Origin of the sequence: Pantoea sp. Morm (genome assembly GCF_016643525.1) — a bacterium.
In the GTDB taxonomy this organism is placed as follows: Bacteria; Pseudomonadota; Gammaproteobacteria; order Enterobacterales; family Enterobacteriaceae; genus Pantoea; species Pantoea dispersa.
This window is the reverse complement of the sequence record NZ_VOQX01000019.1, coordinates 1-57,671: the sequence shown is the minus strand read 5'-3', so window position 1 is coordinate 57,671 and position 57,671 is coordinate 1. Positions and strand designations below refer to the sequence as shown.

At 58.9% G+C, this 57,671-nt stretch carries 53 protein-coding genes and 3 tRNA genes (1 of these 56 running past the window's edge); 41 read left to right on the top strand and 15 right to left on the bottom strand.

What is annotated here, in order from left to right; genetic code table 11:
• On the top strand, positions 1-221 hold the final stretch of the coding sequence (locus tag FT726_RS09270; RefSeq protein WP_282996370.1) for a DUF1176 domain-containing protein. The gene continues 826 nt to the left of window position 1, outside the view; 221 of the gene's 1,047 nt are visible here — the last part of the coding sequence; the start codon falls outside the window, past its left edge; its stop codon occupies positions 219-221.
• 33 nt (positions 222-254) lie between these two features.
• Here FT726_RS09270 and FT726_RS09265 read toward each other — a convergent pair whose 3' ends face one another.
• A complete protein-coding gene (locus tag FT726_RS09265) occupies positions 255-875 on the bottom strand; it encodes a TetR/AcrR family transcriptional regulator (RefSeq protein WP_288421121.1) in 621 nt (206 codons plus the stop codon).
• Positions 876-1,198: 323 nt separating this feature from the next.
• Here FT726_RS09265 and FT726_RS09260 point away from each other — a divergent pair, with 323 nt between their 5' ends.
• Both FT726_RS09260 and FT726_RS09255 read left to right on the top strand, forming a co-directional pair.
• Complete coding sequence (locus FT726_RS09260; RefSeq protein WP_282996375.1) at positions 1,199-2,338, top strand: MFS transporter; 1,140 nt, start codon at positions 1,199-1,201, stop codon at positions 2,336-2,338.
• A 70-nt stretch (positions 2,339-2,408) separates the two neighbouring features.
• A complete protein-coding gene (locus FT726_RS09255) occupies positions 2,409-3,362 on the top strand; it encodes an alpha/beta hydrolase (RefSeq protein ID WP_282996371.1) in 954 nt (317 codons plus the stop codon).
• A 49-nt stretch (positions 3,363-3,411) separates the two neighbouring features.
• On the opposite strand, the gene FT726_RS09250 is transcribed toward FT726_RS09255, so the two are convergent.
• On the bottom strand, positions 3,412-4,095 hold the full coding sequence (locus FT726_RS09250; protein WP_058771427.1) for a YecA family protein: 684 nt from the start codon (positions 4,093-4,095) through the stop codon (positions 3,412-3,414).
• A 206-nt stretch (positions 4,096-4,301) separates the two neighbouring features.
• Between FT726_RS09250 and FT726_RS09245 the strand changes: the two genes are divergently transcribed.
• The 4 genes from FT726_RS09245 to FT726_RS09230 all read left to right on the top strand — a co-directional run bounded on the left by FT726_RS09245 (position 4,302) and on the right by FT726_RS09230 (position 8,105).
• Positions 4,302-5,321, top strand: coding sequence for an isopenicillin N synthase family oxygenase (locus FT726_RS09245; RefSeq protein WP_058780927.1), 1,020 nt, complete (start codon positions 4,302-4,304; stop codon positions 5,319-5,321).
• 18 nt (positions 5,322-5,339) lie between these two features.
• Positions 5,340-6,122 (top strand): MetQ/NlpA family ABC transporter substrate-binding protein, encoded by a 783-nt coding sequence (locus FT726_RS09240; RefSeq protein ID WP_058780928.1) that lies wholly within the window; start codon positions 5,340-5,342, stop codon positions 6,120-6,122.
• A gap of 111 nt (positions 6,123-6,233) precedes the next feature.
• Positions 6,234-7,571, top strand: a complete 1,338-nt coding sequence (locus FT726_RS09235; RefSeq protein WP_407075058.1) for a serine hydrolase domain-containing protein — start codon at positions 6,234-6,236, stop codon at positions 7,569-7,571.
• A 39-nt stretch (positions 7,572-7,610) separates the two neighbouring features.
• Entirely contained in the window at positions 7,611-8,105 is a 495-nt protein-coding gene (locus tag FT726_RS09230) for an RcnB family protein (protein WP_031279558.1), read from the top strand.
• Here the strand turns inward: FT726_RS09230 and FT726_RS09225 are convergent.
• Complete coding sequence (locus tag FT726_RS09225; RefSeq protein ID WP_346302693.1) at positions 8,095-9,546, bottom strand: PLP-dependent aminotransferase family protein; 1,452 nt, start codon at positions 9,544-9,546, stop codon at positions 8,095-8,097. The two genes, FT726_RS09230 and FT726_RS09225, sit on opposite strands and share 11 nt — an antisense overlap.
• 105 nt (positions 9,547-9,651) lie before the next feature.
• Here FT726_RS09225 and FT726_RS09220 point away from each other — a divergent pair, with 105 nt between their 5' ends.
• Positions 9,652-10,362, top strand: a complete 711-nt coding sequence (locus tag FT726_RS09220) for a GNAT family protein (RefSeq protein ID WP_346302692.1) — start codon at positions 9,652-9,654, stop codon at positions 10,360-10,362.
• A 25-nt stretch (positions 10,363-10,387) separates the two neighbouring features.
• Here FT726_RS09220 and FT726_RS09215 read toward each other — a convergent pair whose 3' ends face one another.
• The 3 genes from FT726_RS09215 to FT726_RS09205 all read right to left on the bottom strand — a co-directional run bounded on the left by FT726_RS09215 (position 10,388) and on the right by FT726_RS09205 (position 14,249).
• Entirely contained in the window at positions 10,388-11,107 is a 720-nt protein-coding gene (locus tag FT726_RS09215) for a hypothetical protein (RefSeq protein ID WP_346302691.1), read from the bottom strand.
• A 241-nt stretch (positions 11,108-11,348) separates the two neighbouring features.
• Positions 11,349-13,649, bottom strand: coding sequence for a phosphatidylglycerol--membrane-oligosaccharide glycerophosphotransferase (gene opgB, locus FT726_RS09210; protein WP_288421300.1), 2,301 nt, complete (start codon positions 13,647-13,649; stop codon positions 11,349-11,351).
• Between the two features lie 210 nt (positions 13,650-13,859).
• The gene (locus FT726_RS09205; protein ID WP_346302690.1) at positions 13,860-14,249 is read right to left on the bottom strand and encodes a tautomerase family protein; all 390 of its coding nucleotides are present in this window, start codon (positions 14,247-14,249) and stop codon (positions 13,860-13,862) included.
• A 120-nt stretch (positions 14,250-14,369) separates the two neighbouring features.
• Here FT726_RS09205 and FT726_RS09200 point away from each other — a divergent pair, with 120 nt between their 5' ends.
• Positions 14,370-15,293, top strand: coding sequence for a LysR family transcriptional regulator (locus tag FT726_RS09200; RefSeq protein WP_262257970.1), 924 nt, complete (start codon positions 14,370-14,372; stop codon positions 15,291-15,293).
• On the opposite strand, the gene FT726_RS09195 is transcribed toward FT726_RS09200, so the two are convergent.
• A complete protein-coding gene (locus tag FT726_RS09195) occupies positions 15,267-16,286 on the bottom strand; it encodes a glycosyltransferase family 32 protein (protein ID WP_288421138.1) in 1,020 nt (339 codons plus the stop codon). The two genes, FT726_RS09200 and FT726_RS09195, sit on opposite strands and share 27 nt — an antisense overlap.
• Positions 16,287-16,701: 415 nt before the next feature.
• Between FT726_RS09195 and FT726_RS09190 the strand changes: the two genes are divergently transcribed.
• Positions 16,702-17,655: a YncE family protein gene (locus FT726_RS09190; RefSeq protein ID WP_021506763.1), complete on the top strand. Its 954-nt coding sequence runs from the start codon at positions 16,702-16,704 to the stop codon at positions 17,653-17,655.
• Between the two features lie 15 nt (positions 17,656-17,670).
• Here the strand turns inward: FT726_RS09190 and FT726_RS09185 are convergent, their stop codons facing one another.
• Positions 17,671-18,225 carry a histidine phosphatase family protein gene (locus FT726_RS09185; protein ID WP_021506764.1) on the bottom strand — a complete coding sequence of 185 codons (555 nt, stop codon included), beginning with the start codon at positions 18,223-18,225 and terminating at the stop codon, positions 17,671-17,673.
• A 585-nt stretch (positions 18,226-18,810) separates the two neighbouring features.
• Here FT726_RS09185 and FT726_RS09180 point away from each other — a divergent pair.
• From FT726_RS09180 to FT726_RS09165, 4 genes are all read left to right on the top strand, one after another.
• Positions 18,811-20,199 carry an MFS transporter gene (locus FT726_RS09180; RefSeq protein WP_288421140.1) on the top strand — a complete coding sequence of 463 codons (1,389 nt, stop codon included), beginning with the start codon at positions 18,811-18,813 and terminating at the stop codon, positions 20,197-20,199.
• Positions 20,200-20,274: 75 nt separating this feature from the next.
• A complete protein-coding gene (locus FT726_RS09175; protein ID WP_058771438.1) occupies positions 20,275-21,297 on the top strand; it encodes a LacI family DNA-binding transcriptional regulator in 1,023 nt (340 codons plus the stop codon).
• 12 nt (positions 21,298-21,309) lie between these two features.
• Entirely contained in the window at positions 21,310-22,293 is a 984-nt protein-coding gene (locus FT726_RS09170; RefSeq protein WP_141496395.1) for a nucleoside hydrolase, read from the top strand.
• Between the two features lie 229 nt (positions 22,294-22,522).
• Positions 22,523-23,743 carry an MFS transporter gene (locus FT726_RS09165; RefSeq protein WP_021506769.1) on the top strand — a complete coding sequence of 407 codons (1,221 nt, stop codon included), beginning with the start codon at positions 22,523-22,525 and terminating at the stop codon, positions 23,741-23,743.
• Here the strand turns inward: FT726_RS09165 and FT726_RS09160 are convergent.
• The 3 genes from FT726_RS09160 to FT726_RS09150 all read right to left on the bottom strand — a co-directional run bounded on the left by FT726_RS09160 (position 23,740) and on the right by FT726_RS09150 (position 26,336).
• A complete protein-coding gene (locus FT726_RS09160) occupies positions 23,740-24,204 on the bottom strand; it encodes a YbaK/EbsC family protein (protein WP_021506770.1) in 465 nt (154 codons plus the stop codon). The two genes, FT726_RS09165 and FT726_RS09160, sit on opposite strands and share 4 nt — an antisense overlap.
• Before the next feature lie 95 nt (positions 24,205-24,299).
• Positions 24,300-25,094 (bottom strand): siderophore-iron reductase FhuF, encoded by a 795-nt coding sequence (gene fhuF, locus FT726_RS09155; RefSeq protein WP_088516711.1) that lies wholly within the window; start codon positions 25,092-25,094, stop codon positions 24,300-24,302.
• A gap of 147 nt (positions 25,095-25,241) precedes the next feature.
• Complete coding sequence (locus FT726_RS09150) at positions 25,242-26,336, bottom strand: diguanylate cyclase (protein ID WP_021506772.1); 1,095 nt, start codon at positions 26,334-26,336, stop codon at positions 25,242-25,244.
• 229 nt (positions 26,337-26,565) lie between these two features.
• Here FT726_RS09150 and FT726_RS09145 point away from each other — a divergent pair, with 229 nt between their 5' ends.
• On the top strand, positions 26,566-26,850 hold the full coding sequence (locus FT726_RS09145) for a DUF1435 domain-containing protein (RefSeq protein ID WP_058780936.1): 285 nt from the start codon (positions 26,566-26,568) through the stop codon (positions 26,848-26,850).
• Positions 26,851-26,940: 90 nt separating this feature from the next.
• On the opposite strand, the gene FT726_RS09140 is transcribed toward FT726_RS09145, so the two are convergent.
• The 4 genes from FT726_RS09140 to rsmC all read right to left on the bottom strand — a co-directional run bounded on the left by FT726_RS09140 (position 26,941) and on the right by rsmC (position 28,436).
• Positions 26,941-27,027: transfer RNA gene (locus tag FT726_RS09140), tRNA-Leu, on the bottom strand.
• A 28-nt stretch (positions 27,028-27,055) separates the two neighbouring features.
• Positions 27,056-27,142: transfer RNA gene (locus tag FT726_RS09135), tRNA-Leu, on the bottom strand.
• 31 nt (positions 27,143-27,173) lie between these two features.
• Positions 27,174-27,260: transfer RNA gene (locus tag FT726_RS09130), tRNA-Leu, on the bottom strand.
• Positions 27,261-27,404: 144 nt separating this feature from the next.
• Positions 27,405-28,436, bottom strand: coding sequence for a 16S rRNA (guanine(1207)-N(2))-methyltransferase RsmC (gene rsmC / locus FT726_RS09125; RefSeq protein WP_104188325.1), 1,032 nt, complete (start codon positions 28,434-28,436; stop codon positions 27,405-27,407).
• Positions 28,437-28,542: 106 nt separating this feature from the next.
• Here rsmC and FT726_RS09120 point away from each other — a divergent pair, with 106 nt between their 5' ends.
• From FT726_RS09120 to FT726_RS08995, 26 genes are all read left to right on the top strand, one after another.
• On the top strand, positions 28,543-28,953 hold the full coding sequence (locus FT726_RS09120; protein ID WP_031279565.1) for a DNA polymerase III subunit psi: 411 nt from the start codon (positions 28,543-28,545) through the stop codon (positions 28,951-28,953).
• A complete protein-coding gene (gene rimI / locus FT726_RS09115; protein ID WP_141496393.1) occupies positions 28,925-29,365 on the top strand; it encodes a ribosomal protein S18-alanine N-acetyltransferase in 441 nt (146 codons plus the stop codon). Before FT726_RS09120 ends, rimI begins: the two co-directional genes overlap by 29 nt.
• 20 nt (positions 29,366-29,385) lie before the next feature.
• Positions 29,386-30,066 carry a pyrimidine 5'-nucleotidase gene (yjjG, locus tag FT726_RS09110; protein WP_021506777.1) on the top strand — a complete coding sequence of 227 codons (681 nt, stop codon included), beginning with the start codon at positions 29,386-29,388 and terminating at the stop codon, positions 30,064-30,066.
• 865 nt (positions 30,067-30,931) lie between these two features.
• Positions 30,932-31,528: an SH3 domain-containing protein gene (locus FT726_RS09105; RefSeq protein WP_031279568.1), complete on the top strand. Its 597-nt coding sequence runs from the start codon at positions 30,932-30,934 to the stop codon at positions 31,526-31,528.
• Positions 31,529-31,550: 22 nt separating this feature from the next.
• A complete protein-coding gene (tssJ, locus tag FT726_RS09100; protein WP_021506780.1) occupies positions 31,551-32,048 on the top strand; it encodes a type VI secretion system lipoprotein TssJ in 498 nt (165 codons plus the stop codon).
• 8 nt (positions 32,049-32,056) lie between these two features.
• Complete coding sequence (tssK, locus tag FT726_RS09095; RefSeq protein ID WP_058757167.1) at positions 32,057-33,397, top strand: type VI secretion system baseplate subunit TssK; 1,341 nt, start codon at positions 32,057-32,059, stop codon at positions 33,395-33,397.
• A gap of 19 nt (positions 33,398-33,416) precedes the next feature.
• Positions 33,417-34,658, top strand: coding sequence for a DotU family type VI secretion system protein (locus FT726_RS09090; RefSeq protein WP_021506782.1), 1,242 nt, complete (start codon positions 33,417-33,419; stop codon positions 34,656-34,658).
• Between the two features lie 3 nt (positions 34,659-34,661).
• Positions 34,662-38,291 (top strand): type VI secretion system membrane subunit TssM, encoded by a 3,630-nt coding sequence (gene tssM, locus FT726_RS09085; protein WP_346302689.1) that lies wholly within the window; start codon positions 34,662-34,664, stop codon positions 38,289-38,291.
• A 14-nt stretch (positions 38,292-38,305) separates the two neighbouring features.
• A complete protein-coding gene (gene tagF, locus FT726_RS09080; protein WP_021506784.1) occupies positions 38,306-39,019 on the top strand; it encodes a type VI secretion system-associated protein TagF in 714 nt (237 codons plus the stop codon).
• 17 nt (positions 39,020-39,036) lie between these two features.
• Positions 39,037-40,047, top strand: a complete 1,011-nt coding sequence (gene tssA, locus FT726_RS09075; protein ID WP_241798648.1) for a type VI secretion system protein TssA — start codon at positions 39,037-39,039, stop codon at positions 40,045-40,047.
• A 79-nt stretch (positions 40,048-40,126) separates the two neighbouring features.
• Entirely contained in the window at positions 40,127-40,654 is a 528-nt protein-coding gene (gene tssB / locus FT726_RS09070; protein ID WP_021506786.1) for a type VI secretion system contractile sheath small subunit, read from the top strand.
• Positions 40,655-40,656: 2 nt separating this feature from the next.
• Positions 40,657-42,153, top strand: a complete 1,497-nt coding sequence (gene tssC, locus FT726_RS09065) for a type VI secretion system contractile sheath large subunit (protein ID WP_141496390.1) — start codon at positions 40,657-40,659, stop codon at positions 42,151-42,153.
• A gap of 314 nt (positions 42,154-42,467) precedes the next feature.
• A complete protein-coding gene (locus FT726_RS09060) occupies positions 42,468-42,950 on the top strand; it encodes a type VI secretion system tube protein Hcp (RefSeq protein ID WP_021313206.1) in 483 nt (160 codons plus the stop codon).
• 149 nt (positions 42,951-43,099) lie between these two features.
• Positions 43,100-44,092, top strand: coding sequence for a hypothetical protein (locus tag FT726_RS09055; protein ID WP_346302688.1), 993 nt, complete (start codon positions 43,100-43,102; stop codon positions 44,090-44,092).
• Positions 44,089-44,502 carry a hypothetical protein gene (locus tag FT726_RS09050; RefSeq protein ID WP_021506789.1) on the top strand — a complete coding sequence of 138 codons (414 nt, stop codon included), beginning with the start codon at positions 44,089-44,091 and terminating at the stop codon, positions 44,500-44,502. The genes FT726_RS09055 and FT726_RS09050 overlap by 4 nt, the downstream gene beginning before the upstream one ends.
• A gap of 67 nt (positions 44,503-44,569) precedes the next feature.
• Positions 44,570-44,971, top strand: a complete 402-nt coding sequence (locus FT726_RS09045) for a hypothetical protein (RefSeq protein WP_021506790.1) — start codon at positions 44,570-44,572, stop codon at positions 44,969-44,971.
• A gap of 366 nt (positions 44,972-45,337) precedes the next feature.
• Positions 45,338-47,158, top strand: a complete 1,821-nt coding sequence (gene tagH, locus FT726_RS09040) for a type VI secretion system-associated FHA domain protein TagH (protein WP_346302687.1) — start codon at positions 45,338-45,340, stop codon at positions 47,156-47,158.
• Positions 47,155-47,946, top strand: a complete 792-nt coding sequence (locus FT726_RS09035) for a PP2C family serine/threonine-protein phosphatase (protein WP_021506792.1) — start codon at positions 47,155-47,157, stop codon at positions 47,944-47,946. Before tagH ends, FT726_RS09035 begins: the two co-directional genes overlap by 4 nt.
• A 10-nt stretch (positions 47,947-47,956) precedes the next feature.
• Entirely contained in the window at positions 47,957-48,934 is a 978-nt protein-coding gene (locus FT726_RS09030; RefSeq protein WP_211727500.1) for a hypothetical protein, read from the top strand.
• A 16-nt stretch (positions 48,935-48,950) separates the two neighbouring features.
• A complete protein-coding gene (locus FT726_RS09025; RefSeq protein WP_282996620.1) occupies positions 48,951-49,775 on the top strand; it encodes a type VI secretion system accessory protein TagJ in 825 nt (274 codons plus the stop codon).
• On the top strand, positions 49,765-50,340 hold the full coding sequence (gene tssE / locus FT726_RS09020; protein ID WP_021506795.1) for a type VI secretion system baseplate subunit TssE: 576 nt from the start codon (positions 49,765-49,767) through the stop codon (positions 50,338-50,340). Before FT726_RS09025 ends, tssE begins: the two co-directional genes overlap by 11 nt.
• A 2-nt stretch (positions 50,341-50,342) precedes the next feature.
• A complete protein-coding gene (gene tssF, locus FT726_RS09015; RefSeq protein WP_346302686.1) occupies positions 50,343-52,217 on the top strand; it encodes a type VI secretion system baseplate subunit TssF in 1,875 nt (624 codons plus the stop codon).
• Positions 52,214-53,260 (top strand): type VI secretion system baseplate subunit TssG, encoded by a 1,047-nt coding sequence (tssG, locus tag FT726_RS09010; protein WP_288424650.1) that lies wholly within the window; start codon positions 52,214-52,216, stop codon positions 53,258-53,260. Before tssF ends, tssG begins: the two co-directional genes overlap by 4 nt.
• A 54-nt stretch (positions 53,261-53,314) precedes the next feature.
• Complete coding sequence (gene tssH, locus FT726_RS09005; protein ID WP_282996619.1) at positions 53,315-55,924, top strand: type VI secretion system ATPase TssH; 2,610 nt, start codon at positions 53,315-53,317, stop codon at positions 55,922-55,924.
• Positions 55,925-55,953: 29 nt separating this feature from the next.
• Complete coding sequence (locus tag FT726_RS09000) at positions 55,954-57,411, top strand: serine/threonine-protein kinase (RefSeq protein ID WP_166720571.1); 1,458 nt, start codon at positions 55,954-55,956, stop codon at positions 57,409-57,411.
• A gap of 16 nt (positions 57,412-57,427) precedes the next feature.
• A partial coding sequence (locus FT726_RS08995) for a contractile injection system protein, VgrG/Pvc8 family (protein WP_346302685.1) occupies positions 57,428-57,671 on the top strand: 244 nt, incomplete at its 3' end.

Genomic DNA, 57,671 nt, shown 5'->3' with positions numbered 1-57,671 from the left:
AGCTGATCACCGATTCCGGATCTGATTATCACGACGGCGTGATCAGCGAAGCGCAGAAAGGGCGCGGCATTGGTGACTGCTGGAGCACCGCTGCATGGGTGTGGGATGGCCGCCAGTTCGTGCAGAGCAGCGAGGCCACCACCGGCATGTGTCGTGCCATCCGCGCCGGCGGCGCATGGCAACTGCCAACGCTGGTCACCGAAGTCAAACCGGCGGGGTAATGCTCAGCGCGCAACGCCGGGCGGCAGGGATGCTTAATCCGTCACAGATTTTGCCGCGTCCCAGACGGCCATGACGTGGGCGATGGCGGTATCGATCTGCGCGCCGTTGACGCCATCGCGCACCAGCACCGACACGCCCAGCAGAAAAGCGTCGAGGGCGATGGCGAGGGCGGCGGCATCGGTGTCGGCGCGCAGTTCGCCGCTGTCGATGCCGCGCTGCACGCAGGCCATCATGCCTGCCAGCGTGCGGGCGCGTGAGCGCGCCAGCGGCTGGGTGACGTCCGCTTGTTCGGCGGAAGGCGCACTCATCACGCCCAGGCCGACCATACACCCCAGCGGATGGCCGGACTCACACTGCATGCTGGCCGAGCGCCGCAGCGCGGTCTCCATTGCGGTACGGGGCGGCAGGCTGTTATCCCACAGCGGCTCCACCACCTGCGCGTAAGTCGACAGATAGCGCTGCACACACTCCTGAAACAGCGCCTGCTTCGAGCCAAAGGCCGCGTAGAAGCTCGGTGCGGAAATACCGCCGGCAATTCCCGCCTTCAGCTGCGTTAACGATGTCGACTCATAGCCGTGCTGCCAGAAAATCTTCATCGCCTGTTCAATGGCCGCATCACGATCGAACGTACGCGGCCGTCCCATAGTGGCCATCTCAGTGCTCCATTAATCTCAATGCTTAAATACTAATCGATACATAAGTCGTTGACAATGGTCTCGCACGTCAACTAATGTATCGATCAGTATATATTTGTGCCTGCGGGCGGCGGATAGCGTATCCGCGGTAGTGTGTTCTTAAGCCGTAACAGGTTATCGCACTTCGCCAATTTATATACTGATCGGTACATATAATTTCAACGAGCGGCGCGCGCCTTATCTGCACGCTGATGACATCGGGAACGCTGATTGTGACGACTTTGAATACCGCCGCGGATAAAACCCGGCCGCTACCGCTGGGCGCGCTGCTGGCGCTGGCCATGACCGGTTTTATCTGCATCATCACCGAAACCTTACCGGCCGGACTGCTGCCGCAAATGGCGGCGGGCCTCGGCATTTCCACCGCGCTGGCCGGGCAGACCGTAACCGTTTATGCACTTGGCTCGCTGCTGGCGGCGATTCCGCTGACCATCGCTACCCAAGGCTGGCGCCGCCGTAACGTGCTGTTGCTGGCTATCGTCGGTTTTCTGATTTTCAACTCCATCACCACGTTTTCGACCCACTTCGCACTGACGCTGGTGGCGCGCTTTTTCGCCGGCGCAGCGGCGGGACTCGCCTGGAGCCTGCTGGCCGGCTATGCGCGGCGCATGGTGCCGGTCCATCAGCAGGGCAAAGCGCTCGCCGTGGCGATGGTCGGCACGCCGATTGCGCTGGCGCTGGGCGTTCCTGTCGGCACCTGGCTGGGCACGGCGGTGGGCTGGCGCACGGCGTTCGGCATCATGTCAGCGCTGACGCTGCTGCTGATCGGCTGGGTGCTGCTGCGGGTACCTGACTATCCGGGACAAAGCAGCGACAAGCGTCTGCCGCTGCGCACGGTGTTCATGACGCCAGGCGTGCGCCCGGTGCTGGGCGTGGTGCTGGCGTGGATGACGGCGCACAACATTCTCTACACCTACATTGCGCCGTTCGTTACCCAGGCGGGCCTCGCCGGGCAGGTGGACAGCGTGCTGCTGGTGTTTGGCATCGCGGCGCTGGCGGCTATCGGCCTGGCCGGTCGCCTCGTCGATCACCACCTGCGCGTCGCCGTGCTCGGCAGTCTGGCGCTGTTTGCGCTGGTCTCGCTGCTGTTCATCTGGCTGGCGCGCTTGCCGCTGCTGGTTTATGTCGGCGTGGCGTTGTGGGGGTTGACGTTTGGCGGGGCGGCCACGCTGCTGCAAACGGCGCTGGCGGATGCGGCGGGCGAGGGCGCGGATGTGGCGCTGTCGATGAACGTGGTGGTGTGGAACAGCGCGATTGCCGGCGGCGGTCTGGCCGGTGGCGTGTTGCTTACTCACTGGGGCGTGGCGTCTTTCCCGCTGGCGCTGCTGTTGCTGCTGGCGATTGGCTTCCTCATCGCACTGCAGGCGCGTCAGCACGGTTTTCAGGCCGGTGCGCGGCACCAGCGCGTACAAGGTCACTGACCTGTCGTGCGCACATGAGAGTTTAAATCATTGTTTTAAATGGCATTATCACATAATGGAGATCAACCACGTGTTCAAAAAATTACTGTTAACCCTGCTGCTCGCCTCGGCCGCGCTGTTTTCCGCCGCCGGCACCGCCGCGGATGAATTCCCGCTGCCCGCCGGTTTCACCAGCAGCTATCAAACTGTGGATGGCGTGCGCCTGCATTATGTGAAGGGCGGCAGCGGACCGCTGGTGTATCTGGTGCACGGTTTCGGACAGACGTGGTACGAGTGGCACCAGTTGATGCCGGAACTGGCAAAAAATCACACCGTCGTGGCGGTGGATCTGCCGGGGCTGGGGCAGTCTGACGTGCCGCATTCGTATCGCGCCACCGATGTCGCGCCGCTGCTTTATCAGCTGGCACAACAGTTCGCCGGCGGCAAAAAGTTCGATCTGGTGGCGCACGACATTGGCATCTGGAATACCTATCCGCTGCTGGTGAAACATCAGGACCGCATCCGCCGCGCCATCTTTATGGAGGCGCCGATCCCGGATGAAAGCATCTATCAGTTCCCGGCCTTTACGCCTGAAGGCGAATCCCTGGTGTGGCACTTCAGCTTCTTTGCGGCGCAGGGACAGCTCGCTGAGCAGCTGATCGCCGGTAAAGAGCGCCTGTTCTTTGAGCATTTCATCAAAGAACATGCCGCCAACAAAGCGGTGTTCACCCCGGCGCTGCTGGATCTTTACAGCAAATCCTATGCAAAACCGCACAGCCTGAATGCCGCCTTTGAATATTACCGGGTGCTGAATCAGGGAGTGGCGGACAATAAAGTGCTCTCCCGCGAGAAAATTGCCGTGCCGATGCTGGCGATTGGCGGTGGCGGTCACGGCGGACTGGGTGCTTATGAGCAGCAGGTGGTCAGCCGCTACGCCTCGCAGGTCACCGGCAAAGTGTTACCTGGCTGCGGTCACTGGTTACCTGAAGAGTGCCCTGCGCCGCTGAATGCGGCAGTGATGGAGTTTCTCGCGTCCGGGAAATAACGCGGTGCGCAGGCCAGTTTTAGCGCTGGCCTGCGTTGACGTGAATGTCTCAGGCTTTATTCAGGCAGCACTGCTTAAACTTTTTGCCGCTGCCGCACGGGCAGGGATCGTTGCGGCCGGTTTTTTCACCGGCAAAATGCGGCAGCTGCGGGGCCGGATCGGGCTGCGCCATGCGCTGTTCCTGCCAGTATTCGTGCAGTTCCAGCGCCGCCGGGCGAATCGCCTCGATGCTGGCCTCAAACGCGTCCGGGGTGAAGGCTTCACGCTGTGCCAGCTGTTCTTCACTGCCGTGCAGCGCAATCGCCTGCAGCGCCGGTTGCTGTGCAGCCGGCAGCTGCGCCCAGTCTGCATCCAGCGCCACGCCACGCATATAGCCATAGCACCAGTCTTCCACCACGGTAAACAGCTGGCCTTCCATCTCCTGCTCGCCGAACAGCGGATCGAACTGCTCCGGGTACTCCGCCAGCCGCTCGGCGATGTCGTTAAAGTGCTGGAAGGTCAGCGCCATGAAGCGGTCCATTTCGCGCGCGTTCGCCCACTGAGGAATCTTCTTCTCACCGCCCCAAATCGCCACCAGCCATTCGCTCGGTTCGATATCGTTCGGGCCGGAGAGCAGGGCGGTCAGCATGCCGTCCAGTTCGGCGGTGTCCACCACGGAGTGTTCGTTGCCATATTTTTCCAGCATGTCATCAAGCCAGTTCAGCTCTTTTTCGGTTAACGGACCCTGATTCATCCGGCGTCTCCTGCGGTGTGGATTGGTGGGCAAAAATTGCTGGGCGCGATTATAGCGGCAGCGCGCCTGATTTACCGCTTTTTGCATATCGATAGCCGAAGTGCGCCTAAAAAGGAATCGCCATAACTTATCGCGCAACAGTATTGGCGGGAAACGGCGGCGAATGTCAGCGTAAACGCAGGATTTACCGATAGCGAGGAGACAACATCATGGCGGATACCCTGCCAGTACTGGATCTGGCCCTGCTGGAATTACCGGACGCAGAGCAGGCAGCTTACCTGGCGCAGCTGCGCGAGACCGCGCGTGACGTCGGTTTCTTCTATCTGGTCAATCACGGCATCAACCCGCAACTGCTGCACAACGTGCAGAGTATCACGCGGGCGTTTTTTGCCCTGCCGCAGGCGGAGAAGCAGCGCGTGGCAATGATCCACTCGCCGCATTTTCGCGGCTACAACCACGCCGGCGTGGAATACACCCGCGACCAGCGCGATCAGCGTGAACAGTTTGATATCGGTGCCGAACGCGCGGCGCTGACGCTGCAGCCGGGCGATCCGGCGTGGAAACGGCTACAGGGGCCTAACTTATGGCCGGAGGCGTTACCGCAATTGCGTCCGGTGATGCACGCCTGGCAGCAGGCGATGACCGCCATCGCGCTGCGCCTGCTGCGGGCCTTTGCTAAAGCGCTGGCGCTGCCGCCGGATGCGTTCGACGCGCTGTATGGCACCCAGCCCAATGAGCACATCAAGCTGATTCGTTATCCCGGTCAGGCAGCAGAAGCCAGCCAGCAGGGCGTCGGCGCGCACAAAGACTCCGGCTTCCTCACCTTTTTGCTGCAGGACGATCAGCCCGGTTTGCAGGTGGAAGTGTCACCCGGTCACTGGGTGGATGCGCTGCCCAAGCCGGGCGCATTCGTGGTTAACATCGGCGAACTGCTGGAGATTGCCAGTAATGGATATCTGCGCGCCACCGTGCACCGCGTGGTGTCGCCGCCGGCTAATCGTGAACGCGTGTCGATCGCTTTTTTCCTCGGTGCGCAGCTGGACGCCGAAGTACCGCTGTATCAGCTACCGCCGCAGTTGGCGGCAGAAGCCCACGGCCCGACCAGCGATCCTGACAATCCACTGCTGCGCGAAGTGGGCTGGAACTACCTCAAAGGGCGTCTGCGTTCCCATCGCGATGTGGCGCAGCGCTATTACGCTGATGCATTAAGCACAGTGAAATCATAAGAAACGTAAGGAAAGCCCATGCAGAAAACGATGATAGCGTCACTGGCCCTGATGGCCCTATTCAGCAGCGTGGCGTCCGCCGCGGCACTGCGCGTGGCCGCCGATCCGGTGCCGCACAGTGAGATTCTCAACTACATCAAACAAACCGACAAACAGCTCGACCTGAAGGTCATCGAGCTTAACGGCAATTTAAACGCCAACGAGCTGCTGGCGCGTGGCGACATCGATGCCAACTATTTCCAGCATGTGCCTTATCTGCGCGATCAGGAAAAAGCGCTGGGCGAAAAATTTGCCGTGGTGGCGACCGTGCATATTGAGCCACTCGGGATTTATTCGCACAAAGTGAAATCTCTGAAAGATCTGCCGGATGGCGCGCAGGTTGCGGTGCCCAACAACGTCACTAACCTGAGCCGCGCGCTCTATCTGCTGCAGGCCAACGGCCTGATTACGCTGAAAAGCCGCAGCGCCAGTACGCTGGTGACCACGGCGGACATCAGTGACAACCCGCACCATCTGAAGATCATTGAAGTTGAAGCGCCGCAGCTGCCGCGCGCGCTGGATGATGCGCAGCTGGCGATTATTAACGGTAACTATGCCCTGCAGGCCGGGCTGGTGCCGTCAAAAGACGCGCTGGCGCTGGAACAGGCAAAGGATAATCCGTATGCCAACGTGCTGGTCACCACGCCAAAGCTGGCCAGCGACCCGCGCATTCTGGCGTTAGCGAAAGATCTCGAATCAAAGCAAACTGCTGAATTTATCAACCAGCACTACAAAGGATCGGTTATCCCGGTTAATCAATAATGCCCGGCGCCACCTGCGGCTGACAGGTGGCGCACCCGCTGTTCTGTGGTATATTTCGCCACCAACACCAGTGGCACCTGCTGCATAACATAAAAAATAACTTATCAATTGATGGCTATTTCCCGCTTCGTCAGGCTTCAGCGGCTGACGCTTTCTCGCGCATGGTTGCACCTGCGGCTGTCAGCCCTGTGTCTGCTGCTCAGCGGCTGCGGAACGCTGTCGCAAACGTCCGCGCCGGTGGGCGATCGCGTCTATCTTTCCCACGCCTCCTTCCATGAAAACGTCGATGACATTGTGCGCCACTACATGCAGCAAAAGCAGGTGACCGGCATTAGCATCGCCATTATTCACCAGCGCGGCGCGCCGCAGTTTTACAGCTATGGCGTCACCGATGCGCGCCAGCGTTATCCCATCACGCCGGATACGCTGTTTGCGCTGGGCTCGCTGAGTAAAGGCGTTACTGCAGAGGTCATTATCGGGCTGGTGGATCGCGGCGAGCTGCACTGGAACGACACGCTGGCCACGCTGCTGCCGCGCGGCGTGCCGCTGAGTGAGGATGCAAAACGCATCACGCTGCTGCAGCTGGTCACGCACACCTCGGGGCTGCCGCGCCAGGATATGGATCTGCCGATGTTCCTGAAATTTATGGCTTACCTGCGCAGCGGCGAAAATTTTTACGGCAATCTGGATAGCGATGCCGTGCTGAGTTATCTGGCCGATTTCAGCGCCCCCGCGCACCCGGCGGCGCAGTACTCCAATCTCGGCTATGCGCTGCTGGGCTACATTCTGCAGCATCGCCTGCATCAGGACATTGAAACGCTGGCGCAGCATCAGCTGTTTGGTCCGCTCGGCATGACCAGCAGCAGCTTCCATCCGCAAACTCTGCGCGGCTATCCGTGGCGCGCGCTGGGCCACGCCGGCGATCAGCCGAAACTGATCGCGCGTGGTCAGCTGACGCCGGACTGGGCCTTTCGCGGCAATATGGTGGCGGCCGCCAGCCTGTACAGCAATGCGCGCGATCTGATTCGCTACCTCGATGCGCATCTGCACAGCGATGCACAGGGCGCGCTCGGCCAGGCGCTGGCGCAGGTCAATCATCCTTATGAGCAGCATGGCAATCAGGCGCAGAATATCGCCTGGGTAACCGATACCTATGGTCAGCAGCAGATCACTTATCAGGTGGGGTATATTGGCGGTTATGCCAGCTTTATTGGCTACGATCGCGCCCACGGCAATGCCATCGTGGTGCTGCAAAACGCCTTCAACTGGAGCAACTATCTCGGCATTGCGCTGCTGCGTGATTTGGCGCGTAAAGATCGCCGGGTGCTGAACACGGTTGCTTGCAATTTTGCTGCTCAGCAAAGCGCGCCGCCTGAGGTATGCTGTGGAGCGAAATTTGACGCGCAAAGCGCGGCGCGGGAACCTTCCGCACGTGGCGCTTGTCAGTAAATGGGACAGTTAAATAATTAACCAGAGTGGAAATCACCAATGCGCAGGACACACGTCACCCTTCTTTCAGCAGGAATTTTTCTGGGCGCTTTAAGCCTGACGCCAGCAGCACTGGCAGAAGGTGAGCAAACCGATAGCGTACCGATGCCGCCACAGGTGCAGCAAACCGCACCGGACGCCTCAGCGCCAGCGGCCACCAGCGATGCGCCCGCCAGCAGTGAACCGGCAGAATCCAGTGGCGATGTCGCGCCGATTCGCCCGTCACAAAACGGTCCGGGTGAAGCGCCATCCGCCGCCAATAATTACGATCTGCACACTATCATCATCGATTACAAAGAGTATAAAGTCGGTGACGTCGTGCCGGATGAGTACCGTAAAAAGCAGTACACCATCGTTGAGTGGCAGCCGCGCCACCTGCCTGCACCGCAGGAAGGCACGCACTGGGCTTACATCAACGCCAACTACATCCTGATCACTGACGACAGTGGCAAGATCGTGATGGGCAAATCCGGCGACATTTTCTTCAAGGGTTAATGCCCGGCAGCAGTCGCGCTAACTGCGCCACGCCTGCCATTATCTGACTGGTGCTGGTATTACCGTATCCCAGCACCAGTCCCTGTTGTTTTTGCCCGCCCAGATAAAAGCCGGACAGCGCGCCAGGCGCATAGCCATGGCGAAATTGCTGCGCCGTCAGCGCCACATCATCCACCGTATCCGCCAGCGGCAACACCAGATGCATGCCGCATTCACCGCCCAGCAGCGGCACCTGGGCACCAAATGTCTCCTGTAGCGCAGCCCGCAGCGTGGCCTGCCGCTGACGATACAGGCGGCGCATTTTGCTCAGGTGGCGATTGAAATCCCCGCTGCGTAAAAACAGCGCCAGCGCCTGCTGTTCCGGCCGGTTACCGCCGCGTAACAGCTCATGCAAGGCCGGCCGCAGCCGCGGCAGCAGCGGGGCGGGCAGTACCATGTAGCCGATGCGCAGCGCCGGAAACAGGGTTTTGCTGAAGGAGCCGATGTAAATCACCGGCGTCGGCTGCGCCATGCCCTGCATCGCGGCGATGGGCTCGCCGCTGTAGCGAAAATCGCTGTCGTAATCATCTTCGATAATCCACGCCTGATGCCGCTGTGCCGCCGCCAGCAGCGCCAGCCGGCGCGCGGCGCTCATGATCGCGCCGGTGGGATACTGATGCGTCGGCGTGGTGTAAATCAGCCGCGGCGGGCGCTGCTGCCAGTCCTGCGCTGTCGGTGCCAGTCCCTGCGCATCCACCGCAATCGGCTCGATCTGCAGATCGCCGAGGCGCATCGCCGCTTTGGCGCCGCGATAGCCCGGCTCCTCCACCCAGCCGGTGTCACCACGATTGGTGAGCAGCGCGACGCACAGCGTCAGCGCCTGCTGCGCGCCTTCGGTAATCACAATCTGCTGCGGCGCACAGCGCACGCCGCGCGCCAGCGCCAGATGCTGCGCCAGCGCCTCACGCAGCGCCAGCTCACCCAGCGGATCGCCGTAGCCCAGCAGCTGTGCCTGCTGCGCGGTTTGATTGAGTGCGCGACGCCACTGCGCCAGCGGGAAATGCGCCAGCGCCGGCGTGCTCGGGCGCAGCGCCAGCTCCTGACTGGAGAGGCGATGCAGCGAGTGCAACCCGGCAGCGCGCGCGGAAACCGGCCAGTCGGTGCTGTCGTCGGACGCCTGCGCGGGCAGCGGCGTGTGCGCCAGCCGGCTGACGCGGCTTCCCTGGCGGTCGCTGAGGATAAATCCTTCCGCCTGTAGCTGTGACCAGACGGCGATCACCGTATTGCGCGACACCTGCAGTTCAGCCGCCAGCTGGCGGGTCGCCGGCAGGCGCGTGCCCGCCGCCAGCTGACCATTCAGTATCGCCTGGCGCAGCCGCTGATACAGCTGCTGTTGCAGTGTCAGGCTGCCGTCGGCCTCTAGCGGTGCCAGCAGCAGCGAATGCCGGTTTAGTGCGCGCATCGGCGCCTCCGTGGATCTATCGATTTATCACATTGTGGCGCTTTTTCCTGAACCAGCAAAGTGGCACGCTGCACGCTGTCACTCTCACACAGAAGGAATCGCCGTATGTCACCGCAGACCAATCGTTATGGACAACCCATCGGCCCGGCGCTGGAGGCGTGGCAGCCGCGCCCGCTGCCGCAGGGGCAGATTTTCACCGGACAATATTGCCGGCTGGAGCCGCTGGATGCCGCACGTCACGGTCGCGAGCTGTATGCGGCTTATGCGCTGGCGGAAGATGACCGCGACTGGACCTGGCTGCCGGTCGGGCGCTTTGACGATGAAGCGTCTTATCTGGCGTTTGCGCAGCAGTGCCAGCAGAGTCCGGATTACCTGCACTTCGCGGTGATTGACCGGCAAAGCGGGCAGGCGGTCGGCTCGCTGGCGCTGATGCGCATTGAACCGCAGCACGGTGTGATGGAAGTCGGCTTTGTGGTGTTCTCTCCGCTGCTGAAGCAAACCCGCATGGCCACCGAAGCCCACTATCTGCTGATGCGTTACGCCTTCGAACAACTCGGCTATCGTCGCTACGAGTGGAAATGCGACAGCTGTAACCAGCCGTCGTACAACGCCGCACTGCGGCTGGGCTTCCGTTATGAAGGCACGTTCCGTCAGGTGATGGTGTATAAAAATCGCAGCCGGGATACCGCCTGGTTCTCTATCATCGACAGCGAATGGCCGCAGGTGAAGCTGGGCTTTGAGCGCTGGCTGGCGGCAGACAATTTCGACGCCCGTGGGCAGCAACGCGCCAGGCTGGAGACATTACGTCAGGCCTGACGCGCGCGCCGGGCTGGCTACCCGGCTAACCGGCAAAAATATATTTGGCGGCTGATAACACAAAGGCGCTGGCCATCGCCATCATCAGCCGCCGATGCCAGAGATTATCGCGTTTGAGCTCATTGAAACCGAGCTGCATGCGATGGTCGAGATCCAGCAGGCGCTCATCCACTTTTTCAAAGCGTTTATCAATTTGCCTGAATCGCTCATCGATTTGTTCAAAACGCTGATCGATTTTCCTGAATTGTTCATCGATTTGTTCAAAACGTTGATCGATTTTCCTGAATTGCTCATCCATCTTTTCAAAGCGTTGATCGATTTTCCTGAATTGCTCATCCATCTTTTCAAAGCGTTGATCAATTTTCCTGAATTGTTCATCGATTTGTTCAAAACGCTGATCGATTGTCCTGAATTGCGCATCCACTTTTTCTAAGCGTTTATCGATTTGCCTGAATTGCGCATCCATCTTTTCGAAGCGTTGATCGATTTGTTCAAAGCGTTGATCAATTTTCCTGAATTGCTCATCGACGTTGTCAAATCGCAGCTCAATGGCTTTAAACGTATGGCGGACCTCATTTTCTAAATGCCTGAGGCTCTGTGCCAGTTTATCGACACGTTGCGAGGTGGCGTGATTTGCCCGCATCACGCCTTCCATGGCCTGCGAAAGGTGCGTTTTGGTCAGGCTGTTTTCCTGCTGCATTTCGGCAAAAATGTCGACCATCACTTCGGCCTGGTGATCGGCCACGCCCGCCTGCTGCAGCGCTTTGAATGCCTTATGGGTGTTCATCATCGTCGGTATCATCCCTGTTGCTCCTGGTCGCCTTTCCTGTTGCCTGCAAGGTTATCCAGGTGGTGATAGTTGCACCATGTGATGATGTGGATTTTGCGCGACGTCTCGAAAAATATCAATTCGTACAATGAGTAACGCTAAGCGGCAATAAAAAGGGCCTGCACGCTGGCAGGCCCTGGTCTGGCACGCATTTTTATCACTTTTCGGGCTGCGGAATTATTTTTATCTCCGCCATGCCGATACCGAGTTTGCGTGGATCCTGACCGGTAATGTTGCCGAGATTAGACAGCTGTGGTTCTGGCGGCGTGATGATCAGGTTGCGGCTGGCGCCGGGGTTGGTGAAATGCAGCGTTTGCGTGGAGAACGCGTCACCCAGATTGAGCTGCTGCACTTGCTCGCCGACGCGCACCGGAATCGGTCGATGGGCGTTAGCCCCATAGGCGCGTGCGGTGATCACCACGTCAAAACGCGCCGGCAGCGGATCGACATATTCAATGTTCACCTCCGGCGCGAGGTTGGCGTTCGACCAGCGCCCCCAGCTTTCAGGCCGTGAAATACCGCTAAAGCGCCTCACGCTGGCCGGCGCGCCCGGCACGGTCAGCAGGAAGCTGTCCGCCTGGTAGCGAATGGCATTATCCTCGATGCGCATTTGCTGCTCGTTGAGCTGATAGGTCGCCGCACTGACCTTCACCTGCGGGAACTGCGCTTTGCCCTGCCACACCGGCTGGTCGATGCGCGTCACCGTGGGTTGTCCGCCGGTCTGGCCCATCGCCAGACAGAGATCGGTCGACAGCGCCAGCGCCGGCTGCCACAGCCGGCCCATTTTGAAGCAGCGATCGACCCAGACAAACTTATCGCTGGCGGCAAAATCGGCCAGCTGGAAGCGCAGCGGCGCGGCGTATTCGCCTTCCGGCAGCGGCTCTACCTGATGATCGGATACGCGGAACAGGATCGGCAGCCTGAACGTCGCGCCCGAGAAGCTAAAGGTGTTTTTGGGCTGGTCGATGGTGAATGTTTTCATCTGACTGGGGAAATTCCATAGCTGAATGATATCGGCTTTCCACGCCGTGACCTTCTTCGCCATGTCATCGAACTGGCTGGAGAGCGAGGCCGAAGACAGCCCGCTGCGGCCAAGGCCAATCGCGTTATCCCCGCCGAGAATATCCAGCACCGTGGCGCCGTTATCCAGCGTGCTGCGCTTGCCATCCAGCACCTCGGCCTGCGGCTGATCGCCACGGATCACCATAAACAGATCGCGGCGCGGCTGCTTGATCAGATACTGATGCGCCGTGTTATTCATCGCCAGGTGATCGGAACTCACCACAATCACGGTGTTTTTAAACCACGGCGAGGCTTTGATGCGGGCAATCAGGCGCGCCACGTGCTCCTGGGAACAGGCCACCGCGCTAAACGACTGATTGGGTTTGCCGTCATAGCTGTAACTTTTGCGCTGACAGCTGCGCGAAATAAAGCCGTCCGGATGATGGGTGTCCACGGTGAGCGTAAACAGCGCAAAGCGTTTCTGCTGACGCGACAGCTCCTCATACTTTTCAAACACTTCATCCATCACCGTATCGTCGTAAAAGCCCCAGTTGTTACGGTAGCTGGGGTCGGCGACGCGGCTCTTCAGCTCCTGCGAGCCGTACATGTTGGCGGCATCAAAACCGTGTGACAGCAAAAAGGTGTCTTTGCCGGCAAAGCGCAGGTCTGCACCCTGAATAAACCAGTTCTCATAGCCGGAGTGTTTGAGGATATCGCCGAGGCAGATATTTTGCGGATAGAAGCTGGAAAGCGAAGCCGAGGCGTTGCCGTCGAACGGCGCAAACAGCGGAATTCCGCACTGCGACGCCACCATGCCGGCGATGGTGTAATCGGTGCCGGGCAGTTGTTCGGTATTGCTGAAGTCAATGCTGTGATCTTTTTCGCGGCTCAGTTCCGGTGCCAGGCCAGGAAAGGCCTGTTGATCGAAGTAGGTGCGCTCAAGGCTTTCGCCGTAGATATACACCAGGTTGAGCTTCGGCGCGTTAATCTGCTTGTTCGGCGTTTTGTAATAGGTTTCGAAATCCGAGTCGGCCTGGCGCGCGTGGGAGGCGATCAGCTCTTTCACCTGGCGAAACGCCGGCGTGGTTTGCACCGAGCCGGCAGCACAGGCGATCGCCAGCAGGCTCCAGCCGAGATGATGCGGACGTTTATGCCGGCGCAACACCCAGGAGAGAAAACAAAACAGTAAAAACAGGCCGATGATCAAGCCAAGCGCCGGTACCACATATTTGCTCACGCCCGCGCCGGTCAGGCTGTTGGTCAGGGTGTAGAGCACCGCATCGTTGATGCCATCGCCGGTAAAATAGTTGCTGGCATACAGCGTGGCGTTGAGCACGATGAACAGGGTGAGCAGCAGCAAGATCAGGATAAACCAGAATTTATTTCGCCCGGCTTTATACGAATAGACTGCGATCGCAGCCAAAAAGAGCACTATTGAAAGCAACTCCAACGGCAGATCCTCACATTAAGTAAAAAGAACGCGTTACCTGCGTCTGCGGCCCTCTGCGGGGGTTTTGCGTCAATCTATATTGGCTGTCACAGGGCTGCAACACATCCAACCAGATTTGTGCGATGCATTGCGAATCGTTTAAGGCGGGTTTAGGCGGAGTCTGATTTAGTCTGGCAGCAACCGGCGCGCTGCTGCCAGCCAGTGCGGGCGCGGGCGTTACAACTTACCGGTGAGATACTGCGCTTCGCCGTCGGCAAAGCTCCAGTCACCTTTGCTGTTGGTGATAAAACTGATCATCAGATCGTTGCCCTGCACGCCACAATGCTCCCGCAGCTCGCGCGCTAACTCTGCCATGAAGTGCGTTTTCTGTTCTTCACTTCTTGGGCTGGTGTACACGCGTACCATCACCAGATTGTCGCTGCGCGCAAAGCCCAGCCCGGTATCCTGAAAGACCATTTGATAACGCTTGTTTTCATGAACAATCTGATAACGATCGCGCGACGGAACCTTAAATGCCGTGAGTACTGCGCGATGCGCGGCGTCGAGTAAGGTGCGAATCTCTGTTTCAGAACGGCCCTGAATAACATCAAAAGTCAGTAACGGCATCAATAAATCCTCGTTTTTGCCCACGCGGAAAGAGTAGGATGAAACGCTATGCTGCCGCTTGCTGCCGGAAAGAAAAAGCGCGCTGATTAAAATGATTATTTATTATTTTGAACAATCCTGATGAAAGAAATTAAAACCGATGCACTCTGGGTGCATTTGCACTGGCTGACGGTGCTGGCGGAACAGGGCAGTTTTACCCGCGCGGCTGAACGCCTGGATGTCAGTAAAGCGGCGATGAGCCAGAAAATCAAAGAACTGGAGCAGATGGCGGGCGTGGCGCTGGTGCAGCGCACCACGCGCAGCGTGCGGCTGACGTCGGCCGGTGAAAAGCTGGTGGACGACCTGCGCGAGCCGTTTGCGCGCATTGCGCAGAGCTTCTTTAGCGTGCGTGACGAAGCCGGGCCGGTGCGCGGTCTGGTGCGCATCAGTGCGCCGGTGGCGTTTGCCCGGCAGCAGCTGGTGCCGATTATCGGCGACTTTCTGCGCGACTACCCGCAGGTGCGGTTGCAGCTCAACGTCAGCGATCGGCTGGTGTCGCTGGGCAGCGAAGGATTCGATCTCGCCATTCGCCACAGTCAGCAGCTGCCGGAAACGCACGTCGCGCTGCCGCTGTGTGAAACGCGCACGCTGCTGGTGGCCGCGCCGGACTATCTGACCCGTCACGGTACGCCAGATACGCCGCAGGCGCTGCAGTTGCATAACTGCCTCTATTATCCGCGCGGGCTGGAGTCGCCGCAGTGGCGCTTTCGTCTGCACAGCGATGACAGCGAAACGGTGCAGGTGAAGATTCAGGGTAATTTCGCCACTAATAACAGCGAGTCGATTCGTGACGCTGCGCTGCAGGGGCTGGGCATTGCCATGCTGCCGGACTTCAGCGCCAGCGCGGCGCTGGCCAGCGGCACGCTGCAGCAGGTACTGCCGGAGTGGCAGGCGGTCGATGCCTTTGCCGACCGCCTGTGGGTGGTGCGGCCTTACGCAGCGCAGGTGCCGCGTGCCGTCACCACCTTTATCCACTGGCTACGCACGCGCTTTGTTGATGGGTGAGGCCAGCGGCGCGCTGAGCGGTGCGCTGGGCTGCATCATCGCTCCCAGCAGGCTGCGACGGTTGTAGTTACCGAGACGCAGATTGAAGTCGAGATGCAGCTGCTCAATGCCGCTCAGCTTGATCACCGGCGGCGGCGTATGCGGGCGCTGATGGAACAGCACCGTGTGCGCAAAGGCATCACTTTGCCAGTTGTTCAGCCGCTGATAGTAATACGCGTTGGCCTCACATTTACGCAGATACAGGTTCACGCGGCGATGTTCGCGCATCGCCGCCTGCTGCGCCAGCGAACCCAGCTGCTGAGCCGGCTCGGCGATTTTCTGCGTCAGCAGGGCAAAATCATCGCGCTTTGCCAGCTCATTAAAATAGTTGTGCGCCCCCAGATGCTTGATCGGCGCGTACTGTTTTTGCCACTCGCGAATAAAAGGATTATTGGGCGCAGCGGCGAGAAACCAGTTTTCAATCACCGGTGCCAGATAGTTGACGGTGGCAATTTCGCGGTAATAGCCAATCACATCCATGCGACGTTCCTGATGCGCATGGTGCACCCAGCTCAGGTCTTCAAATAACAGTGTGCTGCAGTCAATCGCAATTCCGCCGTAGCGTAATAATAATTCGAGGCGAATGACTTCACTTTTTTGCTGCTCACTTAATTGTGTCGAGGTAAAAATAAAATCCGGCAGGACTTCTTTAAGCGTTAAACGGTTTAATACATACACCTGATGGTCGGGATTATCCTGACGCAGCTGCTGGATATTTAACGCCATCGATTTCGGTAAATATTCATTGTCCCAGTACATCCAGATTTTTTTGGGTATTTCCGGCAGCGCTTTCTCACCCGAAAGCAACACGATATTGTCCTCTTCGCTGGGATCATATTCCGGCGCGCAGAGCTCAGTATGCTGTTTTTTCTGCAGTAATGTCTGGCCGGTAAAGGCGATTCTCTGCCAGTGTTGCCAGAGCGTAAGGGCTGGCTGGAGACGTTTTTTTGTCATGATGCACCTGATTATTGTGATTATGGGGAGCAAGGATTCCCTGATGCTGGCGGCTTGAGCGCGCTTATGTGTCCTGACGGCTGTGTGTAAAAAGACTACCCTTGCTTAATAATCGATCCGCAGCGGCAAGGCTACGAATTTTTTTCGCTTTCAGATTTACCGGAAACGCCGGGATCCGGGATGGATAAAAAGAGGTATCAATAAAATGATGAGGGAGTGCGTTTTTTATTTTTGCTCGATTAAGACTATTCCTAATAAAATGACCCTCTGCAGGCGCAGGCTGCGGCGCGGAATAAAAATGAGCGATCGGCGGTCCGTTAACCGCGCTGTATTTTCCTCTGGCCTGGCCGCTGCTTGCCCAACGCGCAGGCAGGTTAGCTACGCTTAGAGCAGGCAACGAAAAAAAGGAGGCACTATGCAGCCACACAAGCGTGGGTTACTGGCGGTTGATAAGCAGGGCAACCGCGTGCTGTTTCTCAATCCCGACAGCTTCGCCGTTGAGCAGGAGCTGAATGCCTTACCGCCGCGACCGCATGAGCTGCTGATGCTGCCCGCGCTGGAGAAGGCGTATGTGCCGATCTACGGTGATGGCGTCCACGGCGACAATCCGCATCCGGGGCACAAGGTGGCGATTATCGATCTGCGCCGGCGGCAGATTCGCGGCTTTATCGATCTGTCACCGCTCAAGGCGCCGCACAGCGGCCAGCTGGGGCGCGATGGCAAAGTGTATCTGTGTTGTGAACACAGTGCTGCGGTGGCGGTGATCGATCCGCACAGCGACACGCTGGAGAAAACCATCCGGCTGCCGTCGCACAACGCGCACCGGCTGACGCTATCGCCCAGCGGCCGCAAGCTGTTTACTGAAAACGAAGAGGACGCCAGCATCACGGTGGTGGATCTGTGCGAGGCGGAAGGGCGCATCATTGATAACATCCTGCTGCCGGGACCGATTGCCGGCATTGCCGCCTCGCCAAAGCACCCCTATCTGGTGGCCAGCGCGGCAGACGCGCCATTGCTGTATGTGGTGGATCGTCAGAGCCATCGTATCCGCCAGCGCATCACGCTGCCTGGCCATCAGCAGCCGTGCCAGGTGGTGCGCTTCAGCGCCAGCGGTGAGCGGCTGGTGGCGATTGGCGACGGGGAAGGAGTGGTGACGCTGTTTGACGACTTGCTTAATCCGTTGGGTGACGTTGCGGTCGGCAATCAGCCGATGGATGGCTGTTTTAGCGCCGATAACCGCAGCCTGCTGATCGCTAATCAGGGTGACGGTTCGCTTAGCCTGATCGATCTGACGCAGATGAAGGTCATCGCCACGCCGCAGGCTGGCACCGGCTGCGAAGTTCTGAGCTACTTTCAGCTGTCGTCCTGAGTACGACGGCCGCCATCAAATAAACGGCCGGTGATAAATCGCGCTGCTCCAGTGGCGGCTGCTGGCGTGTTTTTCTGCCTGCCAGCCGCGCTTGCGCAGTTGGCGCGCAATCAGTTTGTTCATTATACCGTGGCCCACCAGCAGCACCGTGCCCTGTTGCGACAGGGCAATCAGTTTGTCTGCCGCCCGCTGCGCACGCTGCCGGGCATGCTGCACTGATTCCACGCGTCCGGCGTAACCGCACAGCCACAGCAGGCGCAGCAGCGCCAGCCACAGCGTCAGCGGCAGATGCAGGCGCGCAAACGGCAGCAGCGGCATCGCCACTTCACTGAACACCTCATCCACGTCCTGCGCCTGCAGACCGAGCCGCGCCAGCGACGAACGCGCACGCGGCAACGGACTGCAGGCAATCACGCTGGCCATGCGCGCAATCGCCATACTGCGCGGCGGCGGCGCATCACAAATCACCGCCTGGTCGTAGCCTTCACACCAGTCCGCCAGCGCCCGCGCCGTAAAGCGCCCGCTTACCGGATGGTCTGGCTTGCCGTGTCGCATGAGGATAATGGTCATAATGCTCCTGAGTGAAGGTCATCCAGTCTACTGCAGGCGCGCAGGATTTCGCGCGGCCCGGGCGGTTTTAAGAATAATGCCCGGGTGTCATCAAAACTTAACTGAAATGTGCGAAAACGGCGCGGTGAAAGTTTGGTCGGCTTTTTTGCCAATGATAAGCAATAGTCGTTAATCACGCAGCGTGCGTGGATTTTTTAATGACGCTGGCTGTAATGTAATGTCATGAATTAACGCCAATTTTATCTTTTTCTCCTGCGCCATTGTGAAGATAAGTTAATTATTTTCCTGTTGATCACTTGATTTATCTACGCGCGTAGATAGACTGTATTCACAGTGACAACTCACGGTGCCAGAGACGAAGTTGGCCTTGAGATGACCCAGTTACATTTGCCGTGCTAATGCGATCGATGAAAAAAACATCGGCGAAATCAGGCAAATAGATGAATTCCAACACCAGGGAATTCTTTACTGACCTTTCATCCAGGTTTGCCTACTGAACGTCGCCACCGGGGAGTTCCGCTTGTTGCCAGGGAACCGACCCACGGATGGGCGTTTACTGTTTTCACCTCTTTCAGGGAAATGGTTATGACGGTACATCACTCCGTTACGCAACAAGGTTCACCCGCTTCCGCCGCCGATGCGCGGCTGGAAACCACCACCGGGCGCAAAGATTTCTGGCGCGCCACCTTCTCCTGCTGGCTGGGCACCGCGATGGAATACGCGGATTTCGCCCTGTATGGCCTCGCTGCCGGCATCATTTTTGGCGATGTGTTCTTCCCCGAAGCCACCCCGGCGATGGCGCTGCTCTCCAGCTTTGCCACCTGGTCAGTCGGCTTTATTGCGCGCCCGATCGGGGCGCTGCTGTTTGGCTGGATTGGCGATCGCAAGGGCCGCAAGGTAGTGATGATCAGCACCATCATTCTGATGGGCGCTTCGACCACGCTGATCGGCCTGATTCCTTCCTATGCAACGATTGGTCTGTGGGCGCCGGCCTGCCTGGTGCTGCTGCGTTTCACGCAGGGGCTGGGCGCAGGCGCAGAGCTCTCGGGCGGCACGGTGATGCTGGGTGAATACGCGCCGGTTGAGCGCCGTGGCCTGGTGTCGTCGGTGATTGCGCTTGGTTCCAACAGCGGCACGCTGATTGCGTCGCTGGTGTGGCTGGCGGTGATTCAGATGGATAAAGCCACGCTGCTCGACAGGGGCTGGCGTATTCCGTTCCTCAGCAGTGTGTTGATTGCTGCGGTCGCGCTGTGGATTCGCCGTCATCTGCGTGAAACGCCGGTGTTTGAGCGTCAGCAGGCGGAACTGCAGGCGCAACGCCATGAAACGCTGGCGCAAAGCGCGACGCAACCCGACAGCCGCAGCTTCTGGCAGCGCAGCCGCGCCTTCTGGACCATGGTGGGCCTGCGCATCGGTGAGAACGGCCCGTCCTATCTGGCACAGGGCTTTATCGTCGGCTACGTCGCCAAAGTGCTGATGCTGGACAAATCGGTGCCGACCACCGCGGTGTTCATCGCCTCGCTGCTCGGTTTCCTGATCATCCCGTTTGCCGGCTGGCTGTCAGACCGCTTTGGCCGACGCATCACCTATCGCGGCTTCTGCCTGTTACTGATGGTCTACGCCTGGCCCGCCTTTAGCCTGATGGACAGCCGCGAGCCGGCCATCGTGATTCCGGTGATTGTAGTGGGCATGGCGCTGGCGTCGCTGGGCATCTTTGGCGTGCAGGCGGCGTGGGGCGTGGAGATGTTTGGCGTTAAACACCGTTACACCAAAATGGCGGTTGCCAAAGAGCTGGGGTCTATCCTTTCAGGAGGCACCGCACCGCTGGTGGCGGCGGCGCTGCTGTCGTTTACCGGGCACTGGTGGCCGATTGCCGTGTACTTCTCGGCCATGGCGACCATCGGTTTCCTCACCACCTTCGTGGCACCGGAAACGCGCGGACGCGATCTGAATCTGCCGGAGGATGCTATCTGACGCGCAGGATCGTGCAACATTCTTTGATTACGCTGGCCGGTACTCCCGGCCAGCGGCATTAACGCAGAGGCAGTATTGGCGAAATCCCCAACCGGAAATGTGACACGCAGTGACGTCGCCAAAGCCGCCGGAACCTCGGTGGCGGTGGTCAGCTATGTGATCAACAACGGACCGCGTCCGGTGGCCGAAGCCACGCGTCAGCGCGTGCTGGCCGCCATCCAGCAAACCGGCTATCGCCCGAATGCGGTGGCGCGCGCGCTGGCTTCCGGCAGTACCAAAACCTTTGGCCTGATCGTGCCCAATATCGCAAACCCGTTTGTCGCCTCGATGGCGCACGTGCTGCTGCAGGAGTCGCTGAACCACGGCCACGTGATGCTGCTGGGCGATGCCGGTGACGATCGCCAGCGCGAGCTGGAGCTGATCCAGGGTTTGCTGAATCGTCAGGTGGATGGCCTGTTTTACACCAGCGTCGATCGCCATCCCTATATTGATGTCATCCAGGCGAGCGGAACGCCGCTGGTGATGCTGGACCGCATCGAACCGCGCCCCGGCGTCAGCATGCTGTGCGTGAACGAACGTGAAGCGGCGCGTCAGGTCACGGCGCATCTGCTCAGCCACGGCTATCAGCAGGTCGGCATGATCAGCGGTCCGCGCGAGATGCTTAACGCGCAGGATCGTATTCAGGGCTGGCGCGACGCCATGGCGCAGCACGGGCTGACGGTAGATGAAGCGCTGATTTTTCCGGCCGGCTATTCGCGCCAGGGCGGTTACGACGCCGGGCAGCGCATGATTGCCAGCGGCCGGGTGCCGCGCGCGCTGTTTACCAGTAACGAAGGGCAGGCGATTGGCTGTATCCGCGCGCTGTCCGAACACGGTCTGCGCGTGCCGCACGATGTCGCGCTGGTGTGTTTCAACGGTACCGAGCAGTCGGCCTTTCATGTGCCCACGCTCACCACCGTGCGCCAGCCGCTGCGCGAAATGGCACGCAGCGCCATCGCCATGCTGAAAAACGGTCATGGCGAGGCGCAGCTGGCCGAATTTCCTCACCATCTGGAGATCGGTGAGTCCTGTGGCTGCCAGCTATCTCAACAAAAATAAATATATAACATTATGAAAAGACTAATTATTGATTGTGATCCGGGGAATGGTATTGCTGGCGCTAACACCGATGACGGGCTGGCGCTGGCCTTAGCGCTGGCGTCACGCGCGCTGGCCGTTGAGCTGATCACCACCGTGAGCGGCAACACACCGAGCGCGGTGGGAGCGCGGGTGGCTAAAGATCTGCTGCAGCGGCTCGGACTGAACATTCCGGTGGTGCAGGGCGCGCTGCAGGCGCTGCGCGAAGATCCGGCGCCGTGGCGCGCGCGGCTGGATAACGTCGCCGACCCGGCGCTGGGCGAACTGTGGCGCGGCGTGCGTCAGCCGCAGACGGTGTCAGCGGACGGCAACGATGCGGCGGGCGTGATGGGCCAGCTGATTTGTGACAATCCCGGCGAGTTTACGCTGGTGGCGATCGGCCCGCTGACCAACGTGGCGCAGGCGCTGCAGCGCTATCCGCAGATGGCGGATTCCGTAGCGGAGATCGTCATTATGGGCGGCGTATTCGCGCTGGATGACTACATCAAAGACACCAATTTTGGCCTCGATCCGGAAGCGGCGCATCAGGTGCTGCACAGCGGCGCCACCATCACGCTGGTGCCAATGGATGCCACCACGCAGACGCTGCTGACCCATCAGGATCTCACGCGCCTGACCGCCTGCGATCATCCACTGCCGCAGTTTGTGCGCGAAACGCTGCGACCGTGGATTGATTACTCCATCCGCACCCGCCATCTGCCGGGTTGCTGGATCCACGATGCGCTGGTCATTGCCTGGCTGCTCAACCAGCGCGTGGCGGACGGCGTGGATTATCACGTCGATATTGAGCTGCGTCCCGGTGCCACGCGCGGCAAGACCTGGCGCTATCGCACGCCGCTGCGGCTGGATGTCGGCGTGCCGGCGGACGCGGGCGCACTGGTGCATGTGATGCAGAACGTAAACAATCCGCTGCTGCTGGAAGTGATTGAGCAGACGTTCAACGGATTGAAACGCTGAGATTTTGCCACGGCGCGCGGTCTCCCGGCCGGAGTACCGTGCGCCGCTTTCCTGCCGACACGCTTCCTTACATCGCGAATCACTCGCTGACAATTCCCCGCCGCGCTGCGCCTTTCTGACATGCTATATACAAATGGTTAACACAATAATAACCAGTGCAACCATTCGCTGGATAACGTTCCAATAAAAATCTGGCCGCGAGCCGGAAGCAATCAGACAGGATACCCTTATGTTTAACTGGACTGCGACCCAGCGCAACGTGGCTTTCGCCAGTTTCGCCAGCTGGACGCTGGATGCGTTCGACTTCTTTATTCTGGTGTTTGTGCTCAGCGATCTTGCGCGCTACTTCAACACCAGCGTCTCCGATGTTTCCATTGCCATTATGCTGACGCTGGCCGTACGGCCGGTAGGCGCATTGATCTTTGGCCGGCTGGCGGAAAAATATGGCCGCCGGCCGATCCTGATGCTCAACATCGTGCTGTTTTCGCTGTTTGAGTTGCTGTCGGCATGGTCGCCCAATTTTGCTGCTTTCCTGACCTTCCGTGTGATTTACGGCGTGGCGATGGGCGGCATCTGGGGCGTGGCCTCTTCGCTGGCGATGGAAACCATTCCCGACCGTTCGCGCGGCCTGATGTCCGGCATCTTCCAGGCCGGTTATCCGTGCGGCTATCTGCTGGCGTCGATAGTGTTTGGCCTGTTCTTCGAACAGGTGGGCTGGCGCGGCATGTTCCTGATTGGCGCGCTGCCGATTCTGCTGCTGCCGTTTATCTATTTTAAAGTGCCGGAATCGCCGGTATGGCTGGCGGCACGCGAGCGTAAAGAGAATCACGCGCTGCTGCCCATCATCCGCCAGCACTGGAAAATCTGTATTTACATGGTGCTGCTGATGGCCTGTTTTAACTTCTTCAGCCACGGCACGCAGGATCTCTACCCGACGTTCCTGAAAGTGCAGCACCAGTTTGACGCACACACGGTGAGCATTATCGCCATCGGCTATAACATCGCGGCGATGCTCGGCGGCATTACGTTCGGCTCGCTGTCCGAGCGTATCGGGCGTAAAAAAGCCATCATGCTGGCGTCGTTTCTGGCGCTGCCGGTGCTGCCGCTGTGGGCGTTCTCCAGCGGTTCCTGGGCGATTGGTATCGGCGCGTTCCTGATGCAGTTTATGGTGCAGGGCGCATGGGGCGTGGTGCCGACCTACCTGACCGAGCTGGTGCCGGCCAATGCGCGTGCGGTACTGCCGGGCTTCGTTTACCAGCTGGGGAATTTAATTGCTTCGGTCAACGCCACGCTGCAGTCACGCATTGCCGAAGCCCACGGCGGTAACTACGGACTGGGCATGGCGATTGTCGCCGGCACGGTGGCGGTGCTGATTTGCGTGTTCGTGGCGTTTGGCCGCGAGACGCGCGGCATCGAAATATCCGGGGCGGTGGCGAAAGAGACGCGTTAACGCGCCTCGCAGACGTCAATCCATTTCGCCGCCGTGAGTTCAGCCATGCGCTGCGGCGAAATGCGCACCGCGCTGTGAATCGAACCGGCCGCAGGTAACACTTCATCGAAACTGCGCAGCGACACATCGCAATAGACGGTCAGCGGATTTTCCAGCCCGAACGGGCACACGCCGCCGACCGGATGGCCGGTCCAGTTCACCACCTCATCCACGCTCAGCATGCGCGCTTTTGCCCCGAGCGCCGCCTTCAGCTTGCGGTTATCCAGCCGGGCGTCGCCGCGCGTGACAATCAGCACCACGCTCTCTTTCACTTTCAGCGACAGGGTTTTGGCGATTTGCCCCGGCGCCACGCCATGTACGCGTGCGGCCAGTTCTACGGTGGCAGTGCTTTCCGGCATCTCGATGATGTCGATATCCGGTGCGTGTTCGGCAAAGAAGTGCCGTACCGACTCCAGGCTCATTTTTTTCTCCGGTAAAAACAGAGCGTAAAAGCTGCCATAAGGCGGGAAAGCTGTAAACGGGAGAAACGGAGAATCTGTAACAGAATACGCCGCGCTTACACGGCATTTAACGTGCAGTTACCGCAGCGTTCGACGTCCGGAATGCGATAGCGCTGGCAGCAGCTGCGCCGCTCCATCGCGCCGTTACGCGGGATCATGGTGCGATACAGCGGATTATCACTGCCGTCGGACAGGGATTTGCTGAAAAACAGCGCCTGTTCCAGTTGATGCCGGGTGGCCGCAGGCAGCTGCTGCTGCAGTTCGCCAAGGAACCAGTAAAACGAGAAGCCTAAGTTGTTCCAGATCAGCCGCGCGTTGATATCACCGTGCTGCGCCATGCCGTTAACGGCGGGGATCAGGCCGTGCTGAATCAGGCGTTCGATACGCTGCTGCGGATTGAGATAGCGCGCATCCTCATCCTCCTGCACATCAATCCAGAAGGCGCAGGGATGGCCGTTTTCGTGGAACTCAACGTGGATACGCTGCGGCGAGCAGTCGAGCGCGCGCGGCTCCTGCAGCAGCGCCAGCATTAATGGCGGCAGCAGCAGGCCAAAATACCACTGGGCCCACAGCGACTGCAGCGGTTTGGCTTCCTGCGGAACATCGGGATGGTGGCGATAGAGATAGTCGCTGTAGCGCTGCGTCAGGCGGCGATAGTGAAACGGCGTGGACCATTCGGCCAGCGTCAGCGTGCCTGCGGGGGCCGGCTGGCCCAGCTTCACGTTTTCCCGCATGTAGCTGCGCTGGTCGCACATCAGATCTTCCAGCGCGCTGGCTAAGCTGCGATCGCTCTGCATAAAGATCAGCGGATGCGCGCTAAAGCGATGATCCTGACGCGTGATGATGGCCATGCGGCTCCTGAGTGAAAACGGGAAGCGAAAAACAAATGATAATCGTTCCCGATTCACTGAGCAAGATGCCAGCAGCGCTCACTGCCTGGCCACCGCGCATTTTGCGTGAAATCCCCCGGAGAGGGCGCGGCGTTGTCGCCGCACCGCTTACACCAGATCGCTGCTTACCGGCGCCAGCTTCGGTAAATCCTCCCACGCCAGAATGGTGTTACGTCCCTGATTCTTCGCCACATACAGCGCGCGGTCGGCGTTGGCCACCGCCTGGTCGAAGTCTTCTGCGAAAATCGGCGCGATACCGGCGCTGATGGTCACGTGGGTCGAGACTTTATCATTGAAGCGGTGGGGAATTTCCAGATCAACCACGTACTGACGGATGCGTTCGGCCAGCTTCATGGCAATCGAGGCGTTAACATTGGTCATCAGCACCAGAAACTCTTCGCCGCCGTAGCGCGTCACCACATCGCGCGAGCGCACCGCATCGCGAATGGCAACCGACACCCGCGCCAGCGCCTGATCGCCCATGGCATGACCGTAGTTATCGTTGTAGGCCTTGAAGTGATCGATATCCAGCAGCAGCACAAAGTGGCTGCCGGCATGATTTTCCATGATGGTATCCAGCCGGTTCTTCAGCCCGCGCCGGTTATACAGGCCGGTGAGCGGATCAAGCATGCTCAGGTCGCTGAAACTTTGCTTCTCCTCATACAGCTGGCGCACCAGCCGCAGGGTGAAGGTGTCGAAGCGGCGGCGCATCAAGTGGTGCAGCGAGAAGCCGATCAGCGGCAGCGTAATGGTGAAGAGAATGGTCATTAAATGCTGACCATCATCCAGTAACAGTACGGTTAATACCGGTGGCGTAATATGTAAACAGAACGCAAGCAAATAATCACTCAGGGCAATCGCGCTGATAAAAAATACGCTCAGCAGACTGATTATTAAAAAGCTACCGTCAAAATAAAACACCAGATGGTAACGATGATTGATATGCCAGGCCCACAGCGCGCCTAATAGCAATGCCACAGGATTTAATAACGGGAATTTTAGATTTGGCGCGATTAAACATAGCGCCAGCAGCGTGGTGCTAAAGCCCGCCACCAGCGTCACCGGCAGCGAATTGATGGGATTATCCGTACCGAAAAACGGCAGCAGACAAAAAAGCGAAACGGCGACATTCAAAAACAAAAATAGCATCAGCGACAGCCGATACTTGCTGTGTTTCAACTCATCATAAGATTGTAATTTCATTATTATTACTCGTGACAGCCCTGAAATATCAAAGCGCTACCCGCAGGAAATAATCCCACAACGCGGATAGTGAGCACGTTTTTGCTGTGTTATCAAAATAGTTATCGGCGGCAATCTATCATTTTCCAGTAATTCTGTCATCCGGCGCGGGCAGGGCAAAAAATTCGCTGCAAGATGAGAAATATTGTCATATGATAATGGGAATATTTATCATTTGAAGGGTTGCGCGATGATCATGGCGATGATGGCCGCCTGTGGCTTGTGGGGCGTAAGCTGGGTGATGGGTAAACGTCTGGATAGCGGCTGGGGCGTATTGCTGCCCTGCGCGGCCATGCCGGTGTTTGCGCTGTGGGAGCCGAGTTTCAGCCAGTGGCGCTTAGTGATGATTGTCGCGCTGCTGCTTACCGTGGTGATGCTGTTCCACCATCGTCTGCGTCATTATCTGCTGCTGCCTTCCTGCCTGGCGCTGGCTGGCGGTCTGGCGGCTATCTCGGTGAATTTTCACATCATTTAACGGCGAGCAGAAACGACAATATCACGCAAAGGCGTGATAGCAGCGGTAACAATCAATGGGTATTGTACTGCAGAAGAAGTGTGACAACGTTGGTGCGAAGAGAGGGACTTGAACCCTCACGTCCGTAAGAACACTAACACCTGAAGCTAGCGCGTCTACCAATTCCGCCACCTTCGCATCGTAGTTGTCTGTTTATATCACCGCATGGTGCGAAGAGAGGGACTTGAACCCTCACGTCCGTAAGAACACTAACACCTGAAGCTAGCGCGTCTACCAATTCCGCCACCTTCGCGCAGTGCACGCGATATAAACTCTGTGATTATTGGTGCGAAGAGAGGGACTTGAACCCTCACGTCCGTAAGGACACTAACACCTGAAGCTAGCGCGTCTACCAATTCCGCCACCTTCGCCTACCTGCAATACATTACAGTATTGCTAACCACGGAGGCGCATTTTAGAGATTTTACTCATTGCGTCAACACATATTTTGCGACGGTGAAACGACTGCTGCAAAAAGCAACGTTTTCCCCGTCGCATCGCGGATTTTACTACGCTTAGCGCGCTTTCGCGCCGCGACCATATACGGCGCGATACACTTTGAAGCGGCCGGTCTGCGCCAGCACTTCATGGTTACCGAAGGTTTCATCCAGCACCTGCGGATAAGGCAGGAAGGCGTTGGCCACGATGCGCAGCTCGCCGCCGCTGTTAAGATGCTTCACCGCACCGCGAATCAGTGTGTGGGCGGCATCAAGGCTGGTTTGCAGACCGTCATGGAACGGCGGGTTAGAGATGATCAGATCAAAACGGCCGCTGACGTCCGAGAACACGTTACTGGCAAACACTTCGCCTTCCAGGCCGTTAGCGGCCAGCGTGGCTTTACTCGCCTCGATGGCGGCGGCGTGCACATCGCACAGCCACAGCCGGACTTTCGGCGAATGCTGCGCCAGCGCGGCGGCTAATACGCCACTGCCACAGCCGATATCCAGCACTTTGCCTTTGGTGTGCGGCGTAAGAGTGGAAAGCAGCAGATCGCTGCCGATATCCAGCCCGTCGCGGCTGAACACGCCTGGCAGGGTATGAATGGTGAGATCGTCCAGCTGATAGCGATTGCCGAACGCGCTGGCGTCAAAGCTGGCCTGCTGCGTCAGCTGGCCGTGATACAGCCCGCAGCGGCGCGCGCTGTCGATCTTCTCCAGCGTCGCCCAGTTCTCCAGCATGCCTTCGGCGCTGCGCACGCCGCTGCGGTTTTCACCGACGACAAAAATATCGCAGCCCAGCGGCAGCAGCGACAGCAGGTTTTGCAGCTGGAACTGCGCTTCCGGTTTGTTCTTCGGCCAGAAATAGACCAGCGTGTCGCAACCGGCTACGTCGGCCGCACCGGCCACCAGCCCGTACACTGCCCGTTCACCGAGGCGACGGCTGAGGTTCTGCCAGTGATGGTACTGCTGAGTGTGCACGCGGCTCGACGCGGTCTCCAGCTGGGCGGGCAGGTCATCCTGCAGGTCGCCGGCGAACAGTACGTGGCGGGCGGTAAATTCATCACTGTGGCGCAGAATCACTTCGCTGGCCGGGGTAAAAGCAGACATGGAACGCTCCTGTTAAATCAGAGCGGCGATTATAGTGCTTTGTTGGCGCATGTTCGATGGGTTTGCTAGCATAGCGTCGCATTCTGGCAGGATTACAGGTAACAGCATGAGCACAAGGCGCGACTGGCTTCTACAGCAAATGGGGATTACGCAGTATCAGCTGCGACGTCCGCGCGTGCTGCAAGGCGAAATTGCCGTCACGCTAACGCCGGACACGCGGCTGGTGCTGGTCGCTGAGCAGGCGCCGGATCTGCAGGAGCCGCTGGTGCGTGACGTACTGCGGACGCTGAGCATTCAGCCGGGGCAGGTAATGACGCTGACGCCAGAACAGCTGCCGATGCTGCCGGAGCAGGTCGACTGTGCCGGCTGGCTGCTGGGCGTGACCAGCGATCATCCTTTTAACGGCATCACGTTCACCAGCGCCGTTTTCAATGAATTAATCAGCAGCGGCGCGGCCAAACGCGCGCTGTGGCAACAGATGTGTAACCATGACAGCCATCTCTTTCATCACCCCTGATTTACAGCCGCGGCTGCTGGAGATCGAGCGCCGCGCGCATGCGTTTCCGTGGAGCGAGCATACCTTTGCCAGCAATCAGGGCGAACGTTACGTCAATCTTTGCCTGCACGCGGACGGCCAGCTGGCCGGCTTCGCCATCACCCAGGTGGTGCTGGATGAAGCGTCGCTGTTCAACATCGCGGTCGATCCCGCGTTCCAGCGCCGCGGCTATGCGCGTCAGCTGCTACAGCAGCTGATTGCCGAACTGGAGCAGCGTGCGGTGATGACGCTGTGGCTGGAGGTACGCGCCTCCAATCAGCCCGCCATTGCGCTGTATCAGCAGCTGGATTTTCATCAGGTCAGCGTGCGGCCAAACTACTATCCCACCGCCAGCGGGCGCGAGGATGCCATCATCATGGCGCTCACGCTCTGACGTTATTCAAAAGGGGCACTATGTTAAACGACTGGGACTGCATCCTGTTCGATGCGGATGACACACTTTTCCACTTTGACGCCTTCGCCGGCCTGCAGCGCATGTTTGCCAGCTACGACGTGCACTTCAGCGATCAGGATTACGCTGATTATCAGGCCGTCAACAAACCGCTGTGGGTCGATTACCAGAACGGCACCATTTCAGCGTTACAGCTCCAGACGCGCCGCTTCACGCTGTGGGGCGAAAAACTGCGCGTGGCGCCGGAAGTGCTTAACAGCGACTTTCTTAATGCGATGGCCGAGATCTGCCTGCCGCTGGATGGCGCAGCCCGCCTGCTGGATACGCTCAAGGGCAAGGTAAAAATCGCCATCATCACCAACGGTTTTACGGCGCTGCAGCAGGCGCGCCTTGAACGCACCGGCTTCCGTGACTACTTTGACGCGCTGGTGATCTCCGAACAGGTGGGCGTACCCAAGCCGGACGCGGCGATTTTTGACCATACGCTGCAGCTGCTGGGCAATCCCGATCGCCGCCGGGTATTAATGGTCGGCGACACGCCGGAATCAGATATTCTCGGTGGTATGAATGCCGGCGTGAAAACCTGCTGGATCGATCACGGCACGCGTCCGCTGCCGGCGCACATCACGCCCACCTGGCAGGTGAAAACCTTGCCTGAGCTGCAATCTATTCTGACTGCTTAACAATCCCGATACCTGCTATTTTAGCGAATTAAACCAGCCTGGTCCGCCTGGCTGGTTTTTTTAACTGCCAGTTTGCCTTTATCACCCCTTGTTTACCGCCTGCCTGAGTTTTATCGCGCGCAGACAAAATGCGTGCCGCTCAGCGCCATTTTTTTTATGACAATTTTTAATGATCGCGCGAGCAAATTTTCATCTTTCATTTACAATCTTTCACAGTTTTAATGGATTGCTAAGAATAGTCTTAGGTTTACGGGTAAAAGTGACGCAAATTTGCATTAAAAATATTTGTTAACCTTTACTGAACTAATTTCCTCTGCTAGCGGCGCGTTGAAATTTTGTCAGGCTTCTGTAAACTTCCGTCAGACATTAACAAATGGATTGTGATTGCATGCTCACGGGCAGGTTTTACCTGGCTCGTGCGGTAGCTATGATGTTTCCAGTCTTTTATATGTTGTTGATATATCTCAATAAATAGCACTGCTGCCAGCGAATGCCGTAAGTTGTTGCTGTTATCCTCTTAATCGTTACCGATTAACCAGATTCATTGAACGTGATAGTTTTTAACCCAGGGATGGCATAAGAGAAACCGAGGTTTGGCTGTGGCCAACCCCTTCGCTTAGCAAAAATTGATCATGTTGCTGATCGTTTGTGAAACGATCAGAATTCTTCCGACATCATCCCTGTCACTAATGTTGCATTTTTAATACTTAATTCAGACTGATCAATTTTTGCCTCGCTGGCGCGATGCATTAGCCACACCCATTAAAGGGTCAACTTTTTAACTGGTACTGAATCGACGCCGGCTCCCGCCGTGCGCACGGTTCATTTTGCTCTTAACCGGCCTCTGGCCACTTTTTAGGCGTTAATGGAACTAAACATGAAGAAAATGGTGAATCTCCGTATGGCGTTGGGCCTGATGTTTGTTTTCGCAGTGGCTGGCTGTAAAGCACCGCCAAAGATGACAGACGACACTATTGTCAGCAGCACCGTTGACGGCGTCACGCTGTCGCACCGTTATGCCGTCCAGCCGCCGGCACAGTTCAGTCCGGTGAACGAAGCTTATCGCGCGCTCTATCCGGCTTCGATCATGACCCGCCCCAGCTTCGGCGGCAAAGTGGTGGATACGCTGAAAAGCGGTGAAACCTACACCGTGATTGGCCAGGTTGAAAACAACTGGCTGGCACTTGGCGAGTCGGCGCAGGCCGCAGACGAAGCGCAGCCTGAGACTGCACCGGCCGATGACAAAAAAGCGCAGCAGCCGGCGGCTCAGCCTGCGGTGCAGCTGATCGGTTATGTCCCGTTCCGCGCGGTGGTGAAAAGTGCGCTGTATGAGCAGACCATCAAAGCGGATCAGCCGAAGCGTCGCGCCCGCGCCAGCAGCAAGAAAAAGACCTGCGTCGCGGTGGATGGCGACAGCAAAGCGTGCCAGAACAGCAACAGCGGCACCTGGATCATCAACTAACACGGTAAGCAGGGAGGGCTGAATGATGACGATGATTTCTCTCCGCCGCGCCGGATTACTGCTGCTGGCTTGCCTGCTGGCCGCCTGCAGCAGCAACAGTCCGGCGCCGGTTGCACGCTACAATCTCGACTTTCAGGCGCATCCGCAGATCAACGCGGGTGCGCCGCTCAAAGTCCGGGTGATGTTGCTGACCTCCGATGCGGAATTCATGTCCGCTGATTTCTACTCCCTGCAGAACCAGCCCGCCACCGCGTTGGGCAGCACGCTGCTCAACAATCAGCAGTTTTTCCTGATGTCAGGTCAGCTGAGTAAAACCCTCAGCGCGAAAAGCCTGCCGGAAGCGCGCTTCATCGGCATCATGGCCGAGTATCAGGCGCTGGACGGTAAAGTCTGGCGCCTCGCGCTGCCCTTCCCGGATGGCGACGACAGCGCATTCTGGCAGTTCTGGAAAAATAACGATGGTGAGTTGAATGCCCGCGTTGTGGCGGATATCAACGGCCTGCGCGTGGTTAAGCAGTAAGGATGCCTATGAACCGAGCCGAAAAGGTTGTCTGGACCGAGGGGATGTTCCTGCGCCCTCACCATTTCCAGCAGTCGGAAAATTTTCTACACAGCACCCTGCGCGAGTGGGGGCAGTCGCAGCGCGCCTACACCTGGGGTTTTTTTGATCTCGAATTTGATGAAGCGCTGCTCCGTCAGGGAAAACTGGCGCTGAGTGCCGCCAGCGGATGTCTGCCTGACGGCACCTTTTTCTCTTTCAGCCAGCCACAGCACGGTCCGGCCCCGCTGGATCTGCCGGCGAATGTCGATCGCAGCAAAGTGGTACTGGCGATCCCGGCCCGGCGCAACGGGCGTGAAGCGGTGGCGTTTCAGGAGACACAGGATTCACTGGCGCGCTATCTGGCGTGGGAAGCCGAAGTCGAAGATGACAATGCTCAGGCGGTCGGCGCTGCCACCGTTCAGTTCGGCAAGCTGCGCCTGCGCCTGATGCTGGAACAGGATCTCACCGCGGAGTGGACGGCGATGGGCGTGGCGCAGGTGATTGAAAAACGCAGCGATAACCACGTGCGCCTCGACACCGATTACATTCCGCCGATGCTGACGCTCAACGCCAGCCGGCCGCTGCAAAGCATGCTCAATGACCTGCACGGCCTGATTCAGCAGCGCAGCCAGCAGCTGAGCCAGCGCACGCCGGGTACCGGCCGTTTTAACAGTGCCGACATGGTCGATTTTATGCTGCTGACCTTGCTCAACCGTCAGCTTGGCCTGCACGCGCACTTACAGCATCTGCCGCTGCTGCACCCGGAAACGCTCTACAGTCACTGGCTGCAGCTGGCCGCTGAATTGAGCAGCTGGATGCCGGCGCGCACCCCGGACGCGCTGCCGCTGTATGACCATGACGATCTGTACAGCTGTTTTGCCCGCTTAACGCTGCTGCTGCGCCAGGGACTGTCGCAGGTGATGGAAGAGAGCGCCATCCAGCTGCCGCTGACGCAGCGCTCGCACGGCCTCAACGTGGCCACGGTGCCGGAAAGCAGCATGGTGCGCGAGTTCGGCTTTGTGCTGGCGGTCAAAGCCAGCGTGCCGGCCGAGGCGCTGAAAACCCACTTCCCGGCGCAGATGAAAGTCGCGCCCGTCACCAAAATCCGCGATCTGGTACAGCTGCAGTTGCCGGGACTGGCGCTGAAAGCCATGCCGGGCGCGCCGCCGCAAATCCCGTGGCATGCCGGCTACAGCTATTTTGAGCTCGATAAGAACAGCGAGCTGTGGCAGGAGATGGAGCGCTCAGGTGCCTTTGCGCTGCATCTGGCCGGTGAGTTTCCGGGCCTGAACATGGAGTTCTGGGCCATTCGTAGTCAGTCAGAATAATCAAAACTGAGCACGCCGCATGATGCAGGAACAACAGAAACCGAACAGTGACGTCACACAGCAGGATGTCAGCCATCAGAATGTGCTGGTCGCCGCGGCGAATCCGCTGATTAACGCGATCCCGCAGATTCGCCACTCCGTCTCGCACGACGATCCGGCGCGACTGCGCCAGCAGCTGATCGATCAGATCCGTCGCTTTGAGCTCAGCTGCCAGCAGTCGGGGCTGAGTTATGAAGTGATCGTGGGCGCGCGCTACTGCCTGTGCACCGCGCTGGATGAAGCGGCGGCGCTGACGCCGTGGGGCAGCCGCGGCGTGTGGACCAGCAACGGCCTGCTGGTGACGTTTCACAATGAAACCTGGGGCGGTGAGAAGTTCTTTCAGCTGCTGGCCAAGCTGTCGCAAAACCCGCGTCAGCACATCCTGCTGCTGGAGCTGATCTATTTCTGCCTGCTGCTCGGCTTTGAAGGGCGCTACCGCGTGCTGGATAACGGGCGTTCGCAGCTGGAAACCATCAAACAGCGTCTGCTGCAGATGATCAAAAGCGTGCGCGGCAGTTACCCGGCGGCGCTGTCACCGCATCCCACCGATCAGCCGGTGCTGCGCAAGCTGTGGCGGCCGATGATTCCACTGTGGGCCTGTGCGGCGGTGGCCGGCTTTGCTGCCTGCCTGTTCTACATCGTCCTGAACTGGCGTCTCGGCGACTACACCTCGCCGGTGCTGGCCAGCATCTATCAGACCGCGCTGCCGGAAGTCAAAATCAGCAATCCGGCACCGCCGCCGCCCGCCACGCTGAACCTGAAAGCGTTCCTCAAGCCGGAAATTGATGCCGGCCTGGTGGCGGTGCGCGATGAAGCCGACCAGAGCGTGGTCACGCTCAAGGGCGATGGCCTGTTCGCCTCGGCATCCACCGAAGTGCGTGGCCGCTACGATGCGGTGATTCAGCGCATTGCCGCCGCGATGAATAACGTCAGCGGGAAGATTCTGGTGATTGGCTACAGCGACAACGTGCCGATTCGCAGCGCCCGCTTCGCCTCCAACTATGAACTCTCGCTGGCGCGCGCGCAGTCGGTGCAAACCCTGCTGCAGCAGCAGCTGGCACAACCGTCGCGGGTTAAAGCCGAAGGGCGTGGCGAAAGCCATCCGCTGGTGCCGAACACCAGCGCGGAGAATCGCGCCCGCAACCGTCGCGTAGAAATTACTCTGCTGGTCGCGCCGGATGCGACGCAAGCGGAACTCAACGGCCTGGCGAGAGGGAACTAATCCATGCTGAATATGCTTTTTGCGGTGCTGACCAGCCGCCTCGCCTGGGGTTTTGTCGGCATTACCGCGCTCTCCTTTATCATCTGGGTGATTGGCCCGGTGTTTTCCATTGTCGACTCGCGGCCGCTGGAGCCAGAGCAGAACCGCATCATCAGTATTGCGCTGCTCTATCTGGTCTGGGGGCTGAGCCAGGCGATTCCGCGCCTGTATAACTTCTGGCTCAACCGCAAACTGATGTCGAGCCTCGAAACCAGCAAAAGCGATGCGCCGGAGCAGGATCGCAAACGCCTGACCAATGAAGAACAGGTGCTGGCGAGCCGTTTCTCCGAAGCCACCGACATGCTGAAAAAAGCGCACTTCCAGCGCGCCAGCAGCAAGGGCGCGCCTTTCTGGGCGCAGCGCTTCAGCCATCAATACCTCTACCAGCTGCCGTGGTACATGATCATTGGCGCACCGGGTGCCGGTAAAACCACCGCGCTGGTCAACTCCGGGCTGCAGTTCCCGCTGGCGGACAAGTTCGGCAAAGCGGCGCTGCGCGGCATTGGCGGCACGCGCAACTGCGACTGGTGGTTCACCAACGAAGCGGTGCTGCTGGACACCGCCGGCCGCTATACCACCCAGGAGAGCCAGCAGGAGCGCGACGCCAGCGAGTGGCATCATTTTCTCGACCTGCTGCGTAAATATCGCGGTCGTCAGCCCGTCAATGGCGTGATTGTCACGCTCAGCGTCTCCGATTTACTGACGCAATCGCCGGAAGCGCAGCGCAATCAGGCGATCGCACTGCGTCAGCGGCTGATGGAGCTGCATGATCGCCTTGGCATTCGCTTCCCGGTTTATGTGCTGGTCACCAAAACCGACCTGCTCAAAGGTTTCCGCAGCTATTTCGCTGCGCTGGATAAAACCCAGCGCGAGCAAATCTGGGGATTTACCTTTCCGTGGGCGCAGGCGTCGACCGCAGAGTTTGAGCTCAACAGTCAGTTTCAGCAGGAGTATTCACTGCTGCAGCAGCGTCTGGATGCCGGCCTGGCCGATACGCTGTTAGCGGAAAGCGATGCGCAGGCGCGGGCGGAGAGCTATCTGTTCCCGCAGGAGTTCGCTGCGCTACGCCCGCTGCTGGCGGAGGCGCTGGATACGCTGTTTGCCCGCTCTGATTTCGAAACCCAGTTCGCGCCACGCGGTATCTATTTCGCCAGCGGTACTCAGGAAGGGCTGCCGTTTGACCGCGTGATGGGCGAGCTGAGCCGCGCCCTGCATCTGCCGGGACAGCGCAGCGGCGAGTCCGGCAGCTGGGACCAGGTCGACAAAGCGTCACCGATCCCGCCGAACAAAGGCCAGAGCTTCTTCCTGAAAGGCGTGCTGGAAAATGTCATCTTCCAGGAGTCGGGCCTGGCGGGCAGTAACCGCTGGTGGGAGCTGCGCAATCGCGCCGGATTGTGGTCCGGCTATCTGGCGCTGCTGGTGCTGGTACTGATTGCCGGAGCACTATGGCTCACCAGCTACAGTAAAAACAAAGCCTATTTGCAGGAGATGGCGGGTAAAACGCCGCAGGTGGAGCAACTGGGACAACAGCTGGAACGCCAGGGCAATGGCGATCTGTTTGCGCTGGTGCCGTATCTCAACACGCTGCTGCAGCTGCCGAAAAGCGCCGACTTCTCGCTGGAAGATCCCCCGCTGACGCGCCGCATGGGGCTGTATCGCGGTACCGAAGTCAGCGACGCCACGCGCACCCTGTATGACAAAGCGCTAAAACAGCTGCTGCTGCCGCAGGTGGCGCAAAACATCACCCGCTGGCTGCGCAACGACAACGGCAGCGATGCGGATTACAGCTACGAAGCGCTGAAAGCTTACCAGATGCTGTATCAGCCAAAACATTATGACGGCAAATTCCTGCATGCCTGGCTGATGCTGAATATTAGCCGAGAACTGCCGCAAAACGTGACGCAGCAGGAAGTGAAACAGCTGGCGTGGCATCTGCAGCAACTGCTGGAGACACAGATTCAGTCCTCGCCGTACGCGAAGGATGACGCGCTGGTAAAGCGCGAGCAGGTGCTGATTAACCAAATGCCGCTGTCGCAGCGCGTCTACGGACGCCTGAAGCGCCTGCTGCAGCGTGACGGCAGCCTGCAACCGGTCACCCTCGCGGCGCTGGGCGGGCCGCAGAGTGAGCTGGTGTTTTCACGCAAAAGCGGCAAATCAGTCAATGACGGCGTGGCCGGCCTGTTCACGCCAGACGGTTACTGGCAGCACGTCGATAAACAAATCGCACCGGTCACGCAGGCGCTATTCCAGGATGATGTCTGGGTGCTGGGCGGCGTTGCGTCGCCGGAGAACAGTCAGCAGACCGATCTCGCGGTGCGCCAGCTCTACGTGCAGGATTACATCCGCCAGTGGGAGCAGTTCCTCAGCGATATCCAGCTCAACAGCAGCGCGGATTTGTCGCAGCGCATCAACACCGCACGTCTGCTGTCGGGCAACCACTCGCCGCTGCGCCAGCTGGTGGTTAACCTCAGTAAGCTGCTGACGCTGAACCGCGCACAGCCGGATGAGCAAAGTACACAGGCACAGCCGGCGACGGGCAACAGCGCTACGCGCACTTTAGAAGCGCTGTTCAGTTCCTCCAAAGCCAGCGCGGCGCCGGGCCAGGGCGCCGCCCAGCAGGCACCGGAGCAGGCGGTGGCGGTGCACTTCGCACCTGTGCTGGAGCTGGCACAGCCGCTGCAGCAGGGCAGTAAAGTGCTGGCGGTGGATGATTTTCTGCATCAGATCGACGATCTCTATCGCTATCTGACGGCGGTGCAGGACGCCGCCAATAGCGGCATGCCGCCGCCGTCCGGCGATGCCATCAGTCGTCTGCAGGCCAGCGCCGGTCGCTTACCGGGTTCGCTGCAGAATATGGTTTCCAGCATGGCCGTGGGCGCCAGCAGCGATGCACAGCGCCGCGATATGGATAACGTGCGCAAGCGCATCACTATGGAAGTGGGCAGCTTCTGCCGCCAGGCGATTGCCGGACGTTATCCGCTGGTGCGCAATGCGCGCAGCGAAGTAACGCCGGACGATCTGGCGCGCATGTTCGCGCCGGGCAGCGGGCTGATGGACAGCTTCTTCCGCGACAATCTGGCCAGCAAAGTGGATACCACCAATACGGCGTGGCGTTTCACGCCAGGTATCGACGGCAAAACGCTGCCGGGCGGTGAGGCGCTGCTGCGTCCGTTCCAGCAGGCGCAGTCGATTCGTGATGCCTTCTTTGCTAACGGGGCGACCACGCCGTCGTTCCGCGTCACGCTGCGTACGGTGAAGATGGATAACGACATTCTCAACCTGACGCTCGACGTCGATGGCCAGATTCTGCGTTACAGCCACGGCCCGCAGGCGGTGCAGATGGTGAGCTGGCCCGGACCGGGCGGCACCAGCCAGGTGCGCATGCAGCTTGGCCTGACCAACGGCACCACCTCAACGCTGGTGACCAGCGGTCCATGGGCGCTGAACCGCTTCTTTGATCGCGCTCGTTTAACCGCGGTCGGTGGCCTGACCCGCGAGGCCAGTTTTAACCTCGATGGCCATCAGGTCACGTTGTCGTTCACCCCTGGCAGTATTCGTAACCCGTTCCAGCTTCCCGGCTTTAGCTGCCCCTGAAACAGGACCTGATAATGACTCATTACGCAGCACCCGGCTGGTACGGCAAATTGCCCAGCTCGGGTGACTTTGTGAAGCGACGCTTCCCCGATGTGCTGTACCGGCAGTGGTCGAACTGGTTTCAGGTCGGACTGCATCACTGGCAAACCAGTGAAGAGAGTAAAAACGCCCCGTCGCGCGCCTTTCTCAAAGCGCCGGTGTGGAATTTTGTCGTGCCGCCGATGCTCGGCAGTCAGCTGATCCAGATGGGCTGCCTGATTGCCGCCCGCGACAGCGTCGGCCGCAACTATCCGCTGTGCGCGCTGCGCCATTTTACTCCTGCCGAGTGGTCACCGGCGCTGCTGGCCCGCTCGGGCGAGTGGTATCAGCAGGTCGGCAATATGCTGCTGCGCGTGGTGCAAAACGGCGGTACGCCAGAGCAACTCGACCAGGCGCTGCTGAGCATTCCGCAGCCCCAGCAGCCGCAGACTGACGGCGAACAGTCGGACATTTTACAGGTGATTGGCGACGGCGAGCCGTCGACGCTCAACTGGAAACTGCCGGGTGACAGCTTCGACCCGCAGTTTTACACCAGCTTCTGGTGGACAAACCAGAGCGACGGTTTCCCGCTTTACACCCAGGTGCACAGCGGCAACTTCACCGCACAGCTGTTCTCACTGCTGTTCGACCCGGCCGGAGGGGCAAAACCCGGACGAAACGGACTTTATCCTCCGATGTTTGAATCCTGAGGCCAACCGCTATGACGATGAATATTGACGCGCTGCTGGCGCCGGTCAGCAGTGATAACCCCTGCGGCGACAACCTGGAGTATCACGCGGATTACCAGGCGATGGAGCAGGCCAGTACCGGTAAAGCCGAACAGCAGTTTGGCGAGACCATTATCCCGGCTGAATCAGCGGACTGGAATAAAGTCGAAAAGCTGGCGATTGACTTGCTCAGCCGCAGCAAAGACCTGCGAGTGATGTTAGCGCTTACTCACGCCTGGACCGAGCTGAAAGGGCTGCCGGGCTATGCGCAGGGGCTGAAGCTGATTGAGCAGGCGCTGCTGCTGTACTGGGAGCCGCTGTGGCCGCGACTGGAAGAGTACGGCGAACAGGATCCGTTCTACCGCATCAACGCGGTGGCGCTGCTGGGCGATAAATCAGCGCTGAGCAGCGCGGTACGCCAGAGCTGGCTGCTGCGCTACGCCTCGGATGGCATCACGCTGCGCGATGCCGCAGCGCTGTGCGACGGCAGCAAGACCGAAGTCGCGGACTATCCTGGCGGTCTGCCGCGCCTGACCGATGAGCTGGCGCGCGGTGAGCAGCCCGGTATTGAAGCGGTGCTACAGATAAGTGAGCGTTTGCAAACTATTACCGAAACTCTGACCGAACAGCTGGGTGAAGCGGCGGTGCCGGAGCTGTCGCAGCTGCGCAGGCAGATCGCCATGATCGCCGAACGCTGTCAGGCCACTGACCTCAGCACGCTGCAGCCGGCCGTGGTAACAGAGCAGCCGCCGGAACCGAGCGTCGCCGCGCCCGCCGCAGCGGTCCGCACGGCTGACTGGCGCAGCGTGCAGCTCAGTTCGCGCGCCGATGCGCAGCTGATGCTGGAGAAGGTGAAGCACTACTTTGCTCAGCACGAACCCAGCCATCCGGCACCGCTGATGATCGACCGCGTACAGCGGCTAATTGAGCTCGATTTTATGGACATCATCCGCGATCTGGCGCCAGACGGCGTGCATCAGCTGGAAAATATCTTTGGACGCCGCGACTAAGCGAGCGTAACAACTCAACGCAGCGAGACCTGCGCGCCTCCTGCGAAACTTTACCCGCGCACCCTTAATGGAGAAAACCATGGCACCAACGAAATCCAGTGGGCAGAAGTTCATTGCCCGCAATCGCGCGCCTCGCGTTCAGATTGAATATGACGTGGAAATTTATGGCGCGGAACGCAAAATCCAGCTGCCGTTTGTGATGGGCGTCATGGCGGACCTGGTCGGTAAACCACTCGAGCCGCAGGCGAGCCTTGATGAGCGTAAATTCCTGGAAATTGATATCGATAACTTCGATGAGCGCATGAAAGCGCTGAAGCCGCGCGCGGCGTTTCAGGTGGATAACACGCTCAACGGCGAAGGCAAGCTTAACGTCGAACTGACCTTTGAGAGCATGGACGATTTCTCACCGGATGCGATTGCCCGCAAAGTCGAACCGCTGAGCAACCTGCTGGAAGCGCGTACCCAGCTTTCGAATCTGCTGACCTACATGGACGGCAAAAACGGTGCGGAAGAGCTGATCGGTAAGATTCTGCAGGATCCAACGCTGTTAAAAGCGCTGACCCATCTGCCGAAGCAGGATGAAAGCGCTGAAGGTAAGGAGGAGTAATCATGACCCAGTCTTCGCATCAGCAGCAACAGGGTGCCTTGCACTACAGCGAGAATGAACTCAGCGCCCTGCTGAACAAAGAATTTCGTCCAACCAGCGATCAGGCGCGTGCCGCCGTCGAAAGTGCCGTGAAGACGCTGGCGCAGCAGGCGCTGGAAAACACCGTCACTATCTCGAATGATACCTATCGCACCATCCAGGCGCTGATCGCTGAGATTGACGACAAGCTGTCACAGCAGATCAACCAAATTATTCATCATGAAGAGTTTCAGCAGCTGGAGAGCGCGTGGCGCGGTCTGAGCTACCTGGTGAATAACACCGAAACCGACGAGATGCTGAAAATCCGTTTCATGAGCATCTCCAAGCAGGAGCTGGGACGCAGCCTGAAGCGTTTTAAAGGCGCTGGCTGGGATCAGAGTCCGCTGTTTAAGAAGATTTATGAGCAGGAGTACGGTCAGTTCGGTGGTGAACCGTTTGGCTGCCTGGTGGGCGATTACTATTTCGATCACAGCCCGCAGGACGTGGAGCTGCTGGGCGAAATGGCGCGTATCAGCGCGGCGGCACACTGCCCGTTCATCACCGGTACCGCGCCGACCGTCATGCAGATGGAGTCATGGCAGGAGCTGGCGAACCCGCGCGATCTGACCAAAATCTTCCAGAACACCGAATATGCCGCCTGGCGCAGCCTGCGTGAATCGGAAGATGCCCGTTATCTCGGCCTGGTCATGCCGCGCTTCCTGGCGCGCCTGCCGTATGGCATTCGCACCAATCCGGTGGATAGCTTTGATTTTGAAGAGCAGACCGATGGCTCAAATCACAACGGCTACACCTGGAGCAACGCCGCCTACGCCATGGCAGCCAACATCAACCGTTCGTTCAAAGAGTACGGCTGGTGCACCGCCATCCGCGGCGTCGAGTCTGGCGGTGCGGTTGAAAACCTGCCGTGCCACACCTTCCCGAGTGATGACGGCGGCGTAGACATGAAATGCCCGACGGAGATTGCCATCAGCGATCGTCGTGAAGCCGAGCTGGCGAAAAACGGCTTCATGCCATTGGTGCACCGCAAAAACTCCGACTTTGCTGCCTTTATTGGTGCGCAGTCACTGCAAAAGCCTGCGGAATACCATGATGCCGATGCGACCGCCAACGCACGTCTGGCTGCACGCCTGCCGTATCTGTTTGCCTGCTGCCGCTTCGCGCACTACCTCAAGTGTATCGTGCGCGACAAGATCGGTTCATTCCGCGAGCGTGATGAAATGGAGCGCTGGCTGAACGATTGGGTGATGAGCTACGTCGACGGTGACCCGGCGAACTCGTCACAGGAAACCAAATCGCGTAAGCCGCTGGCTGCCGCCGAGGTGAGCGTGGAAGAGCAGGAAGATAACCCGGGCTACTACGCCGCGAAATTTTTCCTGCGCCCGCACTACCAGCTGGAAGGCCTGACGGTGTCACTGCGTCTGGTATCGAAACTGCCTTCACTCAAATCGAATGAGAATTGATTAACTGTATCAGGCCGTCATGTATGGCGGTCTGAATGCTCATAAAGCTTTGCAGTTAACGTGCAGACGTAAAACGCTTATTTGCGAGCCGGCTCCACGTTTCGATATTAATATCTAGGAACTAAAGGATTCACTATTTTTTATTGCTCCATCCAGTGGGACAATAAAAACACTCTCTGAATAAACCATGTAGCGATATTCAGAAAACGAGGCAGAGGTAAAATATGGACTGTTTTATTCAGCCCCATGCTTTCCTGTTTGCCATAACGATGCTTTATCAAAGCAGAACGTAAATCAAGCAAGAGAAGATAATTATGGCTATTGATATGTTTTTAAAAGTTGATGGTGTGACCGGCGAGTCTAAAGACTCCAACCACACCGGCTGGACCGATATCACCTCTTTCAACTGGGGTGCTAACCAGCCGGGTAATATGTCTGTTGGCGGCGGCGGTGGTGCAGGTAAAGTAAATTTTGCTGACCTGAGCGTAAATGCACTGATTGACAAATCCACCACTGCAATCCTGAAAAATTGCGCCAGCGGTAAGCATATCAGCAAAGTAGAGCTGTCCGTATGCAAAGCAGGCGGCACACAGATTGAATACGCACGTATCACACTGGAAGATGTGCTGGTGTCAAAAGTTGATTATACCGGTGCTGCTAATGGCGATACCCTGAGCGTGACTTACGCGTTCCAGGCTGCCAAAGTGAAGCAGCAATACTGGGAGCAGAGCTCTTCAGGTGGTAAAGGCGCTGAAAGCAGCGCTGGCTGGAACATCAAAGAAAATAAAGAAGCGTAATTGCTTTATTAAGCGGCCCTGTGGGGCCGCTATAAATATTTCAGAATACTTATCTGAAAATATAATTGAGCGGGATACAACTTACAGAAGAGATGTTAATAAGATTATCTTTTAACTAAATAAATATTTAACTGCAAAAGGAGATTGTGATGACAGGTAAAACTTCCATCGAACCGGGATTTTGTGTAGTGCAACGCCCTGGAAGCCTCACCGAGCAAGCGATGTGGCTGTACGGTACGCGCAACATGCCGGCGGCAAATTACTTTTTGCAGTTAAATGCTGATGTCGCATGGGCTAAACCGGGACAAATCCTGATCGTTGCTGATCCGGAAGGAAACAATCATCCTGCGGCAATGAGTGCCCTGGCAACGGCAAAAGCGACAACCAACAATAGTCTGGCGCATCTATCCGTTGATGAGGCTGACTTTTTCAACCGGCATTATGCTTCGATCGCTGCTATTACCAATTATATGGATCAAGCTTCGGGTCTGATCGGTGATGCAGGCGAGAAATACTTCTCAGAAATAGCAAATAAACTTACTGCCATTGAAAATGCCTATCGCAACCAGTACCTAACGGCAGGCACACTATTTGGTGAGCAGTTTTTTGTTGAGCGTCGCCGTCTGTTTGGCGAACTCGAACAGCTGCTCAATCGCGTTTCGCGATTGATTCTGAATTTGAGACCCTACGATAAAATTAAACATGCATTGAATTTGTCCAGTTCATCCATTGTGCACGACTGGCAAACCGCTGGAGTGGGAGCAATTCGTGGCTACTCAACCTACGTAGATGGTGCAGCGAAAGCAGCTAAGTTTATGAAAGCCGGGGGGTTGGTAGCTGTAGGATTTGGTGCCTTAAATACGACGAATGAGGTCTATCAGGCTTGTACGGTGGACCGGAAAAATGAGTGTGCTAAAGTTGCCGTAACCGAATACGCTAAATTTGCAGCGAGTACAATGGCAAGCGTTTATGGTGGTACATTTGGTGCAGCCTCAGGTCAGTTTGTTTGCGTTGCTTTGGGAATAGGTACTGGACCGATAGGTTATCTTACATGCTCACTGGTTGGAGCTGCTGTAGGTGGATATGTTGCTGGCGAGGTAGGTGGTTGGCTGACAGGATTTACAATGGATAAAATTTTATGAATTTTCCTGATGCTTTAATTTTTCTATCTGTATTTTCTTTTCTTTTATCGATCGTTTTACAAATTTCTGGCTATGTGATTTTTAGAAGAAATATCAAGAAATTCGAAGTTATTTTGTCTGAATTTCGACAGAGAAATCTTCAGCTTGACATCACGACGAATATTTCCTCTTACTTTAGCGCATCCTTTCATCCGCTTAAAATAGCTTATTTTGCTTATCTTTATAAAGGTGTCATGCTTTATCATAAAAGGAATGAAAGGGTAAACAAGGAAACCTATGATTTCATTCAGTCCCTGCCTAAAGAAAAAATAAACTGGTTGCTGCGTCTGCATACTTTAAATCTGGTTACTGCCTTTTTCATGATTGGCGGAGGCGTGGGGTTTATAATCTGGAGGCACTATTATAGTTAATCAGTCGCAGCATCTGTGATGGACATAGCTCCTGAAGCTGGGGCAGTCATGATTATGGAAAACTACTGTGGACCTATTACTATCAATATCAGCTGCTTTGATAGGCTCGGGTTGCATTTTGCAAGTATGGGCATTTATCCTGTTCAAGAGTAATCAGCGGAAATTTGATTTTATAATGAGTGAGTTTCAGCGTATTAACCTGCAGAACGATATTATCACGCAGGTTGCTAATCATTTTCCATCATTATTTCATCATAACAAGGTCTCATATTTCGCACGGCTTTATAAAGGTGTGACCATGTATCATAAGAAAAATGAGCGGGTGAGTGCTGAAACATATAATTTTGTTCAAAATCTCCCATCTGAAAAGATAAAATGGTTGCTCATAGTGCATAACCTAAACTTAATCAGTGCGCTGCTATTATTTTTAGGTGCCGTAACTATTTTAATTTATAAGCGGATGCACTGATTTCTTCAGTATACTGAATGAAGTTTTCAGAATCATATATGTCTGCTTTCATTGTTTATTTTGAATAAATCAGTTGTCGCTACATCCCGGCTAATCGTCTTGATCCGGTGTACTGACACTGCGCCACGCACATATTGTAGCGGCGCGATTCATCGCGCAATTCATTGTGCCGCTACAAAATTGCAATCATTTCTATGCCAACTCAAAGACTAAATAGCAAATATGACACAGCGCATCGCGCTATAAAGCACAGCATCATTCACCTTATATCGCACACAGCATCGTATTACCCGCTTCCTATATTCCGCGTCTTTCCCGGAGAGCCGCGCAATATAGATGCCGAACCGCTAACCGCAGGAACCCGTTATGCGCTTTACGATAATAACGACTAAACCCGGCCACCAGCCGCCGCAAACCCGCTGTGACTTTATGCCGCCCGGCGGCACCATTGGCCGCGGAGTGGACAACAATCTGGTGCTGCCGGATGACGATCGCACCATTTCTCGCCTGCAGGCGATTGTGCACATCACCGCCGCGGGCGAATGCCGCCTCACCAACCGGGGCAACGTGACGCGCGTACTGCTCAATGACATCCCGCTGGAGCGCGGGCGTCAGGTGGAATTACAGGATGGCGACGTGCTGGGCATCGATGATTACCAGCTGCTGGTCAACGATCTCAACGGCGCGCAGCAGCCGCAGGCCGCCACGCTGGCACCGCAGCCGGTGGTGCAGGCTCCGGTAATGGCTGATGTGCCACCGGCGGAAAAGGATGCCAGCACCGCCGCGATCCCCAGCGAGATCTGGGACAGCCTCGCCAATGAGTTCTCGATCTCCGACGATCTGTCGAAGCGCAAAGCAGCGGCCGAGGTGCTGACGGAGGCCAATCCGCTCACCGCGCCGGCCAGCCTCGATCGCAACCCGGAGGATCCGCTGGCTCAGCTGGTGAACGATGCGCCGCTGGATATTGGCCAGCAGCCGAAAAACACCAGCCTGTTCGATGAAGGCGATGCGCTGTTCGCGCAGGAAAGTATCTTCGACGATCGCACCCCCAGCACACTGTCGGCGCAGCAGAATGCCGCCGCGCAGCCGCAGGTCGAAAGTGCCACCGAGCTCGATCCGCTCAGCCTGTTTGGCAGCCAGAGCAGCAGCGACGTGCGCAACCACGACGATCCGCTCGGCCTGATGATGGGCAATGCGGTTCCGCTGGCGCAGCCGGAGATCGCGCCGGCACAGACGGTACAGCCGCAGCCCGTCGCCCAGCCGGAAACGCACAGTGAATCCTCGCCGGAGACGGCACCGGTCGAGCTGGCGGATCTCAGCAGTTCGCCACTGTTTGATGACACCGAAACCCAGGCCACGTCGCCGCTGATCGAACCGCAGGCGGAGCAGCCAGAGACGGTCGCGCCGCAGATGGATTACGGCGGCATTACGCTGCCCACGCCACAGGCGGTGCAACGTGTCCCGTCGCCGACGCCGAAAGGGCGGCTGCGTATCGATCCGGTGGCTTCCAGCCATCAGAACGCGGCACCCACCAGCCAGGCGACAGCCAGCCACAACAGCGGCGACGCGCTGAAAGGCGAACTGCTGGATGCACTGCTGGAAGGCATGGGATTGCGCGATCTGCAGCCCACGCCGCAGTTCGACCGCGAGCAGATGCTGCAGTTTGGCCAGATGCTGAGCATGTTCTCGCAGGGCACCGTTGCGCTGCTGTCGTCACGCTCGATTCTTAAGCGTGGCGTTAAAGCGGATATGACGGTGATCCTCGACGACGCCAACAACCCGTTCAAACTGCTGCCGTCCGGCAAAACCGTGCTGATGCAGATGTTTGGCAGCCGTATGCCGGGCTTCATGCCGCCGCGTCAGGCGGTGCGTGATGCGCTGATCGATCTGCAGGCGCATCAGCTCGGCATGATCGCCGGGATCCGCGCCATTATCGCTTCGATGCTGCAATCCTTTAATCCGGATCAGCTGGAAGAGGAAGCCCGCCAGGCGGGATCGCTGTCGCGCCTCGGCCTGCCGGGCAGCCGCAAAGCCGCGCTGTGGGAGCATTTTGTTGAGCGCTACGGCGAGACGGCGGGCGAGATTGAGGACGATTTCCATACCCTGTTCGGCGAAGCTTTCCTGCATGCCTACGACCTGGAAGTTAATCAGTACAAAGATTCACAAACCCACACGGATGACGCATGAATATCACCATTGCTTCCACGTCGAATCAGGGCGACCGCGCCAGCAATCAGGATCAAACCGGTGAGGTAATCGGCGAACGCTCAGCCTGCTTCGTGGTGTGCGACGGCGTAGCAGGATTTCCCGGCGGCGACGTGGCCGCCCGCATCGCGCGCAGCAGCCTGATGGAGGCGTTCGACGGTAACGCGCACCTGGATGCGCAGTCGATTCGCAACTACGTCAACCACGCGAATCACGCGATTCGCCAGCAGCAGAAAGCCAGCAGCGAGCACAGCCGCATGGGCACTACGCTGGTCAGCCTGTTTGTCGACCGCGACTACGAGCTGGCCTACTGGGCGCATGCGGGCGACAGCCGGCTGTATCTGTTTCGCCGCGGCTACCTCTATCACGTGACTACCGACCATAGCCTGGTGCAGCAGATGAAAGATGCCGGCCACCAGACCGAAGGTATCAACAGTAACCTGCTCTATTTTGCCCTTGGCATGGGCGATGAGCAGCGCGACGCCAGCTACAGCGATGTGGTGGAAATAGAAGACGGCGACGCCTTTTTGCTGTGCACCGATGGCTTCTGGCACGGCGTGACGCTGGAGCAGATGCAGCAGTCGCTGCACATGGTCAATACGCCGGAAGAGTGGCTGACGCTGATGCAGCAAATCATTCGCAACGGTCAGCCGGATAACGGTCAGCAGGATAACTTCAGCGCGCTGGCCGTCTGGATTGGCTCACCGCAGGACACCACCTTACTGCACTCGCTGTCCGAAGCGGCGCAGTTTTTCCCTCTTCGAGATTGAGAACGCCAACATGAAACATGGATTACTGGGTCTGGCTGCGCTGCTGCTCAGCACGCACGCATTTGCTGAGAACTATCGCATCGTGCAGTCCCCGGCACAGAAACTGGATGTCTGGATTGATGACGTGAAAGATAACCAGCTGGCGAGCTGGTGTAAGCGCAATGTTGATCTGCGCATCGTCACCCACGGCGCGAAAAACGTCGCGGCGCTGGAGGATTTTCTGCCGCGCGTCGCCGGGCTGATGGCATCGCAGTGTAAAGCGCTGCAGCAGCTCAACTGGGCGCTCAATGATGATGACGGCAACCCGATCGCCAGCGGCAGCGCTGCCAAAGCGCAGCAGTGGCAAACGGTGGTAACGCCGCCGCCCGCGCCCGTGCAGCAGCCAGAGACCGCTGCGGTTGCCCCTGCCGCGCCGGTGCTCAACTCGCCGCAGGCCGATACCACGCCGTGGCTGCAGTTCAGCCTGCTCGACGGCTGTCACTTCCGCACCTGGTGGCAGCATCCGGCGCAGACCAGCGCGCTGTTCGTGCCGTCCAAACAGGGTCTGAGCTGCGGTCAGGATGGCTGGCTGAGCGGCCGCAGCAGCCTGATGCAGATGGGCAACGGTGCGGCGAAAAGCGTGGTGGTGACGTTCCTGCAGGGCTTCCCGATTGCCGGCCTGAATAACAAACAGCAGAGCGCCGAGCTCAGCATCACTACCGTCAACAGCGAACGCATGGTGCTGAGCAACGAGAAGTCGCCAGACAGCTGGCTGGTGCTGCCGTTCAGCAGCCAGTTCAACGGCTGGCAGGCACCGGATCAGGTGGTGGTGCAGATGCCCGCCAGCGATGCCGCCGATGAGAGCGCACTGCGCGCACGGCTGCAGGAAGTACGCAAAGTGTGGTCGCCGTGGCTGAGCGCCAGCGCACCGCTGAAAGTCCAGCTGGTAGAGCAGCTGCATCCGGAGCTGAAAGATCCCGCTGCCGCGGTTTACCGCACCATCAACTAACGCAAAAGGAGCTTGCATGGAGTCGTTACAATCGCGCCTGGCCAGTGCCTCACTGGCCGATAACCTCGCCGATATCACCCGCCAGATTCAGGCCAGCCCGGCCAGTGCCGACCTGCGCGCGGCGTTTGTGCAGCTGCTGTGCCTGGCGGGCAACTGGACGCGCGCGCAAACCCAGCTGCAATCGTGGCTGGCGCTGACGCCCCAGGCGCAGCCGACCGTCACCTTACTGCAGCAGGCCATTGCCGGTGAGCAGCAGCGTGAAGCGGTACTGCGCGGCGCGGCGCAGCCGCAACTGCCGGGCAGCGCGTGGGCGTGGTGTGAAACCCTGCTGGCTGCGCTGACCGCCGACATCCGCGGTGACTTCGCGCTGGGTGCGGAGCAACGTGCCGCCGCGCTGGCGCAGGCCGAAGCCAATCCGGGTCAGCTGCAACAGCAGGAACAGACGGCAGACTTCGCGTGGCTGATGGACGGCGACAGCCGCTTCGGGCCGGTGTGCGAAGCCATCGCCAACGGCCGCTACTACTGGATTCCGTTCGCCGCGATCCGCGAGATGGAATTTCAGGCGCCTGCCAGCGTCACCGATTTGGTCTGGCGCCATACGCGCGTGCAGCTGGTAGATGGCAGCGAGCAGATTTGCCAGATCCCGGTGCGCTACCCGCTGCTGCCGGGGGCGGATGAGCGCTACCTGCGCGCCAGCGTCACGGAATGGCAGCCGCTGGGCCACGATGACAGCCAGTTTACCGGTCACGGCCAGAAGCTGTGGCTGAGCGACAGCGGCGAGTATCCGCTGCTGACGCTGCAGCAGCTGACGTTCCAGCCAGGCGGCAGCGATGAGCCGTGATAACAGCTCGCACAACGACGGCTATGCCCAGCTGCATGGCGGTTTCCGCGCGCGTAAAAATCGCGATGCGCTAACCGCGCGCGACAAGTTGCAATCCTCGTTACTCGATCGTCTGACTGACAACGCGCCGGACAAGCAGAGCGAAGCCAGCAATACCACGCTGATTTCCCACAGCACGCTGCGCCGCCACGTGCTGCGCGATCTGCAGTGGCTGTTTAACACCATCAACAACGAAGCCCAGCAGGATCTCAGCGCCTTTGGTGAAGTGCAGCGCTCGGTGTGGAATTTTGGCGTGGCGCCGCTGGCCGGACAGAATATCTCCGACATCGAATGGCAGGATATGCAGCGCAAAATGACCGATGCCATTCTGCATTTCGAGCCGCGCATTCTGCCGCAGGGGCTGCAGGTACGCTGCGTCAGCGATCTGAAGTCGCTCAGCCTGCACAACGTGTTATCGATTGAGATCAAAGGCCGCCTGTGGTGCGTGCCTTATCCGCTGGAGTTTCTGTTCCGCACCCAGGTTGATCTGGAAAGCGGTCATTTTGAACTACTGGATGCAGGTTAATCATGGACAGCAAACTGCTCGACTACTACAACCGCGAACTGGCCTATCTGCGTGAGCTGGGCGCGGAGTTCGCTGCGCGCTATCCAAAAGTCGCCGGGCGGCTGGGGATGCGCGGCATCGAAGTCGCCGATCCTTACGTTGAGCGGCTGATGGAGGGCTTTGCTTTCCTCACGTCGCGCGTGCAGCTCAAAATGGACGCCGAATTCCCGCGCTTTTCACAGCGGCTGCTGGAGATGATTGCGCCGTCTTATCTGTCACCTACGCCGTCGATGGCGATTGCACAGCTCACGCCGGACAGCCGCAAAGGCGACATCAGCAATGGCTTCCACGTGCCGCGCGGCACCATGATGGAGAGCCAGCACCTGAAAAAAAGCGGCGTCACCTGCAGCTACACCACGGCGCACGATGTCACGCTGCATCCGCTGCGCATCAGCGACGTTTCACTCGGCGGCGTGCCGGGCGATCTGCCGCTGGGCGAACTGAAGCTCAGCGGTCGCGGTGCCGCCAGCGCGCTGCGCGTGCGTATCGCCTGCGAAGGCATTTCGTCGCTCAGCCAGCTGAATGTCGCCGATTTAATGCTGTATCTCAGCGGCCCGGACATTCAGGCGCAGAAACTGCTGGAGCTGCTGATGCAGCACCGCGTCGGCATCGTGCTGCAATCGGTCGAACAGAAACCGCTGCGCCAGGTGCTGCCGGATGACTCGCTACAGCAGGAAGGCTTTGCGCCAGAGCAGGCGCTGCTGCCGGACGATCTGCGTAACTTCGACGGCTACCGGCTGCTGCAGGAGTATTTTGCCTTTCCGGCACGTTTCCAGTTCATCAACCTGAGCCAGCTGGCACCGTTTCTGCGCCGCTGCGATAACGCACAGGAATTCGACATTATCATCCTGCTGGATAAGGCTGACAGCGCGCTGGAAAGCGTGGTGGACAGCAGCCATCTGGCATTGCACTGCACGCCGGTGATCAACCTGTTTCCCAAAACGGCCGAGCGCCTGAAGGTCAGCGACAGCCAGCACGAATATCATCTGGTGGTGGATAACATCCGGCCGCTGGACTACGAAGTGCACTCGGTGCAGCGGCTGTTCGCCACCGTTGAGGGCAAGCGCGAAGAGCAGTTATTCCGCCCCTTCTGGAGCACCTTCAGCGGCGACGACAACGATTACGGTGCTTATTTCTCGCTGCGCCGCGAGCAGCGCACGCTGTCTGAGCAGGCGCAGCGTTACGGCACGCGCACCGGCTATATCGGCTCGGAAGTGTTTTTGTCGCTGGTGGATGAGCATCACACGCCGTGGCGCGACGACATGCGCTACCTGTCGGCAGACGTGCTCTGCACCAGCCGCGATCTGCCGCTGATGCTGTTGCAGCAGGAGCAGGGCAATTTCGTCATGCCGGATTCGATCCCGGTCGGTCAGCTGAAGTTGTGTAAAGGCCCGACGCCGCCGCGTCCGGCGCTGGCCGAAGGGCTCTCCGCGTGGCGTCTGATCAGCCACCTGCAGATGAACTACCTGAGCCTGATGGACAGCAGCGACGGCCAGGGTGCCGCCGCGCTGCGCCAGCTGCTGAGCCTGTACGCTAATCTCGCCGAAGCGGCGGTGGCGCGCCAGATTGACGGTATTCGCCACTGCCAGCTCAGCGCGGTCAATCGCCGGGTGCCGGAACCGGGCCCGGTGGTGTTTGCGCGCGGCGTCAGCATCACGCTGGAGGTCGACGAACAGGCGTTTTCCGGTGCCAGCCCGTGGCTGCTCGGCAGCGTGCTGGAACGCGTGTGCAGCCGGCTGGTGGCGCTGAATAGCTTTACCGAATTCACCCTCAACAGCCAGCAGCGCGGCGAGGTAGGCTACTGGCCGCCGCGCATGGGCAGGAAGGCGCTGCTATGAGCGAGGCGCAGATCATTCCGCTGCAGCGCGCCCAGCGGCTGCCGGACGATTTCTGGCAGGCAGTGATGGCGGCACCGTGGCGCTACGATCTGTTTCAGCTGCTGCGCCGGCTGGATGCGCAGGGCGGCCAGCGCTATCCGCTGGGACGTGCGCCGCTGCCGAAGTTCGAAGCGCTGCGCATTGGTCAGAAACCGTCGCTGGCGTTTGCCCCGGCAACGCTGGCCAGCGTGCAGCCGCGCGCAGAGGACGCGCGCCATGACGTGGCGATTTACAGCTTTGGCCTGTTTGGCCCCAACGGTCCGCTGCCGACCCACCTGACAGAATATGTGCACGAACGCATCGTGCACCATCAGGATCACAGCCTGGCGGCATTTGCCGACATCTTTCACCATCGCGCCACGCTGCTGTTTTATCGCGCCTGGGCCGATGCGCAGCCGGCCGTCTCGCTGGATCGCGCCGATAACAGCCGCTTTGTTGATTACCTTGCCTGTCTGGCCGGCATCGGTTTACCGGCGCAGCAGCAGGCCAGTTCGCTCAGCCTGCATGCGCGGCTGATGCTGGTCGGCCATCTTAGCCGCCACGGTCACGACGCTGAAGGGCTGGTACGCATTCTGCGTCACTACTTTGGCGTACCGGTGCAGCTGGCACAGAACGTGCCGCAGTGGCTGACGCTGGACGCGCGCGATCAGGCGCGGCTGGGAGCCGGACGCCAGATGCCGCGGCTGGGCGAATCGGCGTTCCTTGGTGTGGCGGTGCGCGATGTGCAGCACCGTTTTCGCCTGCGGCTCGGTCCGCTGAGCGCGCAGCAGTATGCCCACTTTCTGCCGGATGCGCCGGGCGCGCGCGAAGTGCGCGACTGGGTGCGTCACTATCTCGGCATCGAGATGCAGTGGGACCTCAGCCTGATCCTGGCGGCGGAAGAGGTGCAGAGCGTCACGCTGGGAGGCAATGCCCGGCTGGGCTACACCAGCTGGCTGGGACACGCGCCACAGCCGCAGGATCGCGAAGATTTCATGTTTGAGGTTGAGGCAGCCGCAAGCTAGCCCAATCGCTTTTCCCTGTTACACAGCCTGCTTCTTTCATTAAAGAGACCCGATATGTCAGAAATCAGCCGTGCCGTGTTATTCGGCAAACTGGATACGCTGTTATTTACCTCGCTGGAAAGCGCCACCGCCTTTTGTAAACTGCGCGGTAATCCTTATGTTGAACTGGTGCACTGGCTGCACCAGCTGATGCAGCAGCAGGATGGCGACTTACAGCGGGTGATCAGCCATTTTTCACTGGATGAAAACGCGCTGACGCGGGATATCGTCGCGGCGCTCGACCGCCTGCCGCGCGGTGCGAGCGCGGTTTCCGATCTCGCCGAACACATCGACAGCGCCGTCGAGCGCGCCTGGGTCTACGCCTCGCTGAAGTACGGTGCGACGCGCATTCGCGGCGGCCATCTGCTGATTGGCATGCTCAAAACCTTCAACCTCGCCAGCGTGCTGAAAGGCATCTCCGGCCAGTTTGGCCGTATCAATGCTGATGCGCTGCTGGAGCAGTTCGACACGCTGCTCGCCAGCAGTAAAGAAGCACAGCAGGCGCTGGTGGCACAGCCGGGCGCGGAGAGTGCCGCACCGGCAGCCAGCACCAGCACGCTGGCGCAGTACGCGCAGGATCTCACCGCGCGTGCACGCGAAGGACGCATCGATCCGGTCACCGGCCGTGATGAAGAGATCCGCCAGATGGTGGATATTCTGATGCGTCGCCGGCAGAACAACCCGCTGCTGACCGGCGAAGCGGGCGTTGGCAAAACCGCGGTGGTCGAAGGCCTGGCGCTGCGTATTGCCGCAGGCGACGTACCGGCTCCGCTGCGGGATGTGCAGCTGTGGCTGCTGGATATCGGCATGCTGCAGGCCGGTGCCGGCATGAAAGGCGAATTTGAAGCGCGCCTGCAGGCGCTGATTAATGAAGTGCAGTCCAGCCCGACGCCGATTGTGCTGTTCGTCGACGAAATCCACACGCTGGTCGGTGCCGGCGGCCAGCAGGGCACCGGCGATGCCGCCAACCTGCTGAAACCGGCGCTGGCGCGCGGCCAGCTGCGCACCATCGGTGCCACCACCTGGGCCGAATACAAAAAGTACATTGAGAAAGATCCGGCGCTGACGCGTCGTTTCCAGACCGTGCAGGTGCAGGAGCCGGATGAAGCCAAAGCGATTCTGATGCTGCGCAGCACCGTCAGCGCGCTGGAGAAGCATCATCAGGTACTGCTGCTGGATGAGGCGGTCAGCGCGGCGGTGAAGCTGTCGCACCGTTACATTCCGGCGCGCCAGCTGCCGGACAAAGCGGTGGCGCTGCTGGACACCGCCTGCGCACGCGTGGCGGTGAGCCAGGGCGCACAGCCTGCGGCACTGGAAGATTGCCTGCATCGTCTGGCCGCGCTGGAGATTGAAGCGGAGATCATTGCGCGCGAAAGCAAAGTCGGGCTGGGCGATGCGGCGCGTTCGCAGGCGGTTGCCGCCCAGCGCGCAACGCTGGAAACCGAGCGCGATGCGCTGCAGCAGCGCTGGCAGCAGGAGCGTGAACTGGTCGATCAGCTGATTGCGCTGCGGGCGCGCTGCGTGACGGAGGGCGAAGCCGCGCTGCGCGATGAGCTGGACGCGACGCAACAGCAGCTGCAACAGCTGCAGGGCGAAGCGCCGCTGCTGTTTGCCGCCGTGGATGCCAGCGTGGTGGCCGCCGTGGTCGCAGACTGGACCGGGATTCCGCTGGGGCGCATGGTGAAAAACGAAATCGACGCGGTGCTCAATCTCGCCGATACGCTCAACCAGCGCGTGATTGGCCAGCGTCACGGTCTCGATCTGATCGCCAAACGCGTGCGCACCTCACGCGCGCGCCTCGACAATCCGAACAAACCGGTCGGCGTCTTTATGCTGTGCGGTCCCTCCGGCGTCGGCAAAACCGAAACCGCGCTGGCGCTGGCCGAGTCGCTGTACGGCGGCGAGCAGAACATCATCACCATCAACATGAGCGAGTTTCAGGAAGCCCACACCGTTTCCACCCTGAAAGGCGCACCGCCGGGCTACGTGGGCTATGGCGAAGGCGGCGTGCTGACCGAAGCGGTGCGGCGTCGTCCCTACAGCGTGGTGCTGCTGGATGAGATTGAGAAGGCGCATCCGGATGTGCACGAGCTGTTCTTCCAGGTGTTCGATAAAGGCTGGATGGAGGATGGCGAAGGGCGCCATATCGACTTCCGTAACACCATCATTATTCTGACCTCCAACGTCGGTACGCAGCTGATCAGCGCGATGTGCGCCGATCCGGAGCTGATGCCGGATCCGGAAGCGCTGAGCACCGCGCTGCGCAAACCGCTGCTGGAGGTGTTCCCGCCGGCGCTGCTGGGTCGCCTGCTGGTGGTGCCGTATTACCCGCTGAGCGACGCGATGCTGGCGGAAATCGTCCGGCTGCAGCTGGGCCGTATTGTTCAGCGCCTCGCCGACAACCACGGCATCAGCGCGCAGATTGACGATTCGGTCATCAGCCAGATCGTGCAGCGCTGCACTGAAGTGGAGTCCGGTGGCCGCATGGTCGACGCCATCCTTACCAATACCCTGTTGCCGCAGATGAGCCAGATGCTGCTCAGCGCCCACGCCCGCGATGAACGCTATCGTCGCGTGCAGGTACGCTGTGAGCAGGGCGAGTTTGTTTGCCAGTTCGATGTCTAAAGCCGTTAGTGATCAGAGAGTTTTCGAAAATGTCGGAACACGATAATCCCCTCAATGTACCCAACGCTCTGCCGGTGGGTTACCGTTTCAATGAGTTTGAAATTAAAGAAGTGATCGGTGGTGGCGGCTTTGGCATTGTTTATCGTGCCTGGGATCATCAGCTGGAGCGTGATATCGCCATCAAAGAGTTTATGCCGGCTTCGCTGGCGGTGCGCAGCGATGACCTGAATCTGGTGCTGCGCAGCGAACGCTTTAGCAAAACCTTTCATGCCGGGCTGAACAGCTTTATTCAGGAGGCGCGCCTGCTGGCCCGCTTCAACCATCCAAATCTGTTGCACGTGCTGCGTTTCTGGGTGCAGAACGACACCGCTTATATGGGCACGGTGTTTTACAGCGGCACCACCTTATCGAACCTGCGCGAGCGCAATCCGCAGCTGGTGGATGAAGCCTGGATTCGTCGCCTGCTGCCACCGCTGCTGGGTGCGATCAAAACCATCCACGACGCCGGTTACCTGCACCGCGATATCTCGCTGGATAACATCCAGATTCAGAGCAGCGGCGAGCCGGTGCTGCTGGATTTTGGCTCCGCGCGTAAAACCATTGGTAACCTGTCGGATGAGAGCGAAACCATGCTGCGTCCGGGCTATGCGCCCATCGAGCAATACAGCGATAACGATGAAAGCGAACAGGGCGCGTGGACGGATATTTACGCGCTGGGCGCGGTGCTGCACACGCTTATCACCGGGGCGCCACCGCCGGTGAGCGTGGTGCGCAGCATCGAAGATAACTACCAGCCGCTGGCCGCGCGCCGCCTGCCGGGCTACTCCCAGGCCTTGCTGACGGCGGTAGACAGCGCGCTGGCGCTCAAACCGGAAGATCGGCCGCAGGATATTGATGCTTTTGCCGGGCTGATGGCGCTGCCAGAGCGCGAACCGGAACCGCTGCTGAGCGCCAAAATCAGCGGACCGGGCACCATGCTGGTGCCGGTGGAAGAGGCGAACGAAGCCGAAACGCTTTCGCCGGTGAAATCGCTGCTGCGCCATCGCTTTGCGCTGCCGGGGCTGGTGGCCGCGGGCGTGCTGGTGGGATTGTGCGTGGGGCTGCTGATGTCCGGGGGCGATGAGCCTGCGGCGCCGGCAGAGACGGTGCAAAACAGCGCGCCAGCTGCTGATCCTGCAGTTTCACCTTCAGCGTCGTCAGCGCCAGCCGCAACGGCAGCGGTAACGCCGGAAAAACCGCGCGAAGCGGAGCCGCAGCCTGCACCGCCGCCGGAGCCGGTCGCGCAGGTTTACATCAAGCTGCAGCAGGGCGAACGCGTCCAGGTGAATGGCAAACCGCAGGCGCTGGTGCCTGCTGCCAACGGTTTTGCCGCGCTGCAGCTGGCGCCAGGCAATTATACCTTTGCCATCAGCGGCCAGGGCGGCACGCGCGAGCAAACGCTGACCATCAGCGAAGAAGGCGTCTGGTTGCTCGATCCACACAGTTAATCATCAGGGATTTATTATGTTCTCACGCATCACCGCACAGCTGCCGATGGACGGCCTGCTGTTCTGGAAACTCACCGGCGCCGAGGCGCTGTCGCAGTCGTTTGAGCTGAACGCCGAGCTGCTGGCCACGGACGCGCGCATCGACCGGCACGCGCTGCTGGGGCAGCCGGTCACGTTCACGCTGCCGACGCAGAGCCTGCTGTCGCCGCGCTACCTCAACGGGAAAATCACGCGGGTGGCGGTGCGCAGCGAGGAGCTGA

Coding starts and splice junctions, on each gene's coding strand:
- FT726_RS09150 (WP_021506772.1), bottom strand. CDS start 26,336: ATGAAATTACAATCTTATGATGAGTTGAAACACAGCAAGTATCGGCTG.
- FT726_RS09160 (WP_021506770.1), bottom strand. CDS start 24,204: ATGAGCCTGGAGTCGGTACGGCACTTCTTTGCCGAACACGCACCGGAT.
- FT726_RS09240 (WP_058780928.1), top strand. CDS start 5,340: ATGCAGAAAACGATGATAGCGTCACTGGCCCTGATGGCCCTATTCAGC.
- FT726_RS09185 (WP_021506764.1), bottom strand. CDS start 18,225: ATGACCATTATCCTCATGCGACACGGCAAGCCAGACCATCCGGTAAGC.
- FT726_RS09225 (WP_346302693.1), bottom strand. CDS start 9,546: ATGCGCGCACTAAACCGGCATTCGCTGCTGCTGGCACCGCTAGAGGCC.
- tssA (WP_241798648.1), top strand. CDS start 39,037: ATGAATATTGACGCGCTGCTGGCGCCGGTCAGCAGTGATAACCCCTGC.
- tagH (WP_346302687.1), top strand. CDS start 45,338: ATGCGCTTTACGATAATAACGACTAAACCCGGCCACCAGCCGCCGCAA.
- FT726_RS09105 (WP_031279568.1), top strand. CDS start 30,932: ATGGAACTAAACATGAAGAAAATGGTGAATCTCCGTATGGCGTTGGGC.
- FT726_RS09055 (WP_346302688.1), top strand. CDS start 43,100: ATGACAGGTAAAACTTCCATCGAACCGGGATTTTGTGTAGTGCAACGC.
- tssF (WP_346302686.1), top strand. CDS start 50,343: ATGGACAGCAAACTGCTCGACTACTACAACCGCGAACTGGCCTATCTG.
- tagF (WP_021506784.1), top strand. CDS start 38,306: ATGACTCATTACGCAGCACCCGGCTGGTACGGCAAATTGCCCAGCTCG.
- FT726_RS09205 (WP_346302690.1), bottom strand. CDS start 14,249: ATGCCGTTACTGACTTTTGATGTTATTCAGGGCCGTTCTGAAACAGAG.
- FT726_RS09180 (WP_288421140.1), top strand. CDS start 18,811: ATGACGGTACATCACTCCGTTACGCAACAAGGTTCACCCGCTTCCGCC.
- FT726_RS09195 (WP_288421138.1), bottom strand. CDS start 16,286: ATGACAAAAAAACGTCTCCAGCCAGCCCTTACGCTCTGGCAACACTGG.
- FT726_RS09265 (WP_288421121.1), bottom strand. CDS start 875: ATGGCCACTATGGGACGGCCGCGTACGTTCGATCGTGATGCGGCCATT.
- tssB (WP_021506786.1), top strand. CDS start 40,127: ATGGCACCAACGAAATCCAGTGGGCAGAAGTTCATTGCCCGCAATCGC.
- FT726_RS09200 (WP_262257970.1), top strand. CDS start 14,370: ATGAAAGAAATTAAAACCGATGCACTCTGGGTGCATTTGCACTGGCTG.
- FT726_RS09090 (WP_021506782.1), top strand. CDS start 33,417: ATGATGCAGGAACAACAGAAACCGAACAGTGACGTCACACAGCAGGAT.
- rsmC (WP_104188325.1), bottom strand. CDS start 28,436: ATGTCTGCTTTTACCCCGGCCAGCGAAGTGATTCTGCGCCACAGTGAT.
- FT726_RS09145 (WP_058780936.1), top strand. CDS start 26,566: ATGATCATGGCGATGATGGCCGCCTGTGGCTTGTGGGGCGTAAGCTGG.
- tssE (WP_021506795.1), top strand. CDS start 49,765: ATGAGCCGTGATAACAGCTCGCACAACGACGGCTATGCCCAGCTGCAT.
- FT726_RS09120 (WP_031279565.1), top strand. CDS start 28,543: ATGAGCACAAGGCGCGACTGGCTTCTACAGCAAATGGGGATTACGCAG.
- FT726_RS09060 (WP_021313206.1), top strand. CDS start 42,468: ATGGCTATTGATATGTTTTTAAAAGTTGATGGTGTGACCGGCGAGTCT.
- FT726_RS09260 (WP_282996375.1), top strand. CDS start 1,199: ATGACCGGTTTTATCTGCATCATCACCGAAACCTTACCGGCCGGACTG.
- FT726_RS09050 (WP_021506789.1), top strand. CDS start 44,089: ATGAATTTTCCTGATGCTTTAATTTTTCTATCTGTATTTTCTTTTCTT.
- tssJ (WP_021506780.1), top strand. CDS start 31,551: ATGATGACGATGATTTCTCTCCGCCGCGCCGGATTACTGCTGCTGGCT.
- FT726_RS09025 (WP_282996620.1), top strand. CDS start 48,951: ATGGAGTCGTTACAATCGCGCCTGGCCAGTGCCTCACTGGCCGATAAC.
- FT726_RS09235 (WP_407075058.1), top strand. CDS start 6,234: ATGGCTATTTCCCGCTTCGTCAGGCTTCAGCGGCTGACGCTTTCTCGC.
- FT726_RS09250 (WP_058771427.1), bottom strand. CDS start 4,095: ATGAATCAGGGTCCGTTAACCGAAAAAGAGCTGAACTGGCTTGATGAC.
- FT726_RS09035 (WP_021506792.1), top strand. CDS start 47,155: ATGAATATCACCATTGCTTCCACGTCGAATCAGGGCGACCGCGCCAGC.
- tssM (WP_346302689.1), top strand. CDS start 34,662: ATGCTGAATATGCTTTTTGCGGTGCTGACCAGCCGCCTCGCCTGGGGT.
- FT726_RS09165 (WP_021506769.1), top strand. CDS start 22,523: ATGTTTAACTGGACTGCGACCCAGCGCAACGTGGCTTTCGCCAGTTTC.
- FT726_RS09000 (WP_166720571.1), top strand. CDS start 55,954: ATGTCGGAACACGATAATCCCCTCAATGTACCCAACGCTCTGCCGGTG.
- FT726_RS09030 (WP_211727500.1), top strand. CDS start 47,957: ATGAAACATGGATTACTGGGTCTGGCTGCGCTGCTGCTCAGCACGCAC.
- FT726_RS09190 (WP_021506763.1), top strand. CDS start 16,702: ATGCAGCCACACAAGCGTGGGTTACTGGCGGTTGATAAGCAGGGCAAC.
- yjjG (WP_021506777.1), top strand. CDS start 29,386: ATGTTAAACGACTGGGACTGCATCCTGTTCGATGCGGATGACACACTT.
- rimI (WP_141496393.1), top strand. CDS start 28,925: ATGACAGCCATCTCTTTCATCACCCCTGATTTACAGCCGCGGCTGCTG.
- FT726_RS09220 (WP_346302692.1), top strand. CDS start 9,652: ATGTCACCGCAGACCAATCGTTATGGACAACCCATCGGCCCGGCGCTG.
- FT726_RS09170 (WP_141496395.1), top strand. CDS start 21,310: ATGAAAAGACTAATTATTGATTGTGATCCGGGGAATGGTATTGCTGGC.
- tssH (WP_282996619.1), top strand. CDS start 53,315: ATGTCAGAAATCAGCCGTGCCGTGTTATTCGGCAAACTGGATACGCTG.
- tssG (WP_288424650.1), top strand. CDS start 52,214: ATGAGCGAGGCGCAGATCATTCCGCTGCAGCGCGCCCAGCGGCTGCCG.
- fhuF (WP_088516711.1), bottom strand. CDS start 25,094: ATGGCCATCATCACGCGTCAGGATCATCGCTTTAGCGCGCATCCGCTG.
- FT726_RS09230 (WP_031279558.1), top strand. CDS start 7,611: ATGCGCAGGACACACGTCACCCTTCTTTCAGCAGGAATTTTTCTGGGC.
- tssK (WP_058757167.1), top strand. CDS start 32,057: ATGAACCGAGCCGAAAAGGTTGTCTGGACCGAGGGGATGTTCCTGCGC.
- tssC (WP_141496390.1), top strand. CDS start 40,657: ATGACCCAGTCTTCGCATCAGCAGCAACAGGGTGCCTTGCACTACAGC.